Source organism: Hydrotalea sp. (assembly GCF_049968455.1).
In the GTDB taxonomy this organism is placed as follows: Bacteria; Bacteroidota; Bacteroidia; order Chitinophagales; family Chitinophagaceae; genus Hydrotalea.
Genome location: NZ_JBMFQT010000005.1, coordinates 172750 through 217862, shown reverse-complemented (window position 1 = coordinate 217862; position 45113 = coordinate 172750). Strand labels below are relative to the sequence as shown.

The following is a 45113-nucleotide window of genomic DNA, read 5'->3' as shown; positions in this document are numbered from 1 at the left end:
GCATTGTCTGGATTATTTGTTAATGTAGAAATAAAATTAGAAGATACTATATGGGCTGCAAGCAATTTTAAAACACCGGCTTTTGTAGTAGTAATCATTGCACTTTCTATATATTATTCATTAGTATTTGTTTATGTAAAAAAAAGAAGGTATGAAAAAATTGCTAATAAAAATTTTGGTGTTAGTAAAAAAGTGGGAATAATAATTTCTCTTATTACTTTCTTTTTTTGTGCGATGAGTGCGCTCATATCATATGCGATTGAAAAATTACTTATACAATAGTTCAATTTAAAACGGGTATATTTATATTTATTGCAGCAACGAAAGCCCGGTAGATGTGTTCTTTGATAATGTACAGGTAGTGCATACACGAGGGCCTTTGTTGGAGGAAATGTAGCGAAGCGAAATTCGCCCATGCCCACTACAATAAAAATAACATGGGCAAACGCATTATTATCCGTTCGGACTCACCATGGCGGGCATTAGCAGCAAAGCGGCGGGGAACCTGGAGAATAAATACAAATACAACGGCAAGGAATTACAGCACCGGGAGTTTAGTGATGGCAGTGGTATAGAACTGTATGATTTTGGGGCTAGAATGCAAGACCCCCAAATAGGCAGGTGGAATGCTGTTGATCCATTGGCAGATAGGATGACTGACATGTCACCATATGTATATTGTTTTAATAATCCTTATCGATATATTGATGTGAATGGAATGGAGGGTAATGATGCAAATGGTGATGATGAAATGGTGCATGTTCGGTATGAAAGAAATAAAAAAACGGGTGAAATAACTGTTACACAAATAAGTGACGAGGAATATAACAATTCCACAAATGGGGGAACAGAACATGTGGTTTCATTTGAAAAAGGAGATGGTGATTTTGTATATGCCAATAATAGTGGTTCAGGGATGTTTCAAACAAAAGGATATCATGGTGAAAACAGCCAAACCGAAGGAGAAAACTACAATTATGTGGGCCATATTAATTGGGGAAAGGGAAATGATAAGCAAGTGGCTCAAACAAATTGGGGGGTACATAAAGGATTGGAAGCTGCACATACGACTGTTGACGCACTTGATAATACGGCCCGAATTACAATTGAAAAAGGCTTTGAAGCAGCTAATAAATTAAGTCCTGCTGCAATACTTGAAGAAGGAGCATCTGCACTTAAAACAGGTGGTAATATATTGGGCGGCATTGGTATAAGTCTTACAGTTATTGATGCAGCGACAGACCACAATGGACCACAATTAAAACATGCTATTGATGCTGCAGTAGGTATCGCTACCCTTAGTATTCCTATTGTTGGAGAATTTATTGGCGTCGGGTGGTTTGTTGGGAACATGGTTTCAATGGGGATTAATCATAAAAGTTTAAGTGAAAATATTCAAGATGTAATTGAAAAATAATATTAATACATCATGATTTTTTATAACAATATCTTTTCCTCTTTTTATCGCTACTACGCAAAATTTAAAGGAGAGGTTCCTTTAATTAAAAGCGTTTGTATTGTCTTTGTTTGTCAAATGACTTTAGTCTTTTTAATCTTTGCAATTATTAAAAAAGTGACAAGCATTAACCCCTTTCTATTGCTGCCCAATAAATTTTACTATATCCCCTTTTTTCTTCTGTGGATATACGGCTTATATAAATACTATTCGAAAGAAAGGGTTGCGGAGATAGTTCTGGAATTTGAAAATAAGTCCTCAAGTCAAAGAAAATTATGGGGGATAATAGGAATTATATCTTTTATTTTACCACTGATTTTAATTTTTATTTTATTGAAGAAATGAAAAGCGCTGCTATGCGTAGAAGCTTTAAACAATAAAGCACTTTTGTCCCGTACGTCTGAGACTAAGGACATTTTACTAAATGCGTTTAAATATAATCTTAATAAAAAAAATAGAGAGCTAACTTTAAGAAGCATAAGTTTTGCGGCCTTTGGAATCACGTATGTAAGTATCAATTAAATTAAAGATTGTTTTCTTTTTATCTTCCCTATCTTGAAGTAGTTTATAACGTCAAACAATAAGGGAAGTTACTCGGTGTATGGCTTTGCATACGCCGTAATTTCTTGCAGCTCCCAGTTACCCGAGGCAAATTTCATACAATAATTACCTTTATATCACAATCCTAACAGAGCCAGTACATCCTCTAAAAAGTTAGAACTGTTGATAGGCAAGCCGACATTATTACTCAAAAAGCAATCTTGCAAAAGGTTGCTTTTTTGTTTTAAGTATGTTGCATACTAGTAAGATTATTTACGCATGTTAATTATTTTGTATTAATAGAACAGTTTTAATAATAATACACCAATGGCATAAATTACGGTTACTACAAAAATGCCTTTAGCTGTTTTATCTTTTCTTGTGTTGATGTATAGCGTAAATACAATAGCATTGGCTAATAAAGCAAAGCTTAACATGGCAGTAATTAAATGTTTTTCAATGCCTAAATATTGAATAAATTCTGTAATGGTTAAACGTTGAAATCGCCATAAATAAAAGCCAAATATGCCGGCTAATGGCGCTAACAAGCCTAATATTACACCCAGTTTTGTATTATCTTTTTGTAAAAACATTATAAGTCCCAGTTGGTTTCTAATTCTTTTTTTAAAGCATAATCAGTTAAATCGAAAGTTACGGGAACCAAGCTTACATAATTATTGTTCAGTGCCCATACATCGGTATCTTTTCCTTTATCAAAGTTCAAAAAATCGCCGGTAAGCCAATAATATTTTCTGCCATGTGGGTCGGTACGTTCAATAAAATCTTCCTCATACTTAGCATAAGCTTGCCTGCAAACTTTAATCCCTTTAATTAAGCCGGCATCTAAAGCAGGAATATTCACATTAAATAGTAAATGTTTGGGTAGCTTTCTTTTTAGTAGTTGTTCTGTAATTTTTCTAACATATATTTTGGCTGCTGTAAAATCAGCTTCCATACTATAGTCTAATAACGAAAAACCTGCAGAAGGAATGCTTTCAATAGCTGCTTCCATTGCAGCACTCATGGTACCACTATAAATTACATTAATGCTATGGTTTGCGCCATGGTTAATGCCACTTAAACAAATATCGGGTTTACGGTGTAAAATTTTGTCAACAGCCAGTTTCACGCAATCAACGGGTGTGCCATTACAGGTGTATGCTTCAACACCATCAATAAATGCCACTTTTTGTAAACGAAGGGGGTGGCCAATGGTGATGGCATGCCCCATGCCACTTTGTGGCTTATCGGGTGCTACTACTACAATTCTTCCTAAATCCATTACTGCTTCAACCAATGCTTTTATTCCCGGTGCGCCAATGCTATCATCGTTCGTAACCAATATAATCGGTTCTTCTTTTTTTTGTTTTGATTGTTTCACTTTTTTTGCCATAGGTGCAATATACTTATGAATACTATTTGTTGTTTATTTTTTTGCTATTTGTATGTCCATATATGTAGGTGACAAAAAAGAAAAAACCGCCCCATGATACAATGAGGCGGTTTTATTGATAGTTGAGTGGTTAATTAGTTTAAAGGCCTAAAAATCCTCCTTTATTTAAAGTTTTTTGTGCTTCACCAATCTTAAATCCATTGTTATAAATTTCAATTTTATAATTACCACCGGTGAATTTACTTCCGGGTTTCCAATTAAAGCTAACCGGTAAAGTTTTGCCTTGTTCATAATTTACTTCAACCGCATTTGAATAAGCTTTATCACTTCCATCTCTTAATTTAAATGTACCTTCTGTGCCGGATGGGGTGCCATCGGGATTGGTAACACATACATACAATGTTTTCTTACCACTTGGTGTAATTCTATTCTCATCAATATTGCAAGTAATAACAAACATATCTGCACGTTTTGCATTATTGGTGCTTACCTCTTTACCACTTTTTTTCACAATAACAGCTTTAACCTGAATGTTGGAAGCATGTAAAGTGGAAGCTATGTCCTCTATATTCGCTTTTTCAGTTTGGGTTTTGGTAAGGTTACCTTGCAATTCAGTATTTTGATTGGTTAATTGCGTTTTTTCAGTTGTTAACTGCTGGTTAGCTGTAGTTAATTGTTGATTTTCGCCTTTTAACTGCTGTATTTCAGCAAACAAACTATCAATTTTTGCATTTAATTCAGCAATCATGGCTTTGGCTTGTTTTAACTCTTCTTCTGTAGCATTCTTTTTATTTAAAATGCTTCTAATGTTTGATTTTAGCTTTAAAATTTCACTATTTCTTTCAGCTAAAGCACCTTGTAATTTTACATTACTTCCTGTTAACGAGTCTGCTTTGGCAGAAGCATCATTAAACAAAACCTGTAATGAATCTTTGGCAGTTAAAGCCGTAGTAATTTGGGTGTCTTTTTGAGTAATAATTTCTTTTGTTTTGCTTTTATCGTAAATAATATAACCCCATGTTAATACCAGGGCAGCTATTAAAATGCCATAAAAGGTTTTACGATTGTCTCTTCCCGATGAAGATTGGTTTTGCGGGTTTTCTGTTGGTGTTGTATAACTCATAGTTGTATGTTTTACAGTACTAAAATAATCTTTGTTTGTGTATTATTATAATATAAAAAATATTAATTTTTAAAAATTCTTATTTATTGATGTTTTTTGGGAATTTTTAGCCGAATATGCCGCTTTTCCTAAGTAATATAGAACCTTGCCCAATTTTGTAGCCATTTTGATAAACAATAATGGTATAATCGCCGGGCTCGTAATTGCCGTTGTTGCGCCAATTAATGTTTACCGGAGCCGTTTTTCCCTGTTCGTATTGTACAGCTACTTTAGTAGTATAGGGTATTGTACCATCTAAACGGGTATTCATGGTATTACCTGAGGCTATAATTTTACCATCAGGGCTTACAATGCAAACAAACAGTTCTTTTTCACCACTGGGTGCAATACGGTTGGCATCTAAATCAAAACTTATGCGTAATACATCTGTTTTTTTGGCTACGGTAATCATTTTCTCTTTACCATTATTATGCACTTTTAATGCTTCTATACTAAAGTTTGAAGCATGCAGGGTTGAAGCCTCATCGGTTACATATTGATTGTAGGCTACGGTTTTATTTAAAGTGTCTTGTAATTGAACCTTGTCATTATTCAACTGCGCATTGGCTAAGGTTAATTCTTGATTTTTATTTTGGAGCAAAGCCAGTTCATTATACAAATCATTCACTTTGCCATTCAATTCATCAATCATTTTTCTGGCCTCTAATAATTGTGTGGCTGTCATATTTTGTTTTTGCAACAGTCCAGCAATTGTATTTTTTAAATGTTGAATGGTTTTGTTCTTATCGGCCAGTTTATCAATTAACTGAATATGCTTCCCGGTTAATGAGTCTAAACGGGCCGAAGTGGCATTAAATTCCAACTTTAATTCGGCCTTTGAACTGTCAATAGCATTTATTTGGGTTTGCAATTGCTCTTTTGAGTGGGTGGTAACACTTTTATCATAAATAATATATGCCCAAGTACCTAACAACAATACCACAAAAAGGGTGTAAATTAAGTTGCGTTTATCTTTTTTCTGCTTGGGTTGATAATCTAATGGCTCGTTCAACATAACTTTAAGGTACTATTTATTTAAAATTAAATTCATGCAAATTAGTAATTTATTGGTATTGGATATTGAAACCGTTCCGCAGTATGCCGACTTTCATCAGCTTTCGGAAAGGGTTCAGTCGTTATGGTGGAATAAAATTTCTAAAACCGTGCCAGAAAATATTTCTCCTGAAGAAAGTTATCGGTTAAGGGGTGGAATATTGGCAGAATTTGGTAAAATTATTTGCATTTCTACCGCTTTTTTTTATGAAAATGAGGCCAGGGAAATATGTTTAAAAGTAAAAAGCATATTTGGGCATAATGAAACAGAAATATTAAAAACTTTTTCGGCTTTATGCACTAAAATGAGTCAAATACACCATGGGTTTACCTTTGCAGGACATAATATTAAGGAATTTGATATACCCTACATTTGCCGACGTTTAATTATTAACGGTTTGCCTTTGCCGGAATGTTTGCAATTGCATGATAGAAAACCTTGGGAAGTACGAATGATGGATACTTTAAATTGGTGGAAATTTGGGGATAACAAAAATTATGTTTCATTAGATTTATTAGCTGAAGTATTACAAATTCCTACCTCTAAAACAGATATTGATGGCAGTATGGTGCAGGATGTTTATTATAAAGACAATGATTTGCCCCGCATAGTGCACTATTGTGAACGCGATGTAGTAGTAACTGCTAACATTATTCTAAAATTTTTAAACCTGCCTGCTTTACCTGAAAGTAGGGTTGTGGTTGTTAATTGAATGTTTGGGAAAAAGTGCTTGTTTTTAACATTTTCTGCATTGTATGCCAATACACTAATCACTACTTATTTTTGCCGGTATGAGTTATGAAAAAATTTTGGCCGACTGGCAAAAGAAAGTTTTTAAGCCTATTTATTGGCTGGAAGGGGAGGAGACTTATTATATTGACCATTTAATGCAATATGCTGAAAGCAACTTGCTTTCCGAAACAGAAAAGGAATTTAACTTAACCATACTCTATGGGCGTGATACAGATTGGGCTCAATTAATTAATGCCTGCAGGCGTTATCCCATGTTTGCCGATAAACAGGTAGTGTTGTTGAAAGAAGCCCAACAAATGAAGGATATTGAAAAACTGGAAGCCTATATTGAAAATCCATCTAATGCTACCATTTTAATAGTTGGATACAAAGAAAAAAAATTAGATGGCCGTTTGAAACTGGCCAAACTATTAAAGCAAAAGCACGAATTACTTACTACACGTAGGCTATATGAAAATGAATTGCCTGCATGGGTAAAGCAAACAACTCAATCATTAGGTTACTCCATTCAACCCAAAGCCTTGGGTTTATTGGTTGATGCTATTGGTAATGATTTAAGTCGCTTATACAACGAAATAGAAAAATTAACCCTAAACTTAAAAGGGAAAAAAGAAATTACCGATGATGATGTTGAAACCTATGTAGGAATTAGTAAGGAGTTTAATGTATTTGAATTGCAAAGTGCCATTGCACATAAAAACATGGCTAAAGCCATCAAAATTATTCAATACTTTGATGCCAACCCCAAGGCAGGTCCGTTACAATTAGTTTTACCTGCCATTCATAATTTCTTTTGCCGTGTATTAATGCTGCATGCAGAAGGCAGCAGTAAAAATCCTGCAACCATTATTGGCAGTAATCATCCCACTGCCATTGCTGACCATATGGCTGCAGTTAAAAATTATCCGCATCAAAAAACGCAACAAATACTATTGTTGCTGCACGAATACAATTTAAAAAGTATTGGTATTAACGATGCCGGCAATTCCAGTGCCGATTTACTAAAGGAATTAACTGCTAAAATTATTTTTTAATGCATGATTTGTATTAAACCAATTGGCTTAATACGGCTTGTTTATCTAATGCTAATTGTTCTTGCAAACCTTGTAAACTAGTTAATGGCATATCGCCACGAATAAACGCTTTTAGCGTAACCTGCATAGTACATTCGTAAATGTCTTCATTAAAATCAAAAATATTTACTTCAATTACTCTTCGTTTTCCATTTACAACTGGTCGACTTCCAATGTACATCATTCCTTTTAATGAGGGATAAGCAGATAAATTATTTTTACCAGCATTTACAGAACAATACACCGCGTAAACCCCATCGCCGGGTACTAATTTATCGGTGTTATTGAGTTGAATATTGGCCGTGGGGTAGCCAATGGTTCGTCCAATTTTATCGCCGGAAATAATGGTTCCTGAAAAAAAATAATCATAACCCAATAAATGGCTGGCTGTAGCAATATCATTTTGTAACAATGCTTTCCGAATGCGGGTTGAACTAATGGCTGCTGTTTCAATTACTTGAACAGGAATTTCTTTTACCATAAATCCCATGGCTTTACCATACGTTTCCAATAAACTAAAATTGCCGGTGCGATCGTGGCCAAAATGATGATCGTACCCGATAATGATGGTATGCGGCGTAAATTTTGCTACTAAAAAATTTTTAATATATGCATCGGCACTTAGTTGCGAAAATGCTTCATTAAATGGTACTACTACTAAATGGTCAATACCTTGCTTTTCAATTAATGAAATTTTTTCATCTAATGTGGTTAGTATTTTAATATCCGGAACATCGCCCACAATTTTTCGGGGATGCGGATGAAAAGTAATAACCACTGTTTCGCCGTTTACTGACGCTGCTTCTTCTTTTAATTGTTGTAAAATGGTGGTATGCCCAATATGTACGCCATCAAAAGTGCCGATGGTAATTACGCAATTTTTAAAATGGGGCAATGCATCTATATTATAATGTACCTGCATGGTTGTATGTATTGTGTACAAAAGCCAAAAAATGAATGGTTTTATTGGCTTAACAGCAAATGTACAGTAAAGCATAACTATAAAAACGGCTAATTACTGTTGTATGAATGCTTTGTTTAACTTTGCCCGAAACAACACATTAATTTTTTTTCATGTCATTATATGCGCAGCGCGGCGTTTCAGCCCAAAAAGAAGAAATACATGAGGCCATTAAGCATTTAAACCAGGGATTATTTGCACATGCATTTTGTAAAATATATCCTGACTTTTTAGGTGGTGATGAGCAAATGATTAATGTTAGCCATGCCGATGGTGCTGGAACAAAATCTATTTTAGCTTACTTGTATTGGAAAGAAACTGGCGATGTTAATATTTGGAAAGGCATTGCTCAGGATGCTGTTGCTATGAATATAGATGACCTGCTTTGTGTTGGTATTTATAATAACATGGTTTTTGCATCAACCATTGATAGAAACAAGCATTTAATTAATGGTGCAGTAATTGAGCAAATTATTAATGGTACACAAGCATTTTTCAATCAACTTGCTGCGCATGGTGTTCATATTCATTACTTAGGTGGCGAAACTGCCGATGTAGGCGATGTGGTTCGTACCATTGCAGTAAATGGAACCATTACAGCACGCTGGCCTAAGCAAAAGTTAATTACCAATCATAAAATCAGTGCCGGTAATGTAATTGTTGGTTTTGCCAGTAGTGGTAAAGCTACATACGAAACAACCTATAACAGTGGCTTGGGAAGCAATGGTTTAACCAGTGCTCGCCACGATGTGTTAAGCAAGCATTATGCTCAACTATATCCTGAAACTTACGAATCCGGATTGCCGTCAAACGTGGTGTATATTGGCAATAAAAAATTAACCGATGAATGGGTTGTCAATAATGAAACTTATACCATTGGCCAATTATTATTATCACCCACCCGAACCTATGCTCCGTTGGTAAAGCAATTGTTGGAAGAACAGTTCAATGATATTTACGGAATGATACATTGCAGCGGTGGTGGACAAACCAAATGCATGAAATATTTACCACAAACTTTAAAAGTGGTGAAGAATAATTTATTACCGATTCCACCTATATTCGAGTTGATACAACAAAATTCCGGTGCTGATTATAAAGAAATGTTTCAGGTATTTAATATGGGGCATAGACTTGAAATTTTTACCAATGAAAAAGCTGCCCAAAGAATGATTGATACCGCTAAACAATTCAATATTGATGCAGCTATAATTGGTCATACGGAAGCTGCCAATAAAAATAATTTGGTGATTGAAGGCAACTTCGGCAGCATAGAATACACATATTAACAATTTTGCTTGCTCAATTTTACTTAATTTTAAACGTTGTTATAAAAAATTAATTTTTTATGGAATCGGTTGTAACGCTTACAAACGCAAATATTTATCAGGGTTCGGCACTTATTTTACAACAAGTAAATTTTACAATAGAAAAGGGAGAGTTTGTGTACTTGGTAGGTAAAACAGGCTCGGGTAAAAGTAGCTTACTAAAAACTTTGTATGGCGAATTACCTTTGAAAGAAGGGCAGGGCAACGTAGTGGGCTTTAACCTTAGGGAAATGAATTGGAAAAAAGTTCCATATTTAAGACGAAACCTGGGGGTAGTGTTTCAAGATTTTCAGTTATTAACCGATAGAAATATTTATGAAAACCTGCGTTTTGTTTTAAAAGCCACCGGATGGAAAGATGAACATTTAATGAATGAAAAAATAAATGATGTGTTAGATAAGGTTGGCTTGAAGAGCAAAGGCTTTAAAATGGCTTATGAAATTAGCGGTGGCGAGCAACAAAGGGTTGATATTGCTCGTGCTTTATTAAACTCGCCCAAACTTATTTTAGCCGATGAACCTACCGGTAACCTTGATCCTGAAACAAGTGATGAAATTATGCAGTTGCTGTTTCAAATTACAAAAGATTATGGTACCAGCATTATAATGGCAACGCACGATTTTATTGTTATCAATCGTTATCCTTCGCGTATGCTTAAAACCGAAAATGGGCAAGTAACCGATATTCCTTTATCTGCCAATGCCACTTTTGCCGGATAATTAAATGAGTTGTTTCTTCAATAATTTTACTGTTGATTGTCCCTATGCTTTCGCATTTAATGATAAAAAAAGTTACTGCTGATGAAATACCATTATTGGTAGAAATTAGTCAATCTACTTTTTGCCATACCTACCAAGCATTTAATACCGAACAGGATATGCAGCTTTATTTAAATAAACACATGAATGAAGCAGCTATACGCGATGAATGGAATAGCCCCAACAATGAATTTTATTTTGCCTGGCTCAATGAAAACCTTGCAGGTTATTGTAAACTATCTTACCAAACACAACCGGATACTCTACAGTTTTCAAATGGTTTGGAAATTGCCAGGCTTTATGTTAATGAGCCTTTTAAAAAGTTGGGAATTGGTAAACGGTTTATTGCATTTGCCGAAAATTTGGCTCAACAACAAAATTTAGAACAAGTTTGGTTAATTGCCTGGCAGCAGAATAAATCGGCAATTACTTTTTACCAAAAAATGGATTTTGAAATTGTAGGTGAACAACAATTTATTTTAGGTAATGATGTACAAAACGACTGGGTAATGCGAAAATGGCTAACAACAAAATAATTGTTTACGGTAATAACGAAAACACTAATGTGGCAATTTTTCACGCACAGCACCATATACCCAAGTACCAACCATTGCGCTTAGCAGTACAACAGCAATAACGGTTATACCCGAACCGATTAAAGCATATAATGGCCCCGGGCAAGCGCCGGTCATAGCCCAACCTAAACCAAAAATAAGCCCACCATAAATCTGTCCTTTACTGAATTGTTTTTTTACAAATTGAACAGGCTCGCCATGTATGGTTTTTAATTTCCATTTTTTTATGCACCAAACACCCAATGCACCGGTAACTACGGCAGAACCTATTACCCCATACATATGAAAACTTTGCAGGTGAAACATTTCCTGAATGCGGAACCAAGAAATAACTTCCGCTTTAATTAAAATAATGCCAAATAAAATACCTGCTGCCAAATATTTTAAATTATACCACCACGGATGTTTTAATTGACTATCATTAGTACACATGGCATCAAGACTCCTTACCTCAAAATCGGTGTTATTGAGTGTATTGCTATGGTGAATAATATTAGTTGAGGATTGCTCAGTAATATTTTGCATATCACTTAAAGTTTTAAAATGAAGGGTAAAATAAGATTAGCCATAATAAATCCGCCGGCCATGAAGCAAATAGTGGCAATTAGTGAGGGCAATTGTAAATTGCTTAATCCGTTTATGGAATGGCCCGAAGTGCAACCTCCGGCATAACGGGTACCAAATCCCACTAAAAATCCGCCAACTACCATCATGATAAATCCGCGAAGGGTGAAGAGTCCTTCCCAACTAAAAATTGCCGTTGGTACCCAGCTATTGCTTTCCTGTATTTGATAGGTTTGTAGCTGTTCCGTTAAATTAGGATTGACATTTAAGGGCATACCATTGGTTAGGTAGGAACTTGCCAACCATCCCCCTATGATAATGCCGCCAACAAAAAACAGATTCCATTGCTCTGCCTTCCAATTGTATTGAAAAAAAGGGATTTTTGCCGGAAAACAGGCCGCACAGACATGCCTTAATGAGGATGAAATGCCAAAAACTTTATTACCTAATAATAACAGTAACGGAACCATCAAGCCAATTAATGGTCCGGAAACATACCAAGGCCAAGGGGCCTGCAACCAATGAAGCATATTTTTAATTTCCTACAAAAATAGTAGATTAATGTGAAAGTGCATTCTCAACTATTTCCTCCATAGCAATGGCGAAATGGCTTTCATGATAAACACATTGACCATTTTTAATGAGTAAAATTTGAGGAGATTCATGCTTTACCTGAAAAACCTCGGCCACTTTTGCGGACAGTGAACGATATTGTATTAAGTCTAAATAATAGAAATCAATATCCGCAGGTGCTTCAGCACGTTCCAAACGATGCAAAGCAGTACTACTAATACTACAGCGAGTACTATGTTTAAAAATAACCTGTGGCTTCAGAAAGGAGGCTTCTTGTATTTGCGCTAATTGTTCTTCTGATGTAAGTGATATCCAGTTCATTATTGCTTTTTTATGCAAAGCAACAAAAAAAAGCCCATTAAGGTTTAAAGTAGTTTTTGTTGGTGGTTGGGCAGCCTCTTCCCCGTGATGAAACACAGGAGCTGACAGTAAAAGCTACCATAACCAAAAGCACTAAGGCAATTAACATTTTTTTCATAAAATAGCTATTTGTTCAAGCTGCGGTATTACCGCAAAAATCAAAGATAAGAATTCGTTACAAAATGTTGCTTTTATGCAAATTTTTTAATTATCTATGCACATTAACGAAAAAGTAGAGAATAAATTTTATGCCAAATATTCATTTTATTGCCATTGGCGGAAATGTTATGCATCAGTTAGCTATTACTTTAGCGCAGAAAGGGTACCATGTAACAGGTTCAGATGATGAAATTTTTGAACCCGCTTATTCCAACTTAAAAAACGCCGGATTGCTGCCTAATGAATTGGGCTGGTTTCCCATAAAAATTACTAATAATTTAGATGCAATTGTAGTGGGTATGCATGCAAGGGATGATAATCCCGAATTAGTGCAGGCTAAACAATTGGGTATTCCCACTTATTCTTTCCCCGAATTTATTTTTAACGAAAGCAAAAATAAAATGCGGGTAGTAATAGGGGGTAGCCATGGTAAAACTACCACAACTGCTATGGTAATGCACGTGTTGCAACAAGCCAATCTTAATTTTGATTATTTGGTGGGTGCCCAATTAAATGGTTTTCCACAATCCGTACAACTTACCAATGCGCCGGTAATTGTGTGCGAAGGCGATGAATACCCGGCCAGCACCTTAGATAAAAGGCCTAAATTTCATTTTCTGTTTCCCAATATTGCCGTAATAACCGGCATAGCCTGGGATCATATTAATGTCTTTCCTACGTTTGATATCTATTTGCAACAGTTTTCCATTTTCATTGAAAAAATTGAACCCGACGGTACGTTAATTTATAATGCAGAAGATGCTACTTTAAAACAATTAGTATTACAGCAAACCCGAAAAGATATTCAATACATTCCCTACACTTTACCAACCCATAAAGTAGATGCCGGTATCACTTACATAACTATGGAAGACATTACGGTGCCCTTGAAAGTTTTTGGTAATCATAACTTATACAATTTACATGCTGCCTATTGGGTATGTAGAAAACTGGGGGTAACCAATGAGGTATTTTTAAAAGCTATACAAAGCTTCACAGGTGCCAGTAAACGATTAGAAGTAATATTGGCGAATGATTCCATTACCATTTTCCGCGATTTTGCCCATGCGCCCAGCAAAGTAAAAGCAACCATTGAAGCGGTAAAAACACAATACCCGCAAAGACATTTAACCGCAGTTTTTGAATTGCATACCTATAGTAGTTTAAATGCCAACTTTTTTAAAGAATACAATGGTGTGTTTGAAAAAGCCGATTCCTGTGCCGTATTTTATGCCGAACATGCATTGGCCATAAAAAAAATGCCGCCCATTGATGAAATACTTTTACGAGCAGGGTTTAATCAATCTAATTTAGCCATTTTTCATAACAAGGAGGCCTTGTTAAGTTGGTTACATCAACAGCCTAAAATCAATAGTAACCTTTTATTAATGAGTAGCGGCAATTTCGATGGGTTAGATTTGGAAGCATTAAAAAGCAATTATACTCCCAACTAAATTTTTATTAACAACAAACTACTTTATTTTCGTTTCCTATAAATCCTTTAATTTATATTTGAAAATGCATAATATGAAAATTCAGCTTAGCAAACCTGTTGCAACCATTGATTTAGAAACCACCGGTGTGAATATTGGATCTGATAAAATAGTGGAAATTGCTATTGTAAAAATATTACCTGATGCGACAAAACAAATAAAAAGAAAATTAATTAATCCTGAAATGCCCATTCCAAAGGCTGCTTCTGATGTGCATGGTATTACCAATGAAATGGTAAAAGATGCGCCCACTTTTAAGCAAGTTGCCAATGAAATAAAACAATTTATAGGAAATGCTGATTTGTGTGGATATAATAGCAATCGGTTTGATATTCCTATGTTAATTGAAGAATTTGCCAGAGCGGGTCAGGAATTTTCTACGGAAGGACGCAAGTTTATTGATGTGCAAAAAATATTTCATTTAAAAGAACAACGTACCTTAAGTGCAGCATACAAATTTTATTGCAACAAAAATTTAGATGGGGCACATAGTGCAGAAGCGGATGCTGTTGCTACTTGGGAAATTTTAGAAGCGCAGGTGGAAAGATATGGGGATATTGGAACGACGGCAGAAGAGTTGGCTAAATTTTCAGGTGAAGAGGATATGGTTGATTTTGCACGGAGGTTCATAAAAGTTAATGGTGTAGAAATTTTTAATTTCGGTAAACATAAAGGCAAGCCGGTTGTTCAAGTATTGAAAGAAGAACCGCAATATTATGATTGGATGATGAAAGGTGATTTTCCGATGAATACCAAGCAAAAGTTCACCGAAATATTGAATAGAACCTATTTGAAAAAAGATAAAAATTAAAAAACGCTGAAGATTTGTAAATTTTAGTAAACCATTTAGCAGCTGTTTTGAAAGAACTTCGTACTTTCAGGTTTAAGATATTTATACGTTGGAAAAATTAGTTATCATACCTACCTATAATGAAGTTGAAAATATTGTTGCAATATTAGATACTGTATTTGCGTTGAATCAAAATTACCATGTATTGGTAATTGATGATGGCTCGCCCGATGGTACTGCATTGGCCGTAAAAAATTTAATGACTAAATACAAAGGATGTTTGTTTTTAGAGGAAAGAGAAGGGAAATTGGGGTTAGGTACAGCTTACATTCACGGATTTAGGTGGGCATTAGCTAACGGATATCAATATATATTTGAAATGGATGCCGACTTTTCTCATAATCCTAACGATTTAGAACGCCTATACGAGGCTTGCAAATACAATGGTGCTGATGTTGCCATTGGCAGTCGTTATGTAAGAGGCGGCAAAATTGAAAATTGGCCTTTAGACCGTCATCTGTATTCAAAAGGTGGCGCTATTTATACCCGTATTATTACTTTCATGCCCATTAACGACCCCACAGCCGGATTTATTTGCTATACAAGAAAGGTATTACAAACTATTAATTTTGATGCCATTACTTTCGTGGGTTATGCCTTTCAAATTGAAATGAAATTTGCTGCATGGAAATTGGGCTTTAAAATTAAAGAAGTACCCATTACTTTCATTGATAGAAAAATTGGTGTGAGTAAAATGAGTAAAGGCATTTTGAAAGAAGGCGTATTTGGTGTTATTAAAATTCAATGGCTGAGCATGTTTAAAAACTATCGAAAAAAAGTTGCAGCTATTGCTACTCCTGAAATTGTTCAACAAGTAACCGACGTACAGTAATTTTTTTTCATTTCCTTTTCATGAAGCAATCGCTTATACAACTTCATATTTCTGTTTTGTTGGCAGGATTTACCGGAATTTTAGGGGTCTTTATTCAATTAAATGAATTGCCACTTGTTTGGTATAGAATGGGAATAACTGCCATTACTTTATTGATCATATTACTTTGGCGAAAACAGACATTCGCCATTACACCTCGGAATATATTATTGTTTTTGGGTATTGGAGTGCTTATTGCTTTGCATTGGGTATTCTTTTATGCAAGTATTAAATTGGCTAATGTATCAATAGGTTTGGTATGCTTTGCAGCAACCTCATTCTTCACGGCTGTATTAGAGCCATTATTCAATAGAAAAAAAGCACATGCAGTGGAAGTTGGTTTGGGCTTATTGAGTTTACTGGGCATCTATATTATTTTTCAGTTCGATGTAAAATTTAGAACGGGTATTTTATTTGGATTAGGCTCGGCATTAATTGCTGCTTTATTTTCCATATTCAATAAAAAAAATATTCATAAGGCAGCACCGCAAACCATAATGTTGATTGAAATGACAGGCGGGTTTTTACTTTTAACCATTTTGTTGCCTTTTTATTTACAGCAAAATCCTACATCAAAGTGGATTCCAACGATGCCCGACTTATTTTGGTTACTGATACTTGCCTGGTTGTGTACCGTTTTAGCCATGGAATTAATGTTGAAAGCATTGCGGAATATTTCTGCATTTACTCAAAATCTCACTTTAAATCTGGAACCGGTTTACGGTATATTATTGGCTTTTGTTTTATTTCATGAAAATAAATACTTGAACAGCAGTTTTTATTGGGGTATTTTTTGCATTGCATTATCGGTCATCATTCAAATGCGTAGGGTAAACAAACTTTATCATACCTAATTCCGGAACAAACAGTCGGCAAGTAAGTTACTAAAGCAATTTGTCTTTATTGGGGAAGATAAAATTTCTTTACATCCGTTTATCAATAGTTTTTTATGGCATTTCCTGCATTTATTTATCTTAGTAGGTCTTCAATAAATGCATATGAGAAAATTTTTATTTTTAATTGCTGCTTTAGTTGCAGCATCATCCCTGTTGGCACAAAAAAAAGTATTAGACCATTCCGTTTATGATAGTTGGCAAAGTATTGGTGAAAAGCAAATAAGTAACAATGGTCAGGTAATTACATACACCATTGTACCACAAGAGGGGGATGGCTGTTTGTGGATTAGAAAATATAATAGCCAAAAACAGCAGTGGGATACCGTTGATAGTGTTCCCAGGGGTTATCAAGCCAAAATAACAAATGATGCAGCATTTGTTGTATGTAAAATAAAACCTTTGTATCAACAAATTCGTGAGTCAAAAATTAAAAAGCTGAAGCCGGAAAATATGCCGAAAGACAGTATGGCTATCATTAATATACAAACCGGCTCTATTACAAAAGTTGCCGCGGTTCAAAGCTTTTTATTGCCCGAAAAAGGGAATAACATATTGATTTGCTTGAAAGAGAATATGATTGCTCACACACCTGCAAAAAATGATTCTGCAAGTTTAGTTCAGCAACTTAAAAAGCAACTTTCCGGTACACAACATTTAGAAGACAGTTTAAAAAAGCAATTACAGTTATTGCAAGAAAAGGGTTTCGCCAACTTTAATGCTTCTGTTAAAAAAAGCAACGATACGCTTTCAAAAGCAACAGAATCATCAGTTAAAACTGATTTATATATTTATCGTTTACCCAATACCGAACCCGAAATTATACATAAAGTGCAACAGGCTATTGTGGCTAAGTGGGGTACTGCAGTGTTATTGAGTGAATGGATAGGGCCTGAAAATTTTTCTGTAAAGTATTATCAACTGAGCCAAAACAAACCCATTACTGTAGCAAATGGCCTGCATGAGGTAAGTGCTCTAACTTTTGATGAATCCGGAAAACAATTATCATTTGTTGCAGAAAAAGACAGCAGCAGTAAAGCATTGCAGAAGTTTTATGGTTTGTATTACTATACAGCAGGCGCAGATAGTGCTACATTAATTGTAAACCGCAATACTAAAGGCATGCCCGTTAATTGGAGTGTAAGTGCCTTTAGTAATACACATTTTAGTGAATCAGGCAAAAGATTATTTTTTGGAACAGCACCTGTTTTACCTCCAAAAGATACTACTGTACCAGCCTTTGAACAGGCCGGTTTAGATATTTGGCATTATAACGATGATGATATAATGCCGGCTCAATTAAAAAATTTAGAAAGGAATTTGAAAAAGAATTATTTAGCTCGTTATGATTTTACTACACATACAATGGTGCAATTGGCTAATAATGTATTTGAAAATGTAGTAGAAACCAATAAAGGCGATGGCAAGTATTTTTATACCTATACTGATACCGGCAAAAGGGTTCAAAAGCAGTGGCAAGGATATACGTTTAAAGATGTGTATGCAATAAACCCCGAAAATGGCGACAAGCAAAAAATAGCTGCTAATATAAAAGTACGCATGTATGCTTCCAGTACGGGAAAATACCTGGTATTGTATAATGAAGTGTTGAGAAAGTATTATTGTTACAATGCCGATATCAATAAATTGTATGCCATTGCCAATGATGTTACTATGCCTTTATATGATGAGACTAATGATGTTCCCGATGATCCTTCAAATTATGGCATAGCAGGATTTACCAGAAATGATAGTTATGTATGGATATATGACCGATTTGATATTTGGCAGGTAGATCCGTCGGCAAAATTAGCATCACATAAAATTACCAATGGCCGAACTACTAAAATGCAATACCGTTATATTAATATGAAAGATGAAAACTTTATCCCTGCAAATACTGATGTATGGTTGCATTTGTTTAATGAACAAAACAAGTTTAGTGGAATTGCCTTATCAAAGCCTGTTAATAATCAACAACAGCCCTGGCTGCGTAAAAACGAAATACTTTTAAATGTTCCGAAATTTATCAGTGGAACGGAGCTTGATAAAAATGCAACAGAATTAGTATTTACAATGGAAGACTATCAAAATAGCCCAAATGTATTTGTTTTGAATAAACCGGCAACCGCCATTAATCAACCACAACAATTAACTGATATTAATCCACAACAGCAGCAATACAATTGGGGAACAGCTACCTTATTTACCTGGCGTGCCTACAATGGAAAAATGGCTGAAGGTATTTTGTATAAACCTGAAAATTTTGTGCCTACTCAAAAATATCCGATGATTGTTTACTTCTATGAAAGAAACAATCAAACAATTTACAACTACATTCCACCTACACCAACGCCATCACGTTTAAATATTTCATTTTATGTTAGTAGGGGATACGTTGTTTTTGTTCCGGACATTTGGTATTCTAAAGGGCATCCAGGGCAAAGTGCATATGATTATATTGTAAGTGGAACAAGAGCTGTGGTAAAATTAGGATTTGTAGATAGCACCAAATTAGGCATTCAGGGACAAAGTTGGGGCGGTTACCAAACTGCATATGTAATTACCAGAACCAATTTGTATAAAGCTGCATGGGCAGGAGCACCGGTGGTAAATATGTTTAGTGCTTATGGAGGTATAAGATGGGAAAGTGGTGTGAATAGGCAGTTTCAATATGAAAAAACACAAAGCCGCATTGGTGCCGATATTTGGCAAAGACCCGATTTATATATTGAGAATTCCCCTTTGTTTCATTTAAAAAATGTAAAAACACCACTCGTAATTATGAGTAATGATGCAGACGGTGCTGTGCCATGGTATCAGGGCATTGAATTTTATACTGCTATGCGCCGTTTACATAAACCGGTTTGGCTATTGGTGTATAATGGTGAAGCCCACAATTTAGTTGAACGTAGAAACAAAAAAGATATTCAAATTAGAGAGCAACAATTTTTCGACTGGCTTTTAAAGGGTGCAAAACCTGCAAAATGGATAACTGAGGGTGTTCCTGCCATTTTAAAAGGAAGAGATTGGGGCTTGGAAACAGTTAACTAATTAAGAAGAATTATTCAATAAAAAAGCGGCTTAGGATTATGTATCCAAGCCGCTTTTCTGTGTTTAACTATTTTCATTAATCAATGTAATGTTCCTGAACTACCAATTTTAGTTCACGGTTCACATCCCATGCTTCAATTTCTTTGGCAACTTCGTATAAAAAGCTGGCGCCAATGCTACCATCAATAATTCTATGATCATAGCTCATGGATAAATACATCATGTGTCTAATGCCAATATAATCGCCTTTATCTGTTTCAATAACAACAGGACGTTTTTTGATAGCACCTACTGCTAAAATTGCAACTTGTGGTTGGTTAATAATGGGCGTTCCCATTAAACTGCCAAAAGTTCCCACATTGGTTAAAGTAAAGGTACCACCTTGGGTATCATCCGGCTTTAATTTATTATTTCTGGCATTGTCAGCTAGGCTATTCACAGCCTTGGTTAAGCCCACTAGGCTTAAATTTTCTGCATTTTTAATAACCGGCACAATTAGGTTACCGTTAGGTAAGGCAGTGGCCATGCCTATATTTAAATTTTTCTTGATGATGATTTTATCGCCATCAACAGAACTGTTTACAATAGGGAAGCGCTTTAAAACTTTTACAATACACTCAATAAACATGGGTGTAAATGTAATTTTAGTGCCTTCAACTTTTTCGAAGTTGTCTTTTACTTTGTTGCGCCATAGTACCATATTGGTAACATCGGCTTCAGTAAAACTGGTTACATGCGGACTAGTATGCTTACTATCTACCATGTGTTTGGCAATTAGTTTACGCATACGGTCCATTTCAATAATTTCCACATTTTGTTGAGGAATGGTAATGGGTGCCGGTGTTTCCGGAGCTGCTTTTACTTCTTCTTCAATAATATGGGTTACATTAACAACAGGACTATCGGGTTGAGGCGCAGGTGCAACAGCAGGTTTTACTTTTCCTGCTTTTTTATCGGATAAATATTGTAAAATATCTTTTTTAGATACCCTGCCTTCTGCACCCGTACCGGGTATATTTTCCAGTTCGGCCATGCTAATACCTTCACTATTGGCAATATTTAAAACTAAAGGTGAGTAAAAGCGGTTGTTGCCTGAAGTATTGTTAGTAATCTGTGCTGCATTAGGTGCAAACGGAACAGCAACAGGTTCATCATGTATTGCAGGTTCCAGAGTTTTAAATTGTCCGTTGGCATTAACCTGCATGCTTCCGGTTTCGGGTTTGGCAGCAGCGGGAATTGGTGTTGGCGCAGAAGATGAATTTCCTGCAGTATCAGCCACTTCAATTTTCGCTAATACGGCACCCACCGGAACCACATCATTTACATTATATAAAATTTCTTTAATGGTTCCCGCAACAGTACTGGGTACTTCGCTATCTACTTTATCAGTTGCAATATCAAGCACGGTTTCATCTTGTTTTACAACATCGCCCACTTTTTTGTGCCAGCGCAAAATAGTAGCTTCCATAATACTTTCACCCATTTTGGGCATCACTAAATCTGCTAAAGCCATAAAATACAATTTTGGTGATAATATACTGTTGAAGTATTACTTTAGTAATGTTGGCAGCAATCGTTTAATAGCCTATTCAACAGTAAAATTCAGGGTCAAAAATAGTGTTTTAGCATGGTACCTGCACACGATTTTTGCTAATAAGCAATAATTTAATGTAAATGTTAATTTTTGTCATTCATTAGTTGAATAAGAAGCAATAGCGCATTAGCTGCAGTTAATTGAATATTGCGTTGTCTATTGAAACGGAAATGCATTTTTTTAGTAATAATTTTATGATTTCCCGATACAGCCATCCAAACAGTACCTACGGGTTTATCGGGCGTAGCACCGCCGGGTCCCATAATACCGCTAACTGCAATAGCATAATCGGTATGTAACATTTGTTGTGCATTGTGTACCATTTCTCGCACTACTTCTTCACTCACTGCTCCATATTTTTCAAGTGTTTGCTTTTTTACATGTAACACTTTTTCTTTTATATCATAAGAATAACTAATGATACTTCCTTCATAGTACGAGGAAGAGCCGGGAATGGAAGTAATTAAATGCGATATGTAACCGCCTGTACAACTTTCAGCAGTGCCAATGGTTCTCTTTTGTTTCAATAAAATTTTGCCTACCACTGCTTCAAGCGGTTCGTCCTTGTCGGTAATCATTACATCGGCCACCAATGCTTTCAAGTTTTCAAAATAGGTGTTAATGGTTGTATTTACTTCCGTTGCATTTTCGCCATTTAAGGTTAACCGTAAACGAACCATCCCATAGTTGGGTAAGTAGGCTAACGACAAATTCTTTGGTAATGATTTCTCAAATTCTACCAATCTTTCTGCTAACATTGATTCGCCAATACCGGCAGTTAGCAAAGTTCTATGTTCAATACTACCTAAGGTAAAGCGTTGTTGTAGTAAGGGAATAATTTCATTTTGCATTAATCCCTGCATTTCATGCGGAACACCCGGTAATGAAAAAAATAAACACCCATTTTTTTCAAACAACATTCCCGGTGCAGTACCCAATTCGTTTTTTATAATAGTACAATTATCGGGTACTTCTGCTTGTTTTATATTTCTTTCAGACAATGGAAGACCTCGCTTAAAAACATGTTCAAATAAATATTCAACATGTTGTAAGGTGGGTTGATGCAACACTAATTTTCCACCAAAATATTTACACAATAGGGGCTTAGTTATATCATCTGAAGTGGGGCCTAATCCGCCCGTAATGAAGATAAGGGTTGATAAAGCACTCTCTTGGTCAAGCGCTTGCCAAATTTCGTCCCATTTATCTCCTACAGCTATTCTTCTATGTACTGGAATGCCAATTTTATTCAATGCCTGAGCCATCCAGGCGCTATTGGTATCAATAACTTGTCCTATCAGTAGTTCATCACCTATCGTAATAATAGAGGCAGAAATGGTATTCATATCACTAAAAATTGCCTGCAAAAGTAAAGTAGTTAATATTTTAAAACCCAATTATATTTTTAAACGGGATTCTGTATAATTCAATATAATATACTTTAGTACCTGTTATTTAAAGTAAACTGCGAATTTTTCGTATAAATGTTGGGGCATATTTGTTTTTTCCTTTGTTTTTGCATTAATAAAATACAGAACCACCCTGCCTAGGGTTATTAATTTGTGTTGTTCATTAAAAATTTCCTGATGAAACTCAATTTTATGATCCGTTGGCAAATTTTTTAAAGTAGTGGTTATGGTTAATAAATCATCATAATGCGCCGGGCGCAAATATTTAGTATGTATTTCAACAATAGGCATTATTATACCCATGGCTTCTATATCCTTATAAGTAAAGCCTAATTGGCGAATGCTTTCTGTTCGTCCTACTTCAAAATATTGTACATAATTGCCATGATAAACCACATTCATTTGGTCGGTTTCTGCATATCTAACTCTAATCTGTGTGCTACTTTGATACATTTTTTTTAAAAATTTGTTGGTAAAGGTATTAAGCTTTACTGTTTATCCACAAAATGTGGAATGGTATTTGGTTACAAAGTGAGGGTATTAACTTTAGACTAATTTTACGTTTATTTAAGATTCCGTTCATAATCTTTGTTCATAATATACGTTTCAATTATATGCAGATAAAACATTTTTTTTTATATGTATTGTTTAGTGCTGTCATTTATACCGGTTATGCACAGGCTACAAAAATAAATAATGATCCTGCTGCACTCTTTAAACAGGCTAAGGAGTATTTTCAAAACAATGAATACAGTTTAGCCTATCCGGTTTTTAAAAATTTGCAAAGTCCGCAATACGGTGCTACACTTAATGATGCCACCATACGTGAGGAAATTAAATATTACACCATTGCCTGCGAACTTTATTTAAAAAATACAGCTGCAGCTTCGCAAGCTGTAGAATTCATTAGCCTTGAAACCTCTACTCCGTTGGTTCAAATGATGAGTTTTTATTTGGCTGAATATTTATTTGAACAAAAAAATTATACGGATGCACTTACTTATTATCAAAAAGCCGGTATTGATAATTTAAGTAATAGCCAAATTTCCAATTTGAAATTTCACATGGCTTATGCCTATTTTACTTTACAAAAATTTAATGATGCCAAAACATTGTTTGATGTTATCCGACAAATAAAAACCGATCCTAATTATATTGATGCGAATTATTATTATGGCTTTATTTGTTTTTATGAAAAAAACTATACAGCTGCATTGCAAGCATTTACTATAATTGAAAAAGACAAGATGTACAAAAACATTGTACCTTTCTATATTGCTGAGATTTACTATTTCCAAGGAAATTACGATAAAGCCCTATTGTATGCTGAAGCTGCTTTGTTAGCAGGCAATCAGTATTATGAATTACCATTAAAACAGTTAATTGGTCAGTTGTATTTCGATAAAAAAGATTATACCCGTGCTAAATCGTATTTAGAAGCATACATTAATGCTACGCCAACCCCTAACCGTGAAGATGTGTATGAATTAGCCTATTGTTATTATGCTACCGGAAATTATCAGCAAAGTATTACAGGATTTAAAGAGTTGGGCGGGAAACAAGATTCATTAGCCCAAAATAGTATGTATTTGTTAGCGGATGCTTACTTAAAAACAGGCCAAAAAGCCAACGCAAGAAATGCTTTTTTGTTTTGTGCAACCAATAATGCTAACCCAACTCAAAAACAAGTATCCATTTTTAACTATGCAAAATTAAGTTACGAATTAGGATACTTTGATATTGCTCAACGTGAGTTGGAAAATTTCATTAACAATTATCCCTCATCTCCTTACATTCAAGAAGCCAAAGAAATTCAAGTAAGTGTATTGACCAATACAAGCAATTATAAGGGTGCATTAATGTTGTTTGAAAGCTTACCGTCACAAAGCGAAAACGTTAAGAAAGTATATCCTCGAATTTTATATGGCCGAGCTGTAGAATTGCTGAACGACCAGCGTGTAAATGAGGCCAATGCTTTATTGCTTCGTTTATTACAAGTGCCCTATAACGAATCGCAATTGCCATATGCGTATTTCTGGTTAGCTGAAATTGCCTATAGAAACGGAAACATTGATGCAGCCATACAATATAATCAGGCTTATTTAAAAAATCCTGTTGTTTTAGGTGAAGTGAATCCAATCAATGCACACTACAATTTAGGATATGCTTTATTAAAAAAAGAAATGTATAGCGAAGCCCTCAGCAATTTTCAACAAGTTGCCAGAACCATTTCTTACAATCCAACCCCGGTTCAGTTAGATGCTTATATACGTTCGGGTGATTGTTATTTCATGAATAGAAATTACAAATCGGCATTAACCATTTATGATAAAGTAATTGATATGAATGCCAAGGGTGCCGATTATGCCTTATACCAAAAAGCCATTATAGCAGGTGCTTATAATAAAAATTCCGAAAAAATTAAATTACTGCAATCACTTATTAAACAGTACCCTAACTCTGAGTTTTCTAACGAAGCTAATCTTGAAATTGCCAACACATATATGGCTGCTGAAAATTTTAATGCTGCAATTCCTTATTTACAAAATATTTTAAAAAATAATGATGCCGCTGCTTTATGGCCGAAAGTTTACTTGAAGTTGGGTGTGTGTACATTCAACCTAAACCAAAGCAACCAATCGCTGCAAAACTTTACTCAGTTGGTGTCTCACTATCCCAATTCACCGGAAAGTGATGAAGCCATAGAGTACATTAGGAATATATTTTTAGAAAATCATCAGCCCGATGCTTTCGTAGCCTTTATGAAGGAAAACGGCAAGCCGGTATCGTATAGTGAAGAAGATTCTTTAACATTCCGTTCTGCGCAACTGGCATATGATGCGGCTAATTTTAATGCTGCTCAAAAAGGTTATGCAAATTATTTGGCGAAGTTTCCTGATGGTAAATATAATATTGAGGCTAACTATTTTATGGCGGAAATTTATTTAATGAATAAAGATCCTCAGAATGCCTTTACTTATTATGCTGCTGTTGCGGCTAAAGCACCTAATATTTACGCAGAAAGAAGTGTATTGCAATGTGCCAGAATTGCTTACTTTGATAAAAAAGATTACACTACTGCCGAAACTTACTATGAACAATTAAAACAAATTTCCACACAGCAAGAAAATAAATTAGAAGCCATGCGTGGTTTATTGCGTTGTCAGTACAAATTACAACAATGGAAAGATGCAGTGGCGAATGCACAAGATATTCTAAATGAAAAAGGTGCAGCTGAAGATGATCGAATGATGGCTAATATGATTGTGGCTAAAAATTTTCAATCAGACAGTGCTTTAACCAATGCTGCAAATGCGTATCAGCAGGTAATTAAGTTAGGTAAATCTGAATACAGCGCCGAAGCGCAATACCGTATTGCTCAAATTTTGTATTTGCAAAATCAACTTCCTGCTGCTGAAAAAGCAGCTTTTGAAGTAATAAAAAAATACGGCTCATATGAATATTGGGTAACGGATAGCTATTTATTGTTGGGTGATATTTATTTTAAAGAGAACGATTTGTTTAATGCGGAAGCAACCTATAAAAGTGTTGCAGAAAATGCTACTATTGAAGCATTGAAAAAAGAAGCAGCCGATAAACTGGCTATGGTACAAGCCGCTAAGAATAAACAACCAAAAACCAATTAACAATATATTTAATTAGTTTAAGCATGCTAAAGCAATATCAACTTCATATATTTTTAGTTTCTTTTGCACTTTGTGCTTTTTTGCCCAATGTAAGAGCTGAAAAACATCATCCACAGCAAAAAAAGCATAAATCAAAGCAACATACTACTGTTCATAAAAAAGAAACAACTACCCATAAATCTACTTCAGTTCAAGCAAAAACAACTGCAACTGTTGTGGCGCCCAAAAGCATTTCTGTAAACGATTTACGTGATACGGTAAGTCCTAAAGTAGTAGTAGTTACCTCTGTATTCAAGCCTTCTTTACGTAGTGCTGCTAAAATTAATTTTACTGCAGCCACTGCACCTACCGATGTTTCCATTATACCTTTAATTTATAGTATCCCTTCGCAAAATCTAACTTTTTCTTATCGCCCGGTTTCTATAAAACCATTGGCATTAGTACAGGATACCTCTTTGCATTGGGAAAAGAATAAATACATAAAAGTTGGTTACGGTAATTATGCAACACCTTATGCTGAGGCCGGTGTAGCATTGGGCGATGGACAAAAATCGGCCATTATGTTGCATGGAAAATATACTGCTTCAAAAGGAAATTTACCCTTCCAAAACTTTTCGTTGGGGGGCATTGATGCGAATGGCGTTTTCGCATTACCGCATCAACAACAGTTTACGGGTAAAATTTATTATAATAACAGCAACCAATATTTGTACGGGTTTACCGGCAATAACAATTTTACCAAAGAACAATTGCAGCAGCAATTTAATACCATAGGTGCAAACTTTGGCCTGCAAACCACCCAACCTAACGATTATGGCATTGCGTACCATCCCGAAGTAGGGATTTCTTCCTTTTTTGATAATCGGCAGGGTAGTGAATTAAATGCGGTTATTAAAGCACCGATTAGTAAAACCCTAGGAAAATTATTAACTTTTCAGGTAACGGGTTTAGCCGACATAACGCATTTACAAACCCCAACCAATACCATTAATAATAACTTATTTTATGTAGCGCCGGCTTTACTTTTTAAAGTTCCTAATATTCAAATTAAAGCAGGGGTGCAACCTTCATGGGATAATCAGCAATTTTCACTTTTACCCGATGTACATGTGCAGGCCAATATAGCCGAAACCCAATTGATTGTTTTAGCCGGTTGGCAAGGATATTACCAAAAAAATTCTTACCAAAGTTTAGCGGCCATCAATCCATTTATTGCACAACCAACAGCATTGTTCAACACAAAATTTACTGAACAATATGCAGGAATAAAAGGCAATGCCGGGAAGCATTTTACTTGGTTAGGTAAAATTTCATTTTTGCAAATCAGCAATCAGCCCTTATTTGTGAATGATACTGCTGCAGGCAAATCGCAGTCGTTTGTTATTTTGAATGAAACAGGATTACAAGCTTTAAAATTACATGGTGAAATTACTTATACCAATCAGGAAAAATTTTCATTTATTGCCGGAATGGATTACACACAATATACCAAACAACAGGTTTATGATAAACCGTGGGGATTATTGCCATTGGATGTTACCGGTACCCTTCGTTATAAATTAACGAAAGATTTTTCTATAAAATCTGATTTATTTTTATGGGATGGATCTCAATACCGCGATCCGGTTTCTTTGGCTTCCCGTAAATTGCCTGCTGCCATTGACATGAATGCCGGTGCTGAATTTTCAATTAGTAAAAGCTTGAATATTTGGCTTCAATTCAATAATATTTTCAATAATAAGTATCAACGTTGGAACCAATACCAGGTTTTAGGTTTTAATGTTCTGGGAGGAATCGTATATTCGTTTCATTAATGCACACACATGAAAGAGTTGTTGTTGCCCTATTTATTGGTAAATGAACGTTTGGGAATACCAGGCTTAGGTTTGTTTCAATTAATTAAGGATAAGCCAAGCGTAAATTGGGCTCAAAAATCAGTTTCCGCTCCGGCTACTCAAATTAGTTTTTCAACTGAAACTGTTGAAGCCGACCATCAGTTTTATAAATCAATTGCAGCACAACTCAATATTACAGAAGTTGCTGCTATTCAACTTTTTACAGATTACACTTACGAATTAAAAACACAATTGCAGCAGGGTGGGGTATTGTTGCCCGGAATTGGTACACTTTTACTTAATCCTGATGGTGAAGTTTTATTCAGGCCTTTGCAAAACAATATGGCATTGCAGCAAACATTATCTTTTGAACAAATTAAAATTGTTTCTGCAAAAATGGAGGAAGGCATACATTCCCGACAATCTATTTTAGCCAATATTCCTACTGTTGAAACTAATTCAAATGCTGAAGAAGTTTCCGATGAAATGATACAAAGAGATAGATGGTGGATTTACGCCATTATATTAACCATTATTGGCATTGCAGCACTGGTTATTGCGTTAATGTAACTTTTTAAAAAAGCATGAATCAATCATTTATACAATACTCAAATTGCCCTGTTTGCCATAGTAGCAATATTTCGCTTTCCTTATCAGCTATAGATTATACAGTTTCACAACAAACATTTGAAGTTTGGGAATGCGCTGAATGTACTGCGCGGTTTACACAAAAAATTCCCGATGCACAGCATATAGGGCCTTACTATCAATCAGAAAATTATATTTCTCATTCCGATACACAAAAGGGGCTCATCAATGCTTTGTATCATTATGTTCGCAGCATAACCTTGCAACAGAAGAGAAAATTTATTGAAAAAAAAACCAAGGGAGAAACTAAAACATTATTAGATGTGGGTGCCGGTACCGGAGCATTTGCTAATACTATGCATTTGGCCGGATGGCAGGTTACCGGTGTTGAAGTGGATGAAGGCGCAAGAAATATTGCAAAGAACAAATATCAAATTGATTTACATAATTTAGAACAATTGCAGCAATTGCAACCTGCTTCTTACCAGGTTATTACCATGTGGCATGTGTTAGAACATGTGCATGACTTGCATGGGTATATGCAAAATTTTTACAAAGCTTTAAAACCGGGTGGAAAGCTGATTATTGCTGTACCCAACTATACCTCTTACGATGCACAATATTATCAGCAATATTGGGCAGCTTATGATGTTCCTCGCCATTTATATCATTTTTCGCCTAAAAGTATGTTGTGGTTAGCGCAGCATCATCAATTTACCATACAGCAGTATAAAGCAATGCCCTTCGATAGTTTTTATGTAGCAATGCTCAGTGAAAAATATAAACAGGGCAAAAGCAATTTGTTAAAGGCATTTTGGGTGGGATTGCTCTCAACCCTGCATACAGTACAATCTGTTAAAAAATGTAGTTCTGTTATTTATGTATTGCAGAAAAGCCGTTAAGTATCAATAGCCTTCTTTGTTGTAGTTTACAGTTTATTTATCGGTATTTTTGCTAAAAATTTAGAATAATTAAAGTCTTAGAACAATGAATGTAGCGTTTAATAAATATGCCGATGGATTGGTGCCCGCCATTATACAAGATTACAACACATCAAAAGTGCTGATGTTGGGATTTATGAATGAGGAAGCCTATAAACAAACCGAGCAAACAGGAAAAGTTACTTTTTATAGTCGTTCTAAACAAAGGTTGTGGACTAAAGGTGAAGAAAGTGGCCATTTTTTAGAACTGAAAAGTATTAGTGTTGATTGTGATAATGACACTTTACTCATAAAAGCAATACCGCATGGCCCGGTTTGCCATACAGGGGCCGATACTTGTTGGAGTGAAAAAAATCATGCCGATAATTTTTTATTGTATTTAGAAGAAGTGATTCGTTTACGCAGCAAGGCCTCGCCCGATGAATCATACGTTGCAAGTTTAATGCAAAAAGGTATTAACAAAGTGGCACAAAAAGTGGGTGAAGAAGCTGTAGAAGTAGTAATTGAAGCTAAAGATGATAATGAAACCTTATTTTTGAATGAGTCTGCCGATTTGCTGTTTCATTTTATGGTATTATTAGTTACAAAAAATTATACTTTGAATGATGTGGTAAATGTTTTAAAAAGCAGGCACTCAAAATAAATTGAAAATTCAAATAAAACTTACCAAAGGTAAATTGTATAGTATGAAAAATTTATTTGTATTGTTGTTGTTACCCTTTAGTGTTTTTGCCCAAAAAGGGTTTGTGATAAAGGGCGATGTGAAAGGAATAAAGGATAGCACACTGGTATTTTTAGTAAGCGGCGCTACCGGAAAGTCTGTAGCTGAAGACTATGCTAAGAATGGTAAATTTACCTTGAAAGGACATTTGGAAAATGCCGATATCTATCAATTGAATTTCATTGGTTATCAGGAAACCCCGGAAGTTTTCATGCAAAACGATGAAGTATTTGTTAATGGTGATGTGAACCATTTACAAGATTTGGTTTTTTCCGGATCGCCTTTACAGAATGATTATGTAGATTATTTAAAAGGCTTTAATCCTTTAAAAGAAAAACTAGGCAAGTTGGTATCTGCAATTAACGCTGAAAAACCCGGCATGAAGCGCGATTCATTAATTACTTCTTTCGGTGTTTACAAAAACATGGTTATTAGTCAGGTAGATGCATTTATTAAGCAAAAGCCCACATCACAAGTTAGTGCATTTGTAGTGTATGCAGTTAATCCGTTGTTTTCAGGTGTAGATGAATTAGAAGCCAAATACAATCGTTTAGGTGAGCCGGCTAAAGAAGGGTTTTATGGGAAATTGATTCAACAAACCATAGCGGCTGCAAAAGTTGGTGCAGTAGGTACAAAGGCAATTGATTTTACACAAAATGATACTGCTAACCGTCCGGTTAGTTTATCTTCTTATAAAGGAAAATATGTTTTGGTTGATTTTTGGGCCAGTTGGTGCCGTCCTTGCAGAATGGAAAACCCCAATGTAGTGGCTGTATATAACCAATTTAAAAATAAAAATTTTGCTATCATCGGTGTTTCACTCGATCAACAAAAAGATAATTGGCTGAAAGCTATTCACGATGATGGTTTAACGTGGACACATGTAAGCGACTTGCAATTTTGGAATAATGCAGTAGCACGTTTGTATCATATTGAATCTATTCCCGATAATATGTTAATTGACCCCAATGGTGTTATTATTGCCCGTGGCCTTCGTAGTGAACAACTAAAAGAGAAATTAGCAGAGGTATTACAATAATTGGCTTGGCAATGTGCCTCTTAATAGTTTGTTTAAAAAAATGAACTATTTGAAAACGGTGTTATAAAGTGCTTCATTAAAACCAATTGCCACAACGGTGGTGCCTTTAACAATTACAGGACGCTTAATAATACTCACCATTTCTTGCATTAATTGAATGGCTTTTGTTTCGGTGGTAATGCTTTGTTGTGTGTTGGCATCTAACTTACGCCAGGTAGTTCCTTGTTTATTTAATAGATTTTGCCAACCACCTGCTTGTTGGCACCAGTTTTTTAAAGTAGTTGCTTCAATTCCTTCTTTTTTAAAATTGTGAAAAGTAAAAGGAATATTATGTTGTGAAAGCCAGTCTAAAGCCTTTTTAACTGTATTGCAATTCGGGATACCGTAAACCTGATACATTATGAATGAGAAGTTTCAGTTTTAAAATATCGTTTACCTAACCAACTTTTCCCTGCAGGAATCATCCAATTTTCCAATAACTCTTGTTTAGTATAAACCAAGTTATTGAAGTAGATGGTTTCTTCGCTAATAAAGCCCTTCTCAATGGCATATTCAATTTGAGAAAGAGGCAATAATTCTACTTTTTCTTTTATGAAGAAAGCCAACATTTGTCGGTCGAACAATTGAATGTTGAATTGCTTTTCTATTTGTTTAATAAAGTGTACACTGTAATCGGTGCTGCATCCACTCACTTCAGCCTGAGATTCATCGGCCATAATAACAATGAATTGCCCAAATATTAAGTTGGCATAACCTTTTACAGGGGTACCATGGCTTTTCCAATTTTGCACAAAAGCGGCAAAAAGTTGTTCTAACGTAAGTGCTTCTTGCATGGAAAGTAAACGGCTACTTTGATAAATCCAAACCCGTGAACGATTGGAAAAGTCAGCCGGAAGTATTTGTTCTAATGAAATATTCATAGTGCAAAATTATTACAATAATTGCATTATGTCATGGTCAATTTTTTAGGATTTGTTTTGTTTGTAAAATTGAATGATGCGAGCATAAAAATACCCTCCAATTACAGCAGCAATGGCTTTAAAAATTAAGTTTTCGGTTGAAAACAGGGTGGTCGTATTCCACTCGTTCATGGCATAATCATAAATGCCATCTAGTATTAACAACACGGGAAATAGCAAGAACGAACCAATAATAAAATGTTTCAATGAAAAATGTATTTTCATAATATATTGTTCAAGCTATTGGTATTATTTTATTTATTCACCCACCATTGATTGTTCAATTAATTCAGCAATATCAAGCACATGTACTTCAGCTTCCTTTTCTTTGTTTTTCACACCATCAGTCATCATGGTGTTACAAAATGGACAAGCTGCTGCAATAATATTAGCATTAGTGGCTAAAGCCTCTTCTGTTCTTTCAATATTAATGCGCTTATTGCCGGGTTCATCTTCTTTAAACATTTGTGCACCGCCGGCACCGCAGCAAAGTCCTTTACTTTTACAACGTTTCATTTCAACCAATTCGGCCGATAAAGCTTCTAAAACCTCTCTGGGTGCCTCATAAATGCCATTGGCGCGGCCTAAGTAACAACTATCGTGGTAAGTTATTTTTTTGCCGGAGTAGGGGCTGTTCTCTTTTATAACAATTTTTCCTTCTTTTATTAATTGCTGTAAAAAAACAGTGTGGTGTATTACTTCATAATTGCCGCCTAATTCCGGGTATTCATTTTTTAAAATATTAAAACAGTGTGGACATGTAGTAACAATTTTTTTGATGCCATATCCATTTAATATTTGAATGTTATTGTACGCCATCATTTGAAATAAAAACTCATTTCCTGCACGTCTTGCCGGGTCGCCGGTACAAGCTTCTTCTTTGCCCAATATGGCATAAGATATATTTAGTTTATTTAAAATGCTTGCAAATGCTCGGGTAATTTTTTGGGCTCTTACATCAAAACTTCCTGAGCAACCTACCCAAAATAAAACTTCGGGTGTATTGCCGTTGGCTGCCATTTCGGCCATTACTGGTACATTCATAACAATAACCTTTGTACGAATGTAGGGTAAATTTATTTTAGGTGAATATTTTGAATAAAGATGTTATTTTCACTTATTCATAAAATTTTATTTTCTTGTTGAATGGATTTACTGATTGTACTTTTAGTTGGATGGCTGGTTAGTTTTTTGGGGCAACTGCCGTTGGGTACCATGAGCATTACCGCAACACATATAGCTGTTTTAGAAGGTTTTAATAATGCCTGGCGTTATGCTTTAGGCGTTGCTTTAATTGAAATTATTTATTTGCGTTTAGTTTTAGTTGGTGTGCAATGGATGCTGGCACATCATTTATTATTTACCATTATTGGTTGGCTTACGGTTCTTTTTTTTCTGGTTTTTGCTGTGATTAGCTTTGTGATGATTGCGAAGAAAAAATCGAATGAAAAAAATATTTTATTGAAAAATAATTTACACCGATTTGTTTTAGGAGTAAGTATGAGTGCTTTGAATCCTGCACAAATTCCTTTTTGGTTTATATGGAGTAGTTACTTGATGAATGCAAATGTTTTATCTAACCAAACAGCCAGCTTAAATTTATTTACCATTGGTTGCGGATTGGGCACAATAAGTGGTTTAGCTTTTTATATGTACGGCGGCAATTGGTTAATTAAGAAACTGAAAGCCGAAACAAAAGTGTTAAATATAATTATGGGAATTATTTTTTTAATTGCTGCATTTGCACAATTATACCGTATGCTGTACAGTAAAATGTTTTAACTATTTACCCATTGATCTCTTTCTTCAGGTGAAAATTTCCAGGGTGCAAAATTGTTTTCAATGTTACTAAAAGTGCTGTTCCATTCTTGTGGTGCATTGCTTTCTTCCATAATTAAATAGCGGCGAAGCTGTAAAATAATGTCAAGCGGTGAAATACTTACCGGACATTCTTCTACACAAGCATTACAAGTTGTGCAGGCTCTTAGTTCTTCAGTAGTTATATAATTGTGAAGCAGCGATTTTTCATCACTTTGCCAATTTTCAACCTGTTTTTCTCTTCTTTTACCTAATTCTTCCATACGGTCGCGGGTTTTCATCATAATTAAACGCGGACTTAATTTTTTGCCGGTTAAATTAGCCGGACATGCCGCCGTGCAACGGCCACATTCCGTACATGAATAGGCATCTAATAAATTTTTCCAGCTTAAATCTGCCACATCTTTTGCCCCAAATTTGTGTGTGGTTTCATTTGCAGCATCTGCCGGAATTAATTCCGGCTGCATGGCGTATAACACCTCTTTTTGAATTTCAGGCATATTGTGCATTTTGCCTTTGGGTTCTAAATTGGCGTAGTACGCATTGGGAAATGCCAATAAAATATGTAAGTGCTTGGAGTAAGGTAAGTAATTCAAAAATGCCAAAATACCTGCAATGTGTAACCACCAGGCCATCCGCTCAACTACTTCTATTTGCGGTGATGAAAGATGATTAAATATGAATTGTAAATGTTCGGAAAATAAAAAATTACCGGTAATGTGCTGAGCGTAATGACCATAATTTCTGCCTTGTAAAATAGTGTCAGTGGCATTCATGGTTAAGAATAAGGACATTAAAATAATTTCAGATATTAAAATATAATTGGCATCACTTCTGGGCCAACCGTTTAAATCGTTGCTTAAAAAGCGTTTAATGTGTAATGCATTTCTTCGAATTAAGAAAATAGCACAAACAATAATTACTCCAACAGCGAAACATTCAAATACATTAATTAAAAAATTGTACACTATTCCTAATGGCTGTGCAAATAATCGGTGTGTACCAAAAATTCCGTCTAAAATTATTTCCAGAACTTCAATATTGATAATGATAAAACCGGCATATATTACAAAATGTAATACGGCTACTAAGGGGTTTTTAAACATTTTTTTTTGCCCAAAAGCCAATAAAAGCACATTGCGCCATCTTAATGGTTTATTATCGTTTATTATTTCATCGCGGCCCATTAAAATATTTGATTTAATGAAACCAACTTTTTTTGCAAATAAATAAATGCCTACTGCCAGTAATACTATAAAAATAATTTGAGGAATAATGTGCATAACCAAGTTGTTATAGTGCTAAGTTAATAGTTATGAGTATATAAAATGCAACAAATCAACAGGTTTGCAAGTAGTAATTATTAAATATTAAACAAATGGGTGGCATAAATGCCGGTAAACAAAAAATACTTACAAAATGCCAAAGCAGTTCATTCATTTCAATTTTTACCGTTAAATTGCTTTGCATAAAGGCACAAAGGCTTTTAAAGCTTGTTGGAAAAAAATGAGTACAATGCAAAAAGAAATATTATCACAAAAAATTATACAATATAAGTTAGAGCGTTTGGCTTTAGAAGTGGTTGAAAATTTAGCCAATGCCGAAAACGAAATTATTTTGCTCGGCATTAAAAAGAATGGGTATGAAATTGCGCAAAAAGTAGCTGCCTTGATGCAACCTTATTTTAAGCAATCTATTGTTGTGTCAGGTATATCATTAAATAAGCAACACCCTGATGATGTGCAAATAGATAATCCTGTTACATTAAACGATAAACATTTAGTAGTGGTTGATGATGTTGCCAATACCGGCCGTACGTTAATGTATGCGCTAAAACCTTTATTGCAGCAATATCCTAAAAGTATTCAGACCATGGTATTAATTGATAGGATGCACAAGTTATTTCCTGTTAAGCCCGATTATGTAGGCTTATCAGTGGCTACTACACTGCAAGAACATATTTCAGTTGAAATGAATAAGGAACAAATTGTTGGCGCCTATTTATTGTAATACATTTGTTACCTTAGTATTTTACGAATTTCATGAAAGTATTTTTAATTAAATCATATGGATAACGCAATATTAGAAAAAGCCCGCAGTTGGGTAAACGGAAATTATGATGCAGCTACCAAGCAAGCCGTTCAGGATTTAATTGATCATAATCCTAACGAGTTAATGGAAGCATTTTATAAAAATTTAGAATTTGGAACAGGGGGCTTAAGAGGTATAATGGGCGTAGGTACCAATCGTATGAACAAATATACTGTTGGCATGGCTACTCAGGGGTTTGCCAATTATTTAAAGAAAACCTATCCTAATCAAACTATTAAAGTTGCTATAGCTCACGATAGCCGAAACAATAGCCGCTTTTTTGCAGAAACCACTGCACAGGTTTTTGCAGCGAATGGCATACAAGTGTTTTTGTTTGAAGATTTGCGCCCTACACCGGAATTAAGTTTTGCTATAAGAATGTTGCAATGCAACGGAGGTGTTGTTTGTACTGCATCACATAACCCCAAAGAATATAATGGTTATAAAGCCTATTGGAATGACGGAGGGCAATTAGTACCACCGCACGATAAAAATGTAATAAAGGAAGTTGAAGCTATTCAAACTATTGATGATGTTAAATGGAGTGGAGGCGATGCTAACATTACATTAATAGGTGCAGAAATAGATAAGCAATATTTAAACATGGTAAAAAGTTTAAGTGTTAACCCTGAGGTAATTGAACAACAAAAAGATTTAAAAATTGTCTACACACCAATACATGGCAGTGGTATTAAATTAGTACCTGCAGCCTTAGCTGAATTTGGTTTTACCAATGTGCACATTGTAGAAGAGCAGGCAACACCCGATGGCAATTTTCCTACGGTAGCTTATCCAAATCCTGAGGAAAGTGAAACGATGCGCATTGGTTTAGAAAAAGCAAAAGCCTTAGACGCCGATATTTTACTTGGTACCGATCCGGATGCTGATAGAGTTGGAATAGGAGTTAAAAATCATAAAGGTGAATGGGTTTTAATGAATGGTAATCAAACGGCTGTTTTGGCGTTTGCTTATTTAATTGAAGCACGTCGGAAAAAAGGTATTGCACAGCCCAATGATATGGTGATTACCACTATTGTTACAACTGAAATGATTAATGAAGTAGCCAGACAAAACCATGTTGCCTGCTATAATGTATTAACCGGCTTTAAGTGGATTGCAGAATTAATTAAAGAGAAAGAGGGTAAAGAAAATTATATTATTGGCGGTGAAGAAAGTTTTGGTTTGATGATTGGCAGCCAAATTCGCGATAAAGATTCGGTTAGTGCTGTGGCATTATTGTGCGAAATGGCAGCTTATGAAAAACAACAGGGTAAAACCTTGTTTGATAAACTTATTGAGTTGTATATGCAATATGGTTTTTACTATGAACATTTAATTAGTATTACCAAAAAAGGCATGAACGGGCAGAAAGAAATTGCCGCTATGATGGAATCCTATCGTTCAAATCCACCTCAATTAATCAATAACAGCAAAGTAGTTACTCTACTTGATTACGAATTACAAACAGGCACCAATTTACTAACCGGTGAGAAATGGAAAATAAACTTACCAAAGAGTAATGTTTTACAATTTATTACGGAAGATGGTAGTAAAATTTCTGCTCGCCCCTCTGGTACAGAACCTAAAATTAAATTCTATTTTAGTGTACATACCCATTTAAGCAATAAAAGCGAATTTGATGCGAAGTTGGATGAATTAAAACAGCGCATTAATGGTATTATACAATCAATGCAATTAGCTTAAATTATTGAAATAGGCTTACTAATAGCACTTGTGCTAAATTTTTGAAATGCTGTGTAAAAAAATTGCACAGCATTTTTATTTCCCCAAGTAGTAATTTTAATGGTAAATATTTGTGGCTAACTATAGTTTTGTATGGTTTATGAGAAATTTTGAAGATACTTACCGACACAAAGGATTACGTAATCAGTTAGTGCAACAACTGAAACAGAAAGGTATTACGAATGAAGCTGTATTAAACGCCATACAACAAATACCCCGTCATTTTTTTTTAGACTCTGCTTTTGATAAAATAGCTTATGAAGACCGGGCATTTCCCATAGGCGAAGGTCAAACTATTTCGCAACCTTATACCGTAGCTTATCAAACTCAACTTTTGCAAATTGCAAAATCTGACAAAGTATTGGAGATAGGCACAGGTAGTATGTATCAGGCTTGCGTATTGGCTGAGTTAGGTGCTTGGGTTTATACTATTGAGCGCCAGAAAAAAATTTTTGATGCCAATAAAACTTTTGCATTTAAAAATAAGTATCCAAATATTAAATGCTTTTTTGGAGATGGATATGAGGGGTTACCCACATTTGCTCCCTTCGACAAAATTTTAATTACCGCCGCTGCACCTTTTATTCCCCCAAAATTAGTTGAGCAGTTGAAGATTGGTGGATTAATGGTTATTCCAATCAATGAAGGTAATTCACAGCGAATGTTGCGCATTACTAAAGTTTCGCCTGATGCTTGCAAAGAAGAATCATTCGATTTGTTTTCCTTTGTACCCATGCTAACAGGGAAAAACCTATAATTTATTGATGAATATTACCTCCTACTTTTTTGGGTAAAATGGCTTTAGGTGTGGGTGGTGTTGTTGTAGCGTTTTTGGGTGTATTGTTATTTTTCTTTGGTGAAAAAGCTGGTAGCTTATTAGTATCAATTTGAGATTCGGGTGCTAAATCCTCTGGTTTAATATCAGCAGGCACATAGTCTTGTGAAGTACCATTGCCCATTAGTTGCTGATCGCCTTCTACACCCATTGGTACATTTGGATTGGGATTACTATAATCAATTTCTAAATCGTTGGTCATTCCCTCAGGTTTAGAAAAATCAACATTGGCATCAATACCCAATGTACTGGCATTTTGCAAAACTTTTTCATAGAAGTATCCCCAAATAGGCATAGCGGCCCTGGCTCCTTGGCCATTATAGCTATTGCTATTAATATGAATAAATCTGTCATCGCAACCTACCCAAACACCAGCCAGTAGTTGCGGGGTGTAACCCATAAACCAAGCATCACTATTGTCATTGGTAGTACCTGTTTTACCGGCAATATTTCCACGCACATCAAACTGCATTTTTAATCCACGTGCCGTACCAAATTCAACCACCCCTTCCATCATTTTAATCACTGAATAAGCAGTAATATCGCTCATTACTTCTTTACGAAGCGGAGCAAAATTTTCCAATACATTTCCGTTTCTATCTTCAATTCGTGTTATGTATAAAGGTCTAACATTAAATCCACGTCCTGGGAACATACTATAAGCCTGCATCATTTCGTAAAGCGATATTTCGCAGGCGCCAATGGCAATGGATGGGTGTGGTTCTATATTGGTTTGCAAGCCACATTTATTTTTTAGAAAATCAACAAAACGAATGGCTGCATTATTGCCTTTGGGGTCTAATTGTTTCATTATATAAGCAGTAGCGCAGTTGCGTGAAAATGCCAAAGCCTGCGCCATTGGAATGGAAGCACCGGTACAGGAAGTAGAAGTTGCCGGAACCATGCCATAAGCACCAAAACTTTGTTGTACATCTTGTACAATGGTATTGGGCGTAAAACCTGCATCTTCAATGGCTAAACTATACAATAAAGGTTTTATAGTTGAACCTACCTGTCGTTTTGTATTATAGTTTACATGGTCGAATTTAAAAGTTTTAAAATCTATACCGCCCACCCAAGCTCTTACTTCTCCACTTAAGGGATCTAATGCCATAAAACCTGCTTGCATCATTTGGCGGCAATACTTAATTGAATCCATGGGAGTCATAATGGTATCTTTCTCCCTATTGTTATTCCAGGCAAAAATGCGCATGGAGGTAGGAACAAAAAAAGTTTTTTTTATATCATCATCATTTACACCGTCTTTCTTCAAATTTCGCCAGCGATCACTTTGTTTCATAGCAGCATCTAATATATTTTGATGCCCATCCCAAACGGTACCTTTTTTAATATTTGTTTGCTGGTTTAATATTTGTTGCATGTAGCTCATGTGTTTGGCTACCGCTTCCTCCGCATAAATTTGCATACGCGGATTAATGGTGGTATAAATTCTTAATCCATCAGTGTATAAATTGTATTCTTCACCATTGCTTTTTTTGTGTGTTTTGCACCATTGCTTCATGTATTCTCCTAAAACCATTCTAAAATAAGGTGCTAAACCTGTCGTTTCATCTAACTTCTTATAATTCAGTTCAATAGGTTCTAACTTAATTTTCGCACCATCTTGCGGTGTTAGGTAGCCATTAGTAACCATTCGGTTAAGTACCAAATTTCGGCGTTCTAAAGCTTGTTTGGGGTTACGGCGGGGGTTATATAACGTAGGGGCATTTATCATTCCTACTAAAACAGCTGCTTCATTTACATTTACACGATCGGGTTCTTTTTGAAAAAATGTTTTGGCTGCATTTCTTATTCCAAAAACATTATCACCAAAGGCAACTGTATTCAAATACAGGTTAATAATTTCATTTTTAGTGAAGTTTCTTTCTAACTTAACTGCAATAATTGACTCTTTTACTTTTTGAATGGCACGTAATAAAAAGTTGCGGGTAGACCAGTTTTCTGTAAACAGATTTTTAGCAGTTTGCATGGTTATGGTACTGGCACCACCATCTCGTCCAAACCCTTTAATGGCTCTGAGTAATGAAATAAAATCAATACCGCTATGGTCATAAAAACGTTGGTCTTCCGTAGCAACTAGTGCATGTACTATATTGGGGCTGATGTCTTTAAAATCAACATTCACACGGTCTTCCAAATAATATTTACCCATTAAGGTGCCATCTTGTGCATATACCTGACTGGAGAGAGAGGCAGAAGGGTTTTGGATATCGGATATGGAAGGCATTTTTCCAAATACACCCCAGTTACAAAGCAGTAGAAATAATATAAAGGCTGCCACTGCTATAAAAAAAGCTTTCCAAAATATTTTAACTGAACGCGACATAAATGTTGACATGGTTAAGTTTGTAAATCTAAGTATCTAAACACTTCGGTTATTTTGATACCTAGTTAAAATTTTTCGGGCAAATTACGTTTCAAAAACTGAATATACTCGTCAATATTGTTTTTATTGTATAAAAGCTGCAAATTAGAAGGGCTTATCATACTAAAAATATATTTTTCGAGTTTTAGCCAGGGTATGATTCGGGCGGTGGCCATGGGTTTGGTTTTATCTAAATAATCCACGGCATCACCGGCATTGGCAAATGGTCCAATTAATACCAGTGATGTGGAATCGTTTAATTTTTGTTGATTCACTTTTAGTCGCAGATTGTAGAATTTTTCTAAGTTAAAGCGATAAAAGGCATTGCGTGCTTCACTGGCAAAAACAGGATCAACTTTATTGAGCACTACTGCGATGTATTGTGAATCGGATGGGTTAAATGCATAGTTGTTTACACTTTGAATAACGGGTGCACTTACCGGTATTTGCACAGTTGCTGTTGAATCTAATTGTTTAATTACCGGGGCTGCCACACTATCTACTCTTCTTCTTTCCGGTGCATTTACCAATGTAGCGGGATGCAGGTCAATATTAGCCACTACATTGTCTTCGTTTTTTTCAATTACCAAGTTGGTTAAATAGTTTTCAATTTCTTTTCTACGTTTCAACACATCGATCATGGTATTGGCCATATCAACCATTTTCGATTGTGGAAACTGGTGTATCATTGCTTGCAAGGTTTGAATAGCGGAACTATCATTTTTTTGTTTCACATCATACACGGCCTGAATGTACATGAGTTGTGGGGTCCAATAAGTTTTGCCATATGTTTTGTCCGCTTCTGCTTTTTCGGCTAAAGCTTGTTTAAAGTTTCCTTCTATAAATAAATTGTAAATATGTTCATATTGTTCGGTGGCTTTATCTTGCAGGGTAGGCTTTCCTATATTTTTAATTTTTTGCGCATAAGTGCCATTGGGAAATGCCAACATAAGTTTCTTCCTAACGGAATCGGATTTTTGTAGTAAACCTAATTGTTGATAACAGTAGATCAAATTAAATAAAACCGGTTCTTCATATTGGTTTTCCGGATATAATTTCATTAGTGTTTCATAAGAATCAACTGCATCTGCATATTTTTCCAAATTATTTTGAAAAGTTTGCGCATTAGAATACAAATCATTAATAATGGTATTGTGTGCATCGCCAATTTGTTTTTCGGTAAGCGGTATGTTATCCAACATACCTTTCAACGTTAAGGCATTGGCGTTATTTGTTTTTGCCGTTTCAGTGGTAGTAGTAGCAGCCGTTACATTATTATTGTTTAATTGTAAACTGTTATTAATTGCCGATTGTCGCTGCCAATTATCTACATTGGGCCTATTGCCCCATTTTTGTTTGAATTCCTTATAGCCTTGCGATTTAAGTGTAGCATTAGCAAAGTAAAAGTCATTTGCGTTATTTGAAGTTGTGGAACTTCCAAATAAACCACTAGCAGCTACATTACCGGCAGCATTGGTACTGCCAAAATCAATGTCTTCTTTTTCTTCTGCCAGTCCTTGTTCTTTTCTAAGTCTGCGATATAATTTTTTTACTGCGGCCAATCTATCTGCTTCATTTAACTTAGCTAATTGTAGTAAACTATCTTGTAAATGCAAGGAGGTTAAGTTGCCGGTAATAATTTTCAGTGCTTTTTTTCTGGCAATTACTTCATTTTTTAAGGTAGAATCTAATTGATTCGTTTGAATACTATCATAATACAATGAGGCAAGTGGGTATTGTCGAATACTATAGGATGTTGATGCTAATAACAGCATGCTTTTTTGTTTTTGCTCAGGGTTATTGACACTATAAGCAATACTCTTTTGCAAATTTTGAATGCCGGCTTCATAATGTTGTTGTTTAATTTCTAAAGCTGCAGCAGCATAATAAATAATATCTCGGTAATCGGCATACTTATCTCTATGTGCCAATTGGTACATTTGTCTTAGGTTATTTTGAAGGGCTTTTGTACTATTACCCGTATCGGATAGGGCCACAATATTTAAACGTGCATATACTTCTAAATATGGATCAATTGTATGTGTAATGGCAGTTTCAAAGGCTTTGATGGCCGGTTTGTTTTGATGCGCTAATTGATATAATTGTCCGGTTAAGAATTCCCATCTTGCTTGTTGCTGTTTATTGTCTGCTTCCGAAATTGATTTGCTTAAATAAGTAGCGGCGCTATCGTATTGGTTTTGTTTATAAAAAAGATAGGCTTGTTGCAGCCATAAATCTTTTTGTAATCGTTTTGGAAACAATGGGTCAGCTCTTAACAAAGCAATTAAGCCCGATGCTTTGTCTAACTGATTACTTTCAATATAATTACGGATTTGCCAAATAAAGCTATCATTTCGGGTAGTAGGTTTGGTAGTTAATTTTTTTAACAGGCTTCTATTTTCGTTAGTAGATACCGTGAAAATGCCCTGGTTATTACTGACATTACTACCAATAGGAATATCATAGCCATCATCTTTAGGGGCATATATGTAATTAATGTATTGAAATACAATGGCAGCAGAATCGAAGGTTTTGCGCAATAAATAGGCTTTTCCCAATAATAAATAAAAATTATCTACCCAGTCGCTTCTTAAATCGTGCAATAAAATTCCGGCATAGCACTTATAAATAATGGAGTCTAAATCGCGTTTATCTAAAGCAGTTACCGACAAACTATAATCATAAAATGGCAATAGTTTGCTGTAATCATCGGTATGCATTTTCTGCGCCTGTTCAATAATAAAGTTTAATTTATTGTTGGCATTAAAAAAATAGTTGTAGTGGCTTACCATATCTTGATAAGTGCGCGATAGAAAACCCAATTTTTTGTCACTTGTTTTTTCGGCAGGTAAAAGCCTGTCCTGGTATTGAGCAGGTTTTTCCTTGTCTAAATTTATAGTTGTATTGGGCTGCCCCCATACTTTGGGTTGAAAAAACAAAGCAGGTATAAGAAACAAACACAGAAAAAAATACTTTTGCATCATAGGCAAATTACAACACAAGTCAAAACTGTTTAAAAGTACAGTTATTTTTTAACAATTTCGGCAAAACAGGGGTGGTTATGTACCTTTAACCTTATTTTACAGCATGGCAAAACAAATTTTTGAAACCAACACTTTTAAACGGCTTCGCAACCAATACCGGTTGGTTATTATTAACGACGATACTTATGAGGAACTGGTAACTTTTAAATTATCTCGTTTAAGTGTTTATGTTGCCTTTAGTACCGCTTTTGTATTATTAGTTACATTAACGGTAGCATTAATTGTATTTACGCCGCTAAAATATTATATTCCCGGATATGGTTCAAAAGAAAGTAGAACTGAGTTGCAGTTACTTCAAATGAAAACGGATTCCTTAGAACGTTCTATTCAATACAAAGATCAATACCTGGAAAGTTTAAAAAAGGTACTTTCCGGTAGTATGCCGGTTCAAAAAGATACTACTTCACTAACTATACCCAAAACTGACATTATTAAGGAATGAAAACTCCTCAAAAAAATAAAAATTTGTTGTATGAGTATGCTGCATTTGGTAGTGAACTTATTATAATGCTGGCTATTGCAGTTTATGTAGGGTGGTGGATAGACAATAGATTGCATGTTAAAATACCCTTGTTGGTTTGGATATTGCCTTT

41 protein-coding genes and 1 pseudogene (1 of these 42 running past the window's edge) are annotated in these 45113 nt (G+C 35.2%); 24 read left to right on the top strand and 18 right to left on the bottom strand.

What is annotated here, in order from left to right:
• Positions 1 to 282 (top strand): hypothetical protein (locus ACP5P5_RS05605; protein ID WP_428285120.1); only part of this gene is annotated, 282 nt, incomplete at its 5' end.
• Positions 283 to 463: 181 nt separating this feature from the next.
• A pseudogene (locus ACP5P5_RS05600) lies at positions 464 to 1417 on the top strand (RHS repeat-associated core domain-containing protein); the annotation flags it as partial.
• An 875-nt stretch (positions 1418 to 2292) separates the two neighbouring features.
• On the opposite strand, the gene ACP5P5_RS05595 reads toward ACP5P5_RS05600, so the two are convergent.
• The 4 genes from ACP5P5_RS05595 to ACP5P5_RS05580 all read right to left on the bottom strand — a co-directional run bounded on the left by ACP5P5_RS05595 (position 2293) and on the right by ACP5P5_RS05580 (position 5566).
• On the bottom strand, positions 2293 to 2589 hold the full coding sequence (locus tag ACP5P5_RS05595) for a hypothetical protein (protein ID WP_428285119.1): 297 nt from the start codon (positions 2587 to 2589) through the stop codon (positions 2293 to 2295).
• Positions 2589 to 3389 carry a 5'/3'-nucleotidase SurE gene (gene surE, locus ACP5P5_RS05590; RefSeq protein WP_428285118.1) on the bottom strand — a complete coding sequence of 267 codons (801 nt, stop codon included), beginning with the start codon at positions 3387 to 3389 and terminating at the stop codon, positions 2589 to 2591. The genes ACP5P5_RS05595 and surE overlap by 1 nt, the downstream gene beginning before the upstream one ends.
• A 139-nt stretch (positions 3390 to 3528) precedes the next feature.
• The gene (locus ACP5P5_RS05585) at positions 3529 to 4512 is read right to left on the bottom strand and encodes a hypothetical protein (protein ID WP_428285117.1); all 984 of its coding nucleotides are present in this window, start codon (positions 4510 to 4512) and stop codon (positions 3529 to 3531) included.
• Between the two features lie 106 nt (positions 4513 to 4618).
• Positions 4619 to 5566 carry a hypothetical protein gene (locus ACP5P5_RS05580; RefSeq protein ID WP_428285116.1) on the bottom strand — a complete coding sequence of 316 codons (948 nt, stop codon included), beginning with the start codon at positions 5564 to 5566 and terminating at the stop codon, positions 4619 to 4621.
• Positions 5567 to 5600: 34 nt separating this feature from the next.
• On the opposite strand from ACP5P5_RS05580, the gene ACP5P5_RS05575 reads away from it, so the two are divergent.
• Together ACP5P5_RS05575 and holA are read left to right on the top strand one after the other, a co-directional pair.
• Positions 5601 to 6317 carry a ribonuclease H-like domain-containing protein gene (locus ACP5P5_RS05575; RefSeq protein WP_428285115.1) on the top strand — a complete coding sequence of 239 codons (717 nt, stop codon included), beginning with the start codon at positions 5601 to 5603 and terminating at the stop codon, positions 6315 to 6317.
• Between the two features lie 79 nt (positions 6318 to 6396).
• On the top strand, positions 6397 to 7392 hold the full coding sequence (gene holA / locus ACP5P5_RS05570) for a DNA polymerase III subunit delta (protein ID WP_428285114.1): 996 nt from the start codon (positions 6397 to 6399) through the stop codon (positions 7390 to 7392).
• Between the two features lie 13 nt (positions 7393 to 7405).
• On the opposite strand, the gene ACP5P5_RS05565 is transcribed toward holA, so the two are convergent.
• Complete coding sequence (locus tag ACP5P5_RS05565; RefSeq protein ID WP_428285113.1) at positions 7406 to 8353, bottom strand: bifunctional riboflavin kinase/FAD synthetase; 948 nt, start codon at positions 8351 to 8353, stop codon at positions 7406 to 7408.
• Positions 8354 to 8505: 152 nt separating this feature from the next.
• Here ACP5P5_RS05565 and ACP5P5_RS05560 point away from each other — a divergent pair, with 152 nt between their 5' ends.
• The 3 genes from ACP5P5_RS05560 to ACP5P5_RS05550 are packed head-to-tail and all read left to right on the top strand — an operon-like array spanning position 8506 to position 11014.
• Positions 8506 to 9681, top strand: a complete 1176-nt coding sequence (locus ACP5P5_RS05560; protein WP_428285112.1) for an AIR synthase related protein — start codon at positions 8506 to 8508, stop codon at positions 9679 to 9681.
• 59 nt (positions 9682 to 9740) lie between these two features.
• The gene (locus ACP5P5_RS05555; RefSeq protein WP_111293012.1) at positions 9741 to 10439 is read left to right on the top strand and encodes a cell division ATP-binding protein FtsE; all 699 of its coding nucleotides are present in this window, start codon (positions 9741 to 9743) and stop codon (positions 10437 to 10439) included.
• A gap of 59 nt (positions 10440 to 10498) precedes the next feature.
• Entirely contained in the window at positions 10499 to 11014 is a 516-nt protein-coding gene (locus tag ACP5P5_RS05550) for a GNAT family N-acetyltransferase (RefSeq protein ID WP_428285111.1), read from the top strand.
• 24 nt (positions 11015 to 11038) lie between these two features.
• On the opposite strand, the gene ACP5P5_RS05545 is transcribed toward ACP5P5_RS05550, so the two are convergent.
• From ACP5P5_RS05545 to ytxJ, 3 genes are read right to left on the bottom strand one after another with little or no spacing between them, the layout of a single operon-like run.
• The gene (locus tag ACP5P5_RS05545) at positions 11039 to 11578 is read right to left on the bottom strand and encodes a YeeE/YedE family protein (protein WP_428285110.1); all 540 of its coding nucleotides are present in this window, start codon (positions 11576 to 11578) and stop codon (positions 11039 to 11041) included.
• Between the two features lie 5 nt (positions 11579 to 11583).
• On the bottom strand, positions 11584 to 12147 hold the full coding sequence (locus ACP5P5_RS05540) for a YeeE/YedE family protein (protein WP_428285109.1): 564 nt from the start codon (positions 12145 to 12147) through the stop codon (positions 11584 to 11586).
• A gap of 28 nt (positions 12148 to 12175) precedes the next feature.
• On the bottom strand, positions 12176 to 12511 hold the full coding sequence (ytxJ, locus tag ACP5P5_RS05535; RefSeq protein ID WP_428285108.1) for a bacillithiol system redox-active protein YtxJ: 336 nt from the start codon (positions 12509 to 12511) through the stop codon (positions 12176 to 12178).
• Between the two features lie 287 nt (positions 12512 to 12798).
• Between ytxJ and ACP5P5_RS05530 the strand changes: the two genes are divergently transcribed.
• The 5 genes from ACP5P5_RS05530 (at position 12799) to ACP5P5_RS05510 (ending at position 19870) form a co-directional block, all read left to right on the top strand.
• The gene (locus ACP5P5_RS05530; protein WP_428285107.1) at positions 12799 to 14163 is read left to right on the top strand and encodes a UDP-N-acetylmuramate--L-alanine ligase; all 1365 of its coding nucleotides are present in this window, start codon (positions 12799 to 12801) and stop codon (positions 14161 to 14163) included.
• 73 nt (positions 14164 to 14236) lie between these two features.
• Positions 14237 to 15013, top strand: a complete 777-nt coding sequence (locus tag ACP5P5_RS05525; protein ID WP_428285106.1) for an exonuclease domain-containing protein — start codon at positions 14237 to 14239, stop codon at positions 15011 to 15013.
• An 88-nt stretch (positions 15014 to 15101) separates the two neighbouring features.
• Positions 15102 to 15884, top strand: a complete 783-nt coding sequence (locus ACP5P5_RS05520) for a polyprenol monophosphomannose synthase (protein ID WP_428285105.1) — start codon at positions 15102 to 15104, stop codon at positions 15882 to 15884.
• A gap of 20 nt (positions 15885 to 15904) precedes the next feature.
• Positions 15905 to 16777 carry a DMT family transporter gene (locus ACP5P5_RS05515; protein ID WP_428285104.1) on the top strand — a complete coding sequence of 291 codons (873 nt, stop codon included), beginning with the start codon at positions 15905 to 15907 and terminating at the stop codon, positions 16775 to 16777.
• 144 nt (positions 16778 to 16921) lie between these two features.
• Entirely contained in the window at positions 16922 to 19870 is a 2949-nt protein-coding gene (locus ACP5P5_RS05510) for an alpha/beta hydrolase family protein (protein WP_428285103.1), read from the top strand.
• Positions 19871 to 19946: 76 nt separating this feature from the next.
• Here ACP5P5_RS05510 and ACP5P5_RS05505 read toward each other — a convergent pair whose 3' ends face one another.
• The 3 genes from ACP5P5_RS05505 to ACP5P5_RS05495 all read right to left on the bottom strand — a co-directional run bounded on the left by ACP5P5_RS05505 (position 19947) and on the right by ACP5P5_RS05495 (position 23326).
• Entirely contained in the window at positions 19947 to 21383 is a 1437-nt protein-coding gene (locus ACP5P5_RS05505) for a dihydrolipoamide acetyltransferase family protein (RefSeq protein ID WP_428285102.1), read from the bottom strand.
• Positions 21384 to 21547: 164 nt separating this feature from the next.
• Positions 21548 to 22810 carry a CinA family nicotinamide mononucleotide deamidase-related protein gene (locus ACP5P5_RS05500; protein WP_428285101.1) on the bottom strand — a complete coding sequence of 421 codons (1263 nt, stop codon included), beginning with the start codon at positions 22808 to 22810 and terminating at the stop codon, positions 21548 to 21550.
• 105 nt (positions 22811 to 22915) lie between these two features.
• On the bottom strand, positions 22916 to 23326 hold the full coding sequence (locus ACP5P5_RS05495) for an acyl-CoA thioesterase (protein WP_428285100.1): 411 nt from the start codon (positions 23324 to 23326) through the stop codon (positions 22916 to 22918).
• Between the two features lie 161 nt (positions 23327 to 23487).
• On the opposite strand from ACP5P5_RS05495, the gene ACP5P5_RS05490 reads away from it, so the two are divergent.
• From ACP5P5_RS05490 to ACP5P5_RS05465, 6 genes are all read left to right on the top strand, one after another.
• Positions 23488 to 26520: a tetratricopeptide repeat protein gene (locus ACP5P5_RS05490; RefSeq protein ID WP_428285099.1), complete on the top strand. Its 3033-nt coding sequence runs from the start codon at positions 23488 to 23490 to the stop codon at positions 26518 to 26520.
• Between the two features lie 23 nt (positions 26521 to 26543).
• Positions 26544 to 28334: a hypothetical protein gene (locus ACP5P5_RS05485; protein ID WP_428285098.1), complete on the top strand. Its 1791-nt coding sequence runs from the start codon at positions 26544 to 26546 to the stop codon at positions 28332 to 28334.
• A gap of 9 nt (positions 28335 to 28343) precedes the next feature.
• Positions 28344 to 28925: a hypothetical protein gene (locus tag ACP5P5_RS05480; RefSeq protein WP_428285097.1), complete on the top strand. Its 582-nt coding sequence runs from the start codon at positions 28344 to 28346 to the stop codon at positions 28923 to 28925.
• 14 nt (positions 28926 to 28939) lie between these two features.
• A complete protein-coding gene (locus ACP5P5_RS05475) occupies positions 28940 to 29845 on the top strand; it encodes a class I SAM-dependent methyltransferase (RefSeq protein WP_428285096.1) in 906 nt (301 codons plus the stop codon).
• Between the two features lie 85 nt (positions 29846 to 29930).
• Positions 29931 to 30527, top strand: a complete 597-nt coding sequence (gene hisIE / locus ACP5P5_RS05470; protein WP_428285095.1) for a bifunctional phosphoribosyl-AMP cyclohydrolase/phosphoribosyl-ATP diphosphatase HisIE — start codon at positions 29931 to 29933, stop codon at positions 30525 to 30527.
• Between the two features lie 43 nt (positions 30528 to 30570).
• A complete protein-coding gene (locus tag ACP5P5_RS05465; RefSeq protein ID WP_428285094.1) occupies positions 30571 to 31644 on the top strand; it encodes a redoxin domain-containing protein in 1074 nt (357 codons plus the stop codon).
• A 45-nt stretch (positions 31645 to 31689) separates the two neighbouring features.
• On the opposite strand, the gene ACP5P5_RS05460 is transcribed toward ACP5P5_RS05465, so the two are convergent.
• From ACP5P5_RS05460 to ACP5P5_RS05445, 4 genes are read right to left on the bottom strand one after another with little or no spacing between them, the layout of a single operon-like run.
• The gene (locus ACP5P5_RS05460; RefSeq protein WP_111293028.1) at positions 31690 to 32043 is read right to left on the bottom strand and encodes an arsenate reductase; all 354 of its coding nucleotides are present in this window, start codon (positions 32041 to 32043) and stop codon (positions 31690 to 31692) included.
• Positions 32043 to 32564: a hypothetical protein gene (locus tag ACP5P5_RS05455; protein ID WP_428285093.1), complete on the bottom strand. Its 522-nt coding sequence runs from the start codon at positions 32562 to 32564 to the stop codon at positions 32043 to 32045. Before ACP5P5_RS05455 ends, ACP5P5_RS05460 begins: the two co-directional genes overlap by 1 nt.
• A 45-nt stretch (positions 32565 to 32609) precedes the next feature.
• Positions 32610 to 32828 (bottom strand): hypothetical protein, encoded by a 219-nt coding sequence (locus tag ACP5P5_RS05450; protein ID WP_428285092.1) that lies wholly within the window; start codon positions 32826 to 32828, stop codon positions 32610 to 32612.
• Between the two features lie 33 nt (positions 32829 to 32861).
• Positions 32862 to 33647, bottom strand: coding sequence for a (Fe-S)-binding protein (locus ACP5P5_RS05445; protein WP_111293031.1), 786 nt, complete (start codon positions 33645 to 33647; stop codon positions 32862 to 32864).
• 102 nt (positions 33648 to 33749) lie between these two features.
• Here ACP5P5_RS05445 and ACP5P5_RS05440 point away from each other — a divergent pair, with 102 nt between their 5' ends.
• Positions 33750 to 34385 (top strand): LysE family translocator, encoded by a 636-nt coding sequence (locus ACP5P5_RS05440; RefSeq protein WP_428285091.1) that lies wholly within the window; start codon positions 33750 to 33752, stop codon positions 34383 to 34385.
• Here the strand turns inward: ACP5P5_RS05440 and ACP5P5_RS05435 are convergent.
• Positions 34382 to 35704 carry a 4Fe-4S dicluster domain-containing protein gene (locus tag ACP5P5_RS05435; RefSeq protein WP_428285090.1) on the bottom strand — a complete coding sequence of 441 codons (1323 nt, stop codon included), beginning with the start codon at positions 35702 to 35704 and terminating at the stop codon, positions 34382 to 34384. The genes ACP5P5_RS05440 and ACP5P5_RS05435 overlap by 4 nt on opposite strands.
• Positions 35705 to 35936: 232 nt before the next feature.
• Between ACP5P5_RS05435 and ACP5P5_RS05430 the strand changes: the two genes are divergently transcribed.
• From ACP5P5_RS05430 to ACP5P5_RS05420, 3 genes are all read left to right on the top strand, one after another.
• A complete protein-coding gene (locus tag ACP5P5_RS05430; protein WP_428285089.1) occupies positions 35937 to 36431 on the top strand; it encodes a phosphoribosyltransferase family protein in 495 nt (164 codons plus the stop codon).
• A 57-nt stretch (positions 36432 to 36488) separates the two neighbouring features.
• The gene (locus ACP5P5_RS05425) at positions 36489 to 38216 is read left to right on the top strand and encodes a phospho-sugar mutase (protein ID WP_428285088.1); all 1728 of its coding nucleotides are present in this window, start codon (positions 36489 to 36491) and stop codon (positions 38214 to 38216) included.
• Positions 38217 to 38355: 139 nt separating this feature from the next.
• On the top strand, positions 38356 to 39012 hold the full coding sequence (locus ACP5P5_RS05420) for a protein-L-isoaspartate(D-aspartate) O-methyltransferase (protein ID WP_428285087.1): 657 nt from the start codon (positions 38356 to 38358) through the stop codon (positions 39010 to 39012).
• A gap of 1 nt (position 39013) precedes the next feature.
• Here the strand turns inward: ACP5P5_RS05420 and ACP5P5_RS05415 are convergent, their stop codons facing one another.
• Together ACP5P5_RS05415 and ACP5P5_RS05410 are read right to left on the bottom strand one after the other, a co-directional pair.
• Positions 39014 to 41449: a transglycosylase domain-containing protein gene (locus tag ACP5P5_RS05415; protein ID WP_428285086.1), complete on the bottom strand. Its 2436-nt coding sequence runs from the start codon at positions 41447 to 41449 to the stop codon at positions 39014 to 39016.
• 53 nt (positions 41450 to 41502) lie between these two features.
• Entirely contained in the window at positions 41503 to 44460 is a 2958-nt protein-coding gene (locus ACP5P5_RS05410) for a hypothetical protein (RefSeq protein WP_428285085.1), read from the bottom strand.
• Between the two features lie 103 nt (positions 44461 to 44563).
• On the opposite strand from ACP5P5_RS05410, the gene ACP5P5_RS05405 reads away from it, so the two are divergent.
• Together ACP5P5_RS05405 and ACP5P5_RS05400 are read left to right on the top strand one after the other, a co-directional pair.
• Entirely contained in the window at positions 44564 to 44962 is a 399-nt protein-coding gene (locus ACP5P5_RS05405) for a hypothetical protein (protein WP_111293038.1), read from the top strand.
• A protein-coding gene (locus ACP5P5_RS05400; RefSeq protein WP_428285084.1) for an AtpZ/AtpI family protein crosses the window boundary here: on the top strand, positions 44959 to 45113 show its 5' portion. Its footprint extends 55 nt past the window's final position; 155 of the gene's 210 nt are visible here — the first part of the coding sequence; its start codon is at positions 44959 to 44961; the stop codon falls past the right edge of the window. The genes ACP5P5_RS05405 and ACP5P5_RS05400 overlap by 4 nt, the downstream gene beginning before the upstream one ends.

Excerpts from the sequence above, each read along its gene's own strand:
- ACP5P5_RS05595 (WP_428285119.1), bottom strand. The coding sequence starts at position 2,589 with ATGTTTTTACAAAAAGATAATACAAAACTGGGTGTAATATTAGGCTTG.
- surE (WP_428285118.1), bottom strand. The coding sequence starts at position 3,389 with ATGGCAAAAAAAGTGAAACAATCAAAACAAAAAAAAGAAGAACCGATT.
- ACP5P5_RS05585 (WP_428285117.1), bottom strand. The coding sequence starts at position 4,512 with ATGAGTTATACAACACCAACAGAAAACCCGCAAAACCAATCTTCATCG.
- ACP5P5_RS05580 (WP_428285116.1), bottom strand. The coding sequence starts at position 5,566 with ATGTTGAACGAGCCATTAGATTATCAACCCAAGCAGAAAAAAGATAAA.
- ACP5P5_RS05575 (WP_428285115.1), top strand. The coding sequence starts at position 5,601 with ATGCAAATTAGTAATTTATTGGTATTGGATATTGAAACCGTTCCGCAG.
- holA (WP_428285114.1), top strand. The coding sequence starts at position 6,397 with ATGAGTTATGAAAAAATTTTGGCCGACTGGCAAAAGAAAGTTTTTAAG.
- ACP5P5_RS05565 (WP_428285113.1), bottom strand. The coding sequence starts at position 8,353 with ATGCAGGTACATTATAATATAGATGCATTGCCCCATTTTAAAAATTGC.
- ACP5P5_RS05560 (WP_428285112.1), top strand. The coding sequence starts at position 8,506 with ATGTCATTATATGCGCAGCGCGGCGTTTCAGCCCAAAAAGAAGAAATA.
- ACP5P5_RS05555 (WP_111293012.1), top strand. The coding sequence starts at position 9,741 with ATGGAATCGGTTGTAACGCTTACAAACGCAAATATTTATCAGGGTTCG.
- ACP5P5_RS05550 (WP_428285111.1), top strand. The coding sequence starts at position 10,499 with ATGATAAAAAAAGTTACTGCTGATGAAATACCATTATTGGTAGAAATT.
- ACP5P5_RS05545 (WP_428285110.1), bottom strand. The coding sequence starts at position 11,578 with ATGCAAAATATTACTGAGCAATCCTCAACTAATATTATTCACCATAGC.
- ACP5P5_RS05540 (WP_428285109.1), bottom strand. The coding sequence starts at position 12,147 with ATGCTTCATTGGTTGCAGGCCCCTTGGCCTTGGTATGTTTCCGGACCA.
- ytxJ (WP_428285108.1), bottom strand. The coding sequence starts at position 12,511 with ATGAACTGGATATCACTTACATCAGAAGAACAATTAGCGCAAATACAA.
- ACP5P5_RS05530 (WP_428285107.1), top strand. The coding sequence starts at position 12,799 with ATGCCAAATATTCATTTTATTGCCATTGGCGGAAATGTTATGCATCAG.
- ACP5P5_RS05525 (WP_428285106.1), top strand. The coding sequence starts at position 14,237 with ATGAAAATTCAGCTTAGCAAACCTGTTGCAACCATTGATTTAGAAACC.
- ACP5P5_RS05515 (WP_428285104.1), top strand. The coding sequence starts at position 15,905 with ATGAAGCAATCGCTTATACAACTTCATATTTCTGTTTTGTTGGCAGGA.
- ACP5P5_RS05510 (WP_428285103.1), top strand. The coding sequence starts at position 16,922 with ATGAGAAAATTTTTATTTTTAATTGCTGCTTTAGTTGCAGCATCATCC.
- ACP5P5_RS05505 (WP_428285102.1), bottom strand. The coding sequence starts at position 21,383 with ATGGCTTTAGCAGATTTAGTGATGCCCAAAATGGGTGAAAGTATTATG.
- ACP5P5_RS05500 (WP_428285101.1), bottom strand. The coding sequence starts at position 22,810 with ATGAATACCATTTCTGCCTCTATTATTACGATAGGTGATGAACTACTG.
- ACP5P5_RS05495 (WP_428285100.1), bottom strand. The coding sequence starts at position 23,326 with ATGTATCAAAGTAGCACACAGATTAGAGTTAGATATGCAGAAACCGAC.
- ACP5P5_RS05490 (WP_428285099.1), top strand. The coding sequence starts at position 23,488 with ATGCAGATAAAACATTTTTTTTTATATGTATTGTTTAGTGCTGTCATT.
- ACP5P5_RS05485 (WP_428285098.1), top strand. The coding sequence starts at position 26,544 with ATGCTAAAGCAATATCAACTTCATATATTTTTAGTTTCTTTTGCACTT.
- ACP5P5_RS05480 (WP_428285097.1), top strand. The coding sequence starts at position 28,344 with ATGAAAGAGTTGTTGTTGCCCTATTTATTGGTAAATGAACGTTTGGGA.
- ACP5P5_RS05475 (WP_428285096.1), top strand. The coding sequence starts at position 28,940 with ATGAATCAATCATTTATACAATACTCAAATTGCCCTGTTTGCCATAGT.
- hisIE (WP_428285095.1), top strand. The coding sequence starts at position 29,931 with ATGAATGTAGCGTTTAATAAATATGCCGATGGATTGGTGCCCGCCATT.
- ACP5P5_RS05465 (WP_428285094.1), top strand. The coding sequence starts at position 30,571 with ATGAAAAATTTATTTGTATTGTTGTTGTTACCCTTTAGTGTTTTTGCC.
- ACP5P5_RS05460 (WP_111293028.1), bottom strand. The coding sequence starts at position 32,043 with ATGTATCAGGTTTACGGTATCCCGAATTGCAATACAGTTAAAAAGGCT.
- ACP5P5_RS05455 (WP_428285093.1), bottom strand. The coding sequence starts at position 32,564 with ATGAATATTTCATTAGAACAAATACTTCCGGCTGACTTTTCCAATCGT.
- ACP5P5_RS05450 (WP_428285092.1), bottom strand. The coding sequence starts at position 32,828 with ATGAAAATACATTTTTCATTGAAACATTTTATTATTGGTTCGTTCTTG.
- ACP5P5_RS05445 (WP_111293031.1), bottom strand. The coding sequence starts at position 33,647 with ATGAATGTACCAGTAATGGCCGAAATGGCAGCCAACGGCAATACACCC.
- ACP5P5_RS05440 (WP_428285091.1), top strand. The coding sequence starts at position 33,750 with ATGGATTTACTGATTGTACTTTTAGTTGGATGGCTGGTTAGTTTTTTG.
- ACP5P5_RS05435 (WP_428285090.1), bottom strand. The coding sequence starts at position 35,704 with ATGCACATTATTCCTCAAATTATTTTTATAGTATTACTGGCAGTAGGC.
- ACP5P5_RS05430 (WP_428285089.1), top strand. The coding sequence starts at position 35,937 with ATGCAAAAAGAAATATTATCACAAAAAATTATACAATATAAGTTAGAG.
- ACP5P5_RS05425 (WP_428285088.1), top strand. The coding sequence starts at position 36,489 with ATGGATAACGCAATATTAGAAAAAGCCCGCAGTTGGGTAAACGGAAAT.
- ACP5P5_RS05420 (WP_428285087.1), top strand. The coding sequence starts at position 38,356 with ATGAGAAATTTTGAAGATACTTACCGACACAAAGGATTACGTAATCAG.
- ACP5P5_RS05415 (WP_428285086.1), bottom strand. The coding sequence starts at position 41,449 with ATGTCAACATTTATGTCGCGTTCAGTTAAAATATTTTGGAAAGCTTTT.
- ACP5P5_RS05410 (WP_428285085.1), bottom strand. The coding sequence starts at position 44,460 with ATGATGCAAAAGTATTTTTTTCTGTGTTTGTTTCTTATACCTGCTTTG.
- ACP5P5_RS05405 (WP_111293038.1), top strand. The coding sequence starts at position 44,564 with ATGGCAAAACAAATTTTTGAAACCAACACTTTTAAACGGCTTCGCAAC.